This is a genomic window from Aeromonas sp. QDB03, from assembly GCF_027707985.1.
In the GTDB taxonomy this organism is placed as follows: domain Bacteria; phylum Pseudomonadota; class Gammaproteobacteria; order Enterobacterales; family Aeromonadaceae; genus Aeromonas; species Aeromonas hydrophila.
The window spans coordinates 1-57671 of the sequence record NZ_JAPCJG010000009.1 but is presented as its reverse complement, the minus strand read 5'-3'; the positions used below and the strand labels follow the sequence as shown (position 1 = coordinate 57671).

Below are 57671 nucleotides of genomic sequence, written 5' to 3'. Positions count from 1 at the left end.
CCTGCTGATCGCCGCTCTGCTCGCCGCTATAGGGCTGGATCCCCTGACCGCCATCTCGGGCTCCATCACCGCCGTCGCCAACGTGGGTCCGGGCATGGGGCCGATCATCGGCCCCAGCACCAACTTCGCCACCCTGCCGGACTCGGCCAAGTGGATCCTGTCGTTCGGCATGCTGCTGGGACGGCTCGAGATCCTGACCGTGGCGGTGCTCTTCTTCCCCTCCTTCTGGAAGCAATGACGGGAAGATGGCATGACCGCGAACGTCTGATTACGCCGTTGCGCGGCTAATCAAACCTACGGCCTTGGCTGCAATCGACAAGCCTGTGGATCCGTAGGTTCGAATAGCGAAGCGTATTCGGACGCGGCAACGGGGTTGGTAACGATGTGTATTCGGACACGCAAATGCAGAAGGGCAGCCACTGGCTGCCCTTCTTGTTGCATGAAGCTCCGTCTCACTCGGCCGGGTCTTCCCGTTCCAGTGCCCGGTTGACCAGCGGCTCGGGCAGGGTCTTGGTCACCTCCACCCCCAGCTCGCGAAAGCGTTCCACCTGGGCGATCAGGTTGCCGCGCCCGTTCACCAGCCGCCCCATCGCCTTGTCGTAGCTCTCCTGTGCCCGGTGCAGGCTGCCACCCAGCTGCTGCATCTCCTCCACGAACAGCCGCAGCTTCTCGTAGAGGCGGCCGGCCCGCTCGGCGATCTGGCGGGCATTCTGGTTCTGCCGCTCGTAGCGCCACAGGTTCTCTATGGTGCGCAGCGCCACCATCAGGTTGGTAGGGCTCACCAGCAGAATGTTGTTGTCGAGCCCGAATCGCACCAGCGAGGGATCGGCCTCCACCGCGGTGAGGAAGGCGGGCTCCACCGCCACGAACATCAGCACGTAATCGAGGGTGCGCACCCCGGGCAGCTGCTGGTAATCCTTGCGGCCCAGCTCGCGGATGTGGTTGCGCACCGAGGTGACGTGCTCTTTCAGCGCCACCGCCTTCTCCAGCTCGTCATCGCTGTTGTACCAGCGCTCGTAGGCGGTCAGCGACACCTTGGCGTCGATGATGATGTCCTTGTCCTGCGGCAGGTGAACGATGACGTCAGGCTGATAGCGCTTGCCCTTGTCCACCTCGATGTTGACCTGGGTGTGGTACTCGTGGCCTTCGCGCAGGCCGCATTCGCTGAGGATCCGCGCCAGCACCACCTCGCCCCAGTTGCCCTGCTGCTTGCTGTCGCCCTTGAGGGCGCGGGTCAGCGCCGCCGCCTCCTCGGTCATGCGGGCGTTGAGCTCGGCCAGGCGCTCCAGCTCGAACTTGAGGCTGTGGCGCTGGGCCGTCTCCTGGGCGTGGGTTTCCCCCACCTGGCGGCGAAAGCCCTCGAGCTGCTCTTTCAGCGGCGTCAGCAGCAGATCCAGGCTGTTCTGGTTCAGTTCGCGGAAGTTGCCCGAGTTTTGCTCGAAGATCCGGTTGGCGAGGTTCTCAAACTGCTGGCTGAGGCGCTGTTCCGCCTCCTGTTGCAGTTGCAGCTTCTCGGCGGCGGCCAGCCGCTCGCTGCGCAGGGTGGCTTCGGCATCCTTGAGACGAGCGGTGAGCTTGATCAGCAGGGTCTGCTGTTGCTCCAGCTTCTGCTGGCTCTGCAACCTTTCATCCTGCAGCTCGTCACAGCGATCCTGCAACGCCTGCTGGCGTTCCTCGCTCAGCAGCACCTGCTGGGCCAGCTGGGCCGCACCACGCCGGCCCACCAGCCAGCCGAGACCGACCGCCAGCACGACGCCAGCCAGCAGCAGGCTCCAGAGCCCGGGCTCGATCATTTGCGGCTCCGTTGACGCAGAAAGAGTTCGAGATAGCGGTTGAGCAGCAGCCAGAGCAGCACGTAGAGCAGATAGGCGGCCAGCACCACCCACTTGTGACTGTTAACTCCGGTGTCGAGCTCGACGAATTCGATCCCCTTGATGCGGCAGTAGCCCCACATCAGCAAGGGGAAGACATAGAGCAGAGAAGCACGCCACAGAAATAACCACATGAGTTCATTCAATCCTGCAAAAAGACCCGCCTAGCTTACACAAGGGCAACCCGGCTTGCGATCCTGGCCGGCGCTATTCTCTGGCTTGCGAAGGGAAACTTGGATAAAATTAACCCCTAATAGGTATCAGGGGTGAGCATGACTCATTTTTTCTGTCGCTGGCTGACGCAAGCATTGGGGGGCTCTCGCAAACCGGAGGTGGTTTGTCACGAAGCGCGTCCCCCCTGGGCCATCGAAGAGTCCCAGTTTCTCTCCCTCTGCTCCCGCTGCGGTGAATGCTTCAAGGCCTGTCCCAACGGCCTGCTCAAACCGGCCAACCAGCCCGAATATGACGACACCCCCATCGCCGGCACGCCCGTGCTGGATCTCGCCTGCGGCCAGTGCAGCTACTGCGGCAGCTGCGCCAGAGCCTGTCCGACCGGCGCCCTCGACCTGCAGCTGGGCCGCCAGGTGCAGACCCGGGTACGGATCGAGGCCAGCTGCCAGGCCCGGCAGGGCTTCTACTGCCTGCTGTGCGAAGATGCCTGCCCCCAGCAAGCGATCAAGGCCACCGCCGACGGTGTCAGCATCAACATGGCGGCCTGCGACGGCTGCGGCGCCTGCGGTCTCGCCTGCCTGCACGGCGCCATCACCCTGATCCCCCAGCTCTGAACTCAAATCCCGGACATGACAAAGGGGCCCGTGGGCCCCTTTGTCATGCTTGCCTGGCTTATGCCATGGCCAGAATCGAATCCTGTTCGATGCCGAGCAGGTGGCAGAGCCGGGTCGGATCGCGCACCGCATCGGCCAGGGTGTACTCCCCCAGCACCTCGAGGAAGGCGTTCATGGCGCGGCGCAGAATACCCTGGATGCGGCAGCCACCGGAGAGGCGGCAGTTCTCGCGCTTGCAGTCCACCGGGCAGAGCACGTGCTCCATGTCCATCACCACGTCGCGCAGGTTGATGGAGACGGCGGAACGGCCGAGCCGGATGCCGCCATGCTTGCCACGCACCGTCTCTATGTACCCCTTGATGCCAAGCTGATGCACTATCTTGACCACGTGGTTGCGGGAGATGGCAAAGGTATCGGCCACCTCGGTGATGGTCGACAGGCGATCTCCCGGCTGGACCGCCAGAAAAGTCAGGGTACGCAGGGCATAGTCGGTAAATCGTGTCAGTTGCATGGTCGCACTTGCCTCTTACTACAAGTCAGAAATCAGGACGACAACCTAAAGCTAAGAGGCGGGGAAGCGCTTGCGCCCGCGCAAGGTCCGCATCTTAATCTGAGTCGTGGAATGACAAGGTTAAGAGCAGCTCAGGCGGGTGTCGATGAAGATGCACATAAATCGACACTTTCTTTGATTGATCGCAAACTTGCAGGGTTAGTCCAAGGTTTTGGGGGGTTATGGCGGTTAAATTCGCCGGTTTTCCCCTCCGCCTCGGCCCGCGCAAGGAGACCTCATCGGTAACGATTCATGGCGGCTCAGTGCGGCTGCCTGAGCCAGTTTTTCAGGGCGCTGGAGGGGATGGAACTCTCGGAAGCGACCGCGAAGGCGCCCCAGTCCACCGCGCACTGCAGTGCATCCCGGATCGCCATGCCCCGAGCCAGCCCGTGGATCAGGCCGCCGGCGAAGGCATCCCCCGCCCCCGTGGTGTCCACCACCGACACCGGCCGCGCCGCCACCCGGATCTGCTCCTCGCCGTGAATGGCCACCGCTCCCGCCTTGCCTTCGGTCAGCACCAGCCAGGCCAGCTGCTCGCCGGCGATCTGGCGGGCGTGCTGCCAGGGGTCGCCCACCTCGCCGAGATCGGAGCGGGAGGCAACCAGCACGTGGCAGGGTCGACGCGCCTGGCCGCCCTTGGGATACTGGGCCACCACGAAGCTCTTGCCGAGCATCTGGCGCATGTAGCCGATGATGGCGGTGCCCGGGTAGTTCACGTAGAGGCAGTCCACCCCCTCGCTCGGCAGATCCCCCGGCAGATCCGGGCGCCGTGGCCGCCGAAGGATGGTGCGTTCGCCGGTGGAGTCCACCAGGATCAACAGCTCGCCGGTCTCGCCGCCAAAGCGCTCCACATGGCTGCAGTCCAGGCCGTAGCCCGCCGCCTGCTCCAGCAGCCAGTCGCCGGTTTCGTCCAGCCCGATGCGCGATGCGATGGTCACCTCGTGGCCGGCCCATACCAGCCCGATGCCGGTGTTGGCGGCGCCACCGCCGAGCCGGCGGCCCTGATCCAGGTATTGCAGGCGGGCACCGGCCACCAGGGGTTCGGAGAGGGAGAGCACGTGATCACAGTTGAGATTGGCGAGCAGCAGAATGCGGGACATGAAGAGACCTCACTGACAGGGGAACTCAGTATATGAGAAAGGGCCGTGACGGCCCTCCCTGAAATCGCGGGGTTTGTGAGCCCGCTCGACGTTTGCCGAGCGAGCGCGCGACGGCTGCGTCAGCCCAGTACCGACTCGGCGCTGACGTACTCGTAGCCGAGCGCCTGCGCCACCGCCGCCTGGGTGATCTTGCCCTTGAACACGTTCAGACCGGCTCGCAGGTGGCGATCGTCCTGCAGCGCCCGGGCGTAACCCTTGTCCGCCAGCGCCAGCACGAACGGCAGGGTGGCGTTGGTCAGCGCGAAGGTGGAGGTGCGCGCCACCCCGCCCGGCATGTTGGCCACGCAGTAGTGGATGATGCCGTCCACCACGTAGGTGGGCTCCTCGTGGGTGGTCGGGTGGGAGGTCTCGAAACAGCCGCCCTGATCGATGGCCACGTCCACCAGCACCGAGCCCTTGCGCATCAGCTTGAGCATGTCGCGGGTCAGCAGCTTGGGCGCCGCCGCCCCCGGGATCAGTACGGCACCGATCACCAGGTCAGCCTGGGCGATGCACGCCTCTATGTTGGTGCGGGTGGAGTAGAGGGTCTTGAGGGCCGGGCCGTACAGGCTGTCCAGCTCCCGCAGTCGCGGCAGGGAGCGATCCAGGATGGTGACGTCGGCCCCCAGTCCCAGCGCCATGCGCGCCGAGTTGACGCCGACCACGCCGCCGCCCAGCACCACCACCTTGGCGGGCGCCACCGCGGGCACCCCGCCCAGCAGGGTGCCGTTGCCCCCCTGCGCCTTCTCCAGGCTGTGGGCGCCGGCCTGGATCGCCATCCGCCCCGCCACCTCGGACATGGGCGCCAGCAGCGGCAGGCCGCCGCGATCGTCGGTCACCGTCTCGTAGGCGATGGCCACCGCCCCCGAGTGCACCAGCAGCTGGGTCTGCACCGGATCCGGCGCCAGGTGCAGGTAGGTGAACAGCAGCTGACCCGGCCTGAGCAGTTCACACTCCTCCGGCTGGGGCTCCTTCACCTTCACTATCATCTCGGCCCGGGTGAAGATCTCCGCCGCGCTGGCCACCAGTTCGGCACCGGCTGCCTGGTACTCGGCGTCGGACAGCCCGATCGCCTCGCCTCCCTGCTGCTGCACCAGCACCTTGTGTCCCCGGGCCGTCAGCTCCTGCACTCCGGCGGGAGTCATGCCGACCCGGTATTCATGGTTTTTGATTTCCTTGGGTACGCCAATAATCATGCTCGCTCTCCTGCTGTGATCCCGCCGGCAGCCTTGTCGGCGCCGGGCAGGATGCCCAAAAATTGCAACAACCACTGCATCATGGTGGCCGAATCCACCTCTCCCTCCAGCGAGGAGAGGCTGCGCTGGTAACGATCGTCCGGCAGCAGATCCCGCCGCCGCTCGATCAGCGCCCGGTTGTATTCCACCGAGAATTCCGGATGTCCCTGGATGGCCACTATGTGGTCACCCTGCAAAAACATGAAATTGGGACAAAAATCATTGCCCGCCAGCCGGGTGGCCCCCGGTGGCAGCTGCTCCACCTGATCCTGGTGGCTGGCCAGGATCCGGATGGTCTCGAGCCCAGGCTCCATCCAGGGTTGCCGCGCCAGCATGGGATGGACCGATACCCCCAGCCCCCAGCCTTTGGTGGACTTCATCACCTCGCCCCCCAGCGCCTGGGCGATCACCTGGTGGCCGAAGCAGACCCCGGCCAGCTTGACGTCGGCATCGTGGGCACGCCGGATCCAGTCGCGCAGCGCCCGGATCCAGGGGATGTCGCTGTAGGCATCGTGGCGCGAGCCGGTGATGAGCCAGGCATCGCACTCGTGCAGATCGGCCGGCAGCTCGCCATCGAGCGCCGACCAGACCCGAAACTCCAGCCCGGGGGCCAGCGCCCGGAAGCCCTTGATAAACATCTCGGAGTAAACGGGGCCGAAATCCCCCACCAAGTCGGGGTCCAGCCGGTCACAATCGAGAATTCCCAGTCGCATCTGTTACTCCTTCACAGTGATAGCGGCGAACGAAGGTGGATTCCTGCCACCGGGCCATGTCCGGGCTAGCTGCTGCATGGTTGATTACTTCATGGTCGGCATGGAGAACTCCGCGCCCGCCCGCAGGCTCTGGGGCCAGCGGGCAGTCACCGTCTTCATCCGGGTATAGAAGCGCACCCCATCCGGCCCGTGCATGTTGAGCGGCCCGAAGATGGACCGCTTCCAGCCACCAAAGCTGTGAAACGCCATGGGCACCGGGATGGGAACGTTCACCCCTACCATACCGACCTGCACGCGGGCGGTGAAGTCCCGCGCAGTGTCGCCGTCACAGGTGAAGATGGCGGTGCCGTTGCCGTACTCGTGTTCGTTGATGAGCCTGAGCGCCGTCTCGTAGTCCGGCGCCCGCACGATGGCCAGCACCGGGCCGAAGATCTCCTCCCGGTAGATGCGCATCTCGGGGCCGACCCGGTCGAACAGGCTGCCGCCGATGAAGTAACCCTCACCGTGGCTCAGGCCCCGACCGTCCACCACCAGCTCGGCCCCCTCGGCCTCCCCCTGATCCACATAGCCGCGCACCTTGGCCAGGTGCTCGCGGCTGATGAGCGGCCCCATCTCGTTCTCCGGGCTCTGGCCCAGCCCCGGGCCCACCCGCAGCGCCGCCACCAGCGGCGACAGCCTGGCCACCAGCGCATCGGCCGTCTCATCCCCCACCACCACGGCCACCGAAATGGCCATGCAGCGCTCGCCGGCCGCACCGTAGGCCGCCCCCATCAGGGCGGAGACCGCCAGCTCGAGATCCGCATCCGGCATCACCAGCATGTGGTTCTTGGCGCCGCCCAGCGCCTGTACCCGCTTGCCGTGGGCCGAGGCGGTGGCATAGATGTACTGGGCGATGGGGGTGGAGCCGACGAACGACACGGCCCCGACCCGCGGGTCGGTCAGCAGCACGTCCACCACCTCCTTGTCGCCGTTGACCACGTTGAGCACCCCGTCCGGCAGGCCGGCCTGCTTGAGCAGCTCGGCCATGCGCAGGGAGAGGGACGGATCCTTCTCGGAGGGCTTGAGAATGAAGGTGTTGCCGCAGGCGATGGCCACCGGGAACATCCACAGCGGCACCATGGCCGGGAAGTTGAACGGAGTGATGCCGGCGCAGACCCCCACCGGCTGCATCATGGAGTGGCTGTCGACCCCGCGGCCCACGTTGAGGGAGTGCTCCCCCTTGAGCAGATGGGGAATGCCGCAGGCAAACTCCACCACCTCGAGACCACGGGTCAGCTCGCCCTGAGCGTCGGAGAACACCTTGCCGTGCTCGCGACTGATCAGCCGCGCCAGATCGTCCCTGTGCTGCTCCATCAACTCCTTGAAGCGAAACAGCACCCGGGCCCGCACCAGCGGCGGGGTCTGCGCCCAGTCGGCCAGGGCGCGCTCGGCGCTGGCGATGGCATCCTTGCACTCGGCGGCGGTGCTGAGCACCACCTGGCCCTGCTGCTGGCCGGTGGCCGGGTTGAAGATGGCTCCGAAGCGCTCGCTGCGGCTCTCGGTCATCTCGCCGTCGATGAAGTTGCTGACCCTGTATGTCATAAATCCTCCGTGATGGGTAATGCGTGCCTGTCCGCGCCGCCCCGGGGAGCAGGCACGGGCAAGTGGCGCCGCGACGGGCGCCATCAACCGGTTAAAAGTCAGTCCTGGGCCTGCAGGGCGTCCTGCAGCAGGGTGAAGAGATCGTCGATCTGGCTGCGCTCGATGATGAGGGGCGGCGACAGGGCGATGATGTCGCCGGTGACCCGGATAAGCGCCCCCTTCTCGAAGCAGCGCACGAACACCTCATAGGCGCGCTTGCCCGGCGCATCCGGCATGGATTCGAGCTCGATGCCCGCCACCAGCCCGTAGTTGCGCACATCCTTCACGTGCTTGCAGCCCTTGAGCGAATGGGCCGCCTCCTCCCAGTAGCCCGCCAGATCGGCGGCGCGGCTCAGCAGGTTCTCGTTGCGATAGATTTCGAGGGTCGCCAGGCCCGCAGCGGCGGCCACTGGATGACCGGAGTAGGTGTAGCCGTGGAACAGCTCGATGGCCCCCTTGCCGGCCGCCATCATGTCGTCATAGATGGCGTTGCTCACCAGCACGGCCCCCATGGGGATGGCGCCGTTGGTCAGCCCCTTGGCACAGGTGATCATGTCGGGGATGACGTCGAACTCCTGGGCGGCGAAGGGGGCACCGAGGCGGCCGAAACCGGTGATCACTTCGTCGAAGATCAGCAGGATGCCGTGTTTGGTGCAGATCTCCCGCAGCCGCTTGAGGTAGCCTTTGGGGGGCATCAGCACGCCGGTACTGCCGGCGATGGGCTCGACGATCACCGCCGCTATGTTGCTGGCATCGTGCAGGAAGACAATCTTCTCCAGCTCGTCGGCCAGCGCCACATCCTCCTCGGGCAGCCCCTTGGTGAAGGCATTCTTGGCGATGTTGAGGGTGTGGGGCAGGTGATCCACCCCGCCCAGCAGGGAGCCGAACCACTTGCGGTTGCCGGGGATGCCGCCTACCGAGATGCCGCCGAAGCCGACCCCGTGGTAACCGCGCTCACGGCCGATCAGCCGGGTACGGGTGCCCTGGCCGCGCGCCCGCTGCCAGGCCAGCGCGATCTTGAGCGCGGTATCCACCGATTCCGAACCGGAGTTGGTATAGAAGACGTGGCCGAGCCCCTTGGGGGCGATCTCCACCAGCCGGTTGGCCAGCTCGAACGGCAGGGGGTGTCCCATCTGGAACGTAGGGGCAAAATCAAGGTGGGAAATCTGCTGGGAAACTGCCTCGGCAATCTCGCGCCGACCATGACCCGCGTTGCAACACCAGAGCCCGGCAGTGCCATCCAGTATCTTGCGGCCATCCTCTGAGTGATAATACATCCCCTCTGCCGACTTCAGGATGCGCGGCGCCGCCTTGAACTGCTGGTTGGCGGTGAACGGCATCCAGAAAGCGGACATGTCGGAGGGAGTATTGATGTCGCTGATCGGTTTCATGGTCACCTCATCCTTAAGGTGTTTAGTAACTATCGGCCAATGCCTATTAAATTAAACACCTGAAATCTTAAAAAAGGGCTCAAACTTGCCCCATATGGTATCACCCGGCTAGCTGCTCTGAGCGGGGTGGTATAAGATATTTAACACAAATTTAATAATAGTAAACAGTCAAGGAGTGTCTATCGATGGATATCGGTCACCGCCTCAAGGCGGTTCGCACCAAGGCGGCCCTCTCCCAGCGCGAGCTGGCGAAACGCTCCGGTGTGACCAACGGCTTTATCTCCCAGATCGAGAAAAATCAGGTGAGCCCCTCGGTCGCTTCTCTGCGCAAGGTGCTGGAAGGCATTCCCATGTCGCTGGCCACCTTCTTCACCGATGAGACGGAGATGGACTCCGAGGTGATCTTCCGCGCCGCCGACATGCCGGATCTCGGTACCCACCCCATCAGCTACCGCCTGGTGGGCCACAGCCGCGCCAACCGTGCCATCGGCATGATGCAGGAGATACTGCCACCGGGCGCCGACACGGGTGACGACATGCTGAGCCACGAAGGCGAAGAGTGCGGCATCGTCATCCAGGGCCAGGTGGAGGTCACCGTCGGCGAGCAGGTCTACCTGCTGACGCCAGGGGATGGCTACTACTTCGACAGCCGCACCCCGCACCGTTTTCGCAATGTGGATGAGCACGAATGCGTGCTGATCTCGGCCAACACCCCCGCCAGCTTCTAAGCCATGAGAGGAGAGATCCCGCCCCTTGGCGGACCCGGCACAGCGAGCAGCCCCTTCGCGCCGGCCACAGGTTTGCAGGCGCCGACGGCCCGCGCTTGCGGTGCGGTTTGCCCCGCCGAGCGCCCTCACCGGCATGGATTCCGGATGAGGCCAAACCGGCGAAGTGTTTAACGAATTGTTACAGGATGGATTTACAAGCGGCAGGATGTTTAGCATATTGATACGCGGAAACTGACTTTTTGCCGGTTCAAGGAGTGAACATGAGTGACCTGACCCTGGCCCAGTGGCAACACAAGGCCTCCCACCTGACCCTGCCCTCGCAAGCCTTCATCGACGGCAGCTACCGGGACGCCATCAACGGCGCCACCTTCGACTGCATCAACCCGGCCAACGGCAAGCTGCTGACCAAGGTCGCCGCCTGCGACGCCGCCGATGCCGAACTGGCGGTGCAGGCTGCCCGCGCCGCCTTCGACGACAAACGCTGGAGCGGTCTGCCGCCCAAGCAGCGCAAGCAGATCCTGCAGCGCTTCGCCGAACTGATGCGGCTCAACAAGGTGGAGCTGGCGCTGCTGGAGTCGCTCGACATGGGCAAGCCCATCGGCGACGCCATGGGCTATGACGCCCCCGCCGCCGCCAACTGCATCGCCTGGAACGCCGAAGCCATCGACAAGATTTACGATCAGGTCGCGCCGGTCGAGGAGTCCGCCCTGGCACTGGTAACCCGCGAACCGCTGGGAGTGGTCGCCGCCATCGTGCCGTGGAACTTCCCGCTGGTGATGGCCTGCTGGAAGCTGGGGCCGGCGCTCGCCACCGGCAACTCGGTGATCCTGAAACCCTCCGAGAAATCCCCGCTCACCGCCCTGCGCATCGCCGGTCTGGCCAAGGAGGCAGGCATCCCCGACGGCGTGTTCAACGTGCTGCCGGGCTTTGGCCATACCGTGGGCGAGGCGCTGGCCATGCACATGGACGTGGACTGCATCACCTTCACCGGCTCCACCAAGATCGGCAAGCATCTGGTGCAGTGCTCCGGCAAGTCGAACCTCAAGCGCGCCTTTATGGAGTGCGGCGGCAAGAGCCCCAACATCATACTGGCGGACGCACCTGACCTGGACGCCGCCGCCAAAAGCGCCGCTGGCGCCATCTTCTACAACCAGGGCGAGGTGTGCACCGCCGCCTCCCGCCTGCTGGTACAAAACAGCATCAAACCGCAGTTCATGGACCGGCTGCTGGCCCATGCCCGCGAATGGATCTCGGCCAACCCGCTCGACCCTGCCACCCGCATCGGCGCCATGGTGGACCACATCCAGATGGAGCAGGTGCTCAACTACATCGCCATCGGCCAGCAGGAGGGCGCCAAGCTGCTGCTGGGGGGCAGGCGCACCAATACCGAGAGCGGCGGCTTCTACATCGAGCCCACCATCTTCGACGAGGTGACCCCCGAAATGCGCATCTTCCGCGAGGAGATCTTCGGCCCGGTGCTGGCGGTGACCGGCTTCGACACGCTGGAAGAGGCCATCGAGCTCGGCAACGACACCGACTACGGCCTGGCGGCCGCGATCTGGACGGCGGATCTCAACAAGGCGGTGAAAGGCTCCCGCGCCCTGCGTGCCGGCACCGTGTTCGTCAACAACTGGGATGGCGGCGACATGACCATGCCGTTCGGTGGCTTCAAGCAGTCCGGCAACGGGCGCGACAAGTCACTGCATGCGCTGGAAAAGTACACCGAGCTGAAAAGCACCTGGATCCAGCTCGAATAGCATCAGAAATGACGCTTATCTACGAATTGGGGGGAGAAATCCCCCTTTTTCATTTTTACCCTTTCATCGCCGGCCTCAATCGATATAATCATCAAATAGACAAGCCCTTAAATATAAAGATAAAAATGTTATTTTTTCTGGGAAGTGTACTGTTTCTGGTAATAGGACTGCCGCTGCTGTTCTACATGCTGGGACACGGCGAGGCCTACGTGACCTGGGGTCCGTGGATCTCCGCCATCGCGCTCATGCTGTGGCTGTTGCTGGATGTGGACAAGATCCGCCGTGGCGGTGGCCGCTGAGCCGGGCACTACGCCGTTAAAATCCGCTGATCATCATTTATTAACTTCTTTCCCCGCAAAAGGATCGCTACACTGATTTTTTGCGATGTTTTCCCGCATCCAACTCTCCAGTGAAGGTTATCCGCATGCAGCAACACGTTCAGCGCCAGGGCGTCATCTACGCCTTGTGCGCCTATACCCTTTGGGGGTTGGCCCCCATCTACTTCAAGACCATTGCCGCCGTGCCGGCCGCCGAAATCCTGACCCACCGGATGATCTGGTCGTGCGCCCTGCTGATGGTGCTGACCCTGATCGGCCGCCAGTGGCACAAGGTACAGGCGGTGCTGCGCCAGCCGAAAGTGCTGCTCACCCTGGCCTTTACCTCCATCACGGTCGGCGGCAACTGGCTGCTGTTCATCTGGGCCATCAACAACGGCCACATGCTGGATGCCAGCCTCGGCTACTACATCAACCCGCTGTTCAACGTGCTGCTCGGCATGCTGTTCCTGAGCGAGAAGCTGCGCCGGTTGCAGTGGTGGGCGGTCGGGCTGGCGGCGATCGGTGTCGCCATCCAGATCATCGCCTTCGGCTCCCTGCCCTGGATCGCCCTAGTGCTGGCCTCGAGCTTCGCCATCTATGGCCTGATCCGCAAGAAGCTGGCCCTCGATGCGCTGACCGGCCTCTTGATCGAGACCCTGATCATGCTGCCGCCGGCCGCCATCTATCTGTGGGGCTTTGCCGACAGCCCCACCAGCCATCTCACCCAGAATGACTGGCACCTCAACCTGCTACTGATCGCCGCCGGTGCCGTCACCACGGCGCCCCTGCTCTGCTTCACCGCCGCCGCCACCCGGCTCAAGCTCTCCACCCTGGGCTTCTTCCAGTACATAGGGCCGAGCCTGATGTTCATCCTGGCGGTCACCCTCTATGGCGAGGCGCTGGCGCTGGACAAGCTGATCACCTTCGCCTTCATCTGGAGCGCGCTGGTACTGTTCAGTCTGGACGGGCTGCGCAGCGGCAAGCGCCGGCAGGCTGCGGAGCAGGCTTGACGGGACGCTCACCTGACGCTGCAATAATCTACAAGCCCACCCATGGGTTTCAGGTTATCAATAGCCGATGAGCACATCCCACTCCCGCATCCACTACTGGCAATCCCGGCTGCTGCCGGGGGTTGAACTCTCCCACTCCCACCACAGGGAGTTCAGCTATGGCCGCCATGTTCACCTGGACTACCACATAGGTCTGGTACAGCAGGGCGGCCAGAAATTCATCCACAAGGGCAACAGCCACCACCTGGTGCGCGGCGAGCTCTCCACCGTCAACCCGGACGAGATGCACGACGGCCTCAGCCTGCGGCCGGAAGGGTACGAGGTGCGGGTGTTCGCCATCGCCCCCGAACAGCTGGCCCGCTGGCTGCCAGACAGCCCGGAGCCCTTCTTCGACAAGGGATTGCAGAGCCGCCCCGACCTCTATCAGGGTTTTGCCCGGCTGCACATGTATCTGGACAACCCCAGCCCCGACGGCCTGCTGGCGGAGAGCCAACTGCTGGCCCTGCTCGGCGAGCTGCTGCACATCGCACCCGAGCGCCACGCCCTGGCCGACCCTCAGCTCAGGTTCCTGCGCGACTACCTGATGGCCCGGCTGGATGAGCGCCACAGTCTGGAGGATCTGGCCGCCCTGTTTGGGCTGGATCGCTTCGCCTTCCTACGCCAGTTCAAGAAGAAGACCGGCATGACCCCCTACGCCTGGCTCAAGCGGTTGCGGCTCGAGCAGAGCAAGCGCCTGCTCGGCAGCGGCCTGCCGGTGAGCGAGGTGGCGCTGGCGGTCGGTTTCTTCGATCAGAGCCACTTCCACCACGGCTTTCGCCAGGCGTTCGGCCTCACTCCTGCCGATTTTCGCCAGCAGATGCTGGCCGCCAGCGGGCGCACCGACTAACTCCGCACTGCAATCTTTTACAATCCGGCGACCCCGCAATCCGCCATGCTGTGAACTCGATACTGTCCCAGAGGTTTCCATGTTCACCAGCCTGTTTCTGACCATAGGTCTCATCCATCTCATCGCTCTGGCGAGCCCGGGCCCGGACTTCGCGCTGATCCTGCGCACCAGCCTGCACAGGCCCACCGCCCTCGGGGCTGCGCTGGGCATCGCCTTGGCGATTGTGGTGCACGCCACCCTCAGTCTCACCGGCATCAGCCTGCTGATTGCCGAACACCCCTGGCTGTTCATGACGGTGAAGGTGGTAGGCGCCCTCTATCTGGGCTGGCTCGGCTGGGGGGCACTCAAGGCGGCCTGGCGCAGCTCGGCCGAGCTCGCCCTGCACGCCGGCGGCGAGGCGCAGGGTTGGCGCAAGGGGGTGCAGCGCGGCATTGCCACCAACCTGCTTAACCCCAAGGCTCTGCTGTTCTTCATGGGGCTGCTGGCCGCCATGGTGACACCCCAGGTGGACGGCCTGACCCGCGGCCTGCTGGTACTGGAGCTGTTCCTGCTCTCCCTGGTCTGGTTCGGGGTGCTGGCCTGGAGCCTCTCCACCGTACGGGCCCAGCGCCTGCTCGGCCGCGTGCAGCGTCCGCTCAATCTGGTCACCGGCCTGCTGTTTGGCGCCGTCAGCCTCTCCATCCTGACCGGCATGGCCGGCGAGGCCTATGCCCTGGTCCTGCACTGATCCCTGTCTTGCCCCTATGAAAAAGAGGGATGGCCTAGGCCATCCCTCTTTGCGTTCATTGTTCCTGGCCGGGTAACCAGCCCTCTCACTCGCCCTTCATCAGAACCACTGGCCGTGGCGCTTGATGTAGATGCTCTTGACGGTCTGGGTCAGCCCCATGTAGGCCAGCATGGTGATCACCAGCCACATGAAGTACTTGGGCCCATCCAGGGTGATAAAGCCGAAGTGCTCGGCCAGCGGCGAGAACGGCAGGTAGCAGCCGATGGCGATGGCGATCGAGGTGGAGAGCAGCACCGGCAGGGTGGCGGTACTCTGCAGGAACGGGATCTTGCGGGTACGCAGCATGTGCACCACCAGGGTCTGCGACACCAGCCCCTCGATGAACCAGCCGGAGTTCATGATGGCCTGACCGTTGACCAGCGGATCCATGCTGCCGTTGGCGGTGGCATAGAGGGCGCCGGCGCCGAACACGAACCACATCAGGCAGTAGGTGCTGATATCGAACACCGACGAGGTCGGGCCGAGCCACAGCATGAAGCGCTTGATGTTGCTCGCCTCCCACTTGCGCGGCCGCTTGAGGAACTCGGGGTCCATCTTGTCCCACGGCAGCAGCATCTGGGAGACGTCGTACACCAGGTTCTGGATCAGCATCTGCATCGCCAGCATGGGCGCCCAGGGCAGCCAGGCGGAGGCCACCAGCACCGAGAAGACATTGCCGAAGTTGGAGCTGGCGGTCATGTTGAGGTACTTCAGGATGTTGCCAAAGGTCTCGCGCCCCTTGATCACCCCCTCCTCCAGCACCATCAGGCTCTTCTCCAGCAGTATGATGTCGGCGGTCTCCTTGGCGATGTCGGCACCGCTATCCACCGAGATCCCCACGTCCGCATCCCGCAGCGCCGGTGCATCGTTGATGCCGTCGCCAAGGAAACCGACGGTGTTGCCGTTGGCCTGCAGCGCCTTCACCACCCGCGACTTCTGCAGCGGGGTGAGCTTGGCAAAGATGGTGGTGTGCTTGACCACGGTACACAGCGCCACGTCGTCCATCACCTCGATATCCTTGCCAAGCAGCGGCACGCCGGGCTCCAGCCCCACATCGCGACACACCTTGCTGGTGATGATGGGGTTGTCGCCGGTCAGCACCTTGACCGCCACCCCGTACTCATTGAGGGCACGGATGGCCGGCGCGGCCGAGTCCTTGGGCGGATCGAAGAAGGTGAGGAAGCCGTGCACCACCAGCTTGACCTCGTCGCTGGTGCGATAGCTCTGCTTGCACTCGGTAGCCGGGATCTCGCGGGTCGCCACGATCAGCACCCGATAGCCCTCGGCGTTGAACTCCTCGCTCTGGCGCAGCAGGGCGCGGCGATCCGCGTCGGTCAGCTCCCGCACCTCCTGGCCATCGGCAATCTGGCTGGAGACGGCCAGCATCTCTTCCACCGCCCCCTTGGAGACCATCAGCTGCTGGCCCAGATCGTCCTGCACGATCACCGACAGGCGCCGGCGCACGAAGTCGAACGGCAGCTCGTCCACCTTGCGGTAGTTGGCTGGCTTGCAGCTCTCTCCCAGCGCATCGGCGTGCTCGACCACCGCGATGTCCATCAGGTTCTTCATGCCGCTCTGGTGAAAGCTGTTGAGCCAGGCCAGCTGCAGGATCCGGTCGTCCCGCTTGCCGCGCACGTCGTAGTGGTGCTCGAGGATGATCTTGTCCTGGGTCAGGGTGCCGGTCTTGTCGGTGCAGAGCACGTCCATGGCACCGAAGTTCTGCACCGAGTTGAGCCGCTTCACCACCACCTTGCGTTTGGCCATGGCCACCGCGCCGCGCGCCAGGTTGGCGGAGACGATCATCGGCAGCATCTCGGGGGTGAGCCCCACCGCCACCGCCAGCGCGAAGGTGAGCGCCGACATCCAGTCACCGCTGCTGACCCCGCTCAGCATGAAGACGATGGGCACCATCACCAACATGAAGCGGATCAGCAGCTTGGTAACGCTGTTCACGCCGCGATCGAAACTGGTCTCGATACGCTTGTGGCTCACCACGTTGCGGGCCAGCGAACCGAAATAGGTGTCGCTGCCGGTAGCCACCACCACGGCGCGGGCGGTACCGCTCACCACGTTGGTCCCCATGAAGCAGATGTTGGGCAGATCGAGCAGTCCCGCCTCCCCTGCGCCGGTGCCGTCCGCCGACTTGCCGGCCACGGCGCCCAGGGTGTCGTACTTCTCCACCGGCAGCGCTTCGCCGGTCAGCACCGCCTGGCTGATGAAGAGATCGCGGGACTCGATCAGCTTGATGTCGGCCGGGATCATGTCCCCCGCCTGCAGGTGCACTATGTCACCGGCCACCAGCTCGGTCATCGCCACCTCCTTGCGCTGGGGGGCGACCCCAGGCGAGGGACGGCGCTGCACGGTGGCAGTGTTGCGCACCAGCGACTTGAGCGCTTCGGCCGCCTTGGCGGAGCGGTACTCCTGCCAGAAGCGCAGCAGACCGCTCAGGCCCACCATGACGCCGAGGATGATCACCTTGACCCAGTCCTCGTCGCCCGGCTCGGCCATCAGCACGTCCATCACGTAGCTGACCAGTCCGAGCACGATCAGCACCATCACGAAGGGGTTCTTGAACGCCTGCAACAGCTGGATCAGCGCATGGGGCGGCTTGTCGTGGGTCACCTCGTTGGGACCAAACTGGATCAGACGGTTGGCGGCCTCGGTCGCGGTGAGACCGTCGATGTTGCCGCGCACGGCGGTGAGGGTGTACTCGAGGGACTTGTCGGCCTCATCGAGTACCCGGGAGGAGAGCTTCTCCCGGGCACTGGCCGGGGCAACGAACCCCTGCTGCTTGTGCCGGCTGGCGGTATGTTGTTGTTTCATGACTCGTTATCCTGATTTCTACGCGCAAGCGGGCCCTGTCGCGGGCCGGGCCTGGCGTCAGTACTGATGTGAAAAGGCAATGGACCCGGCAGCGAACAGGCAGCCGCCGCACACTGGGCGGCCCGCAGACAGCAGTCTGCGCGACCACACCGGCATGCTCGGGTCGGATCAGGGGTCAGGACACCGCATCCCGTTCCCCGCAGGGGATCAGGAGTGGGTAGGCATGGACCCCGAGGGTCTAGGTTTGGGCTCTTCGGTCATGACGGTTCCTCCGAGTTGAGCGGCAGCAAGCCGGCCCCGGCATATCGAGGGCACGGCAGGTCATCGCCGGCGGGCAGATCCGCGCGGCGGCGTTATCGGCAGGAGGCAAGGGCCGCAACGGGGCGGCCAGGACCGATAAAGGAGATCAGGATAACCACAGGCAACAATAACGGCATGATGGCCGAATAATAATGAGGAGGGTTCATGGTCCGGTCACATGAGCAATCGACCGCACCCCATGAATATATTGAGAAATAGCCAGCGCATATTTCCAAATATATAAAGAAGAGACCTTCATTATTTAAACTCGCAACACAGCCTATCGAAAACCACATTGTTTTCAATACGAGCTGTCCATCCTGTTATTTCACGCCGGCCTGTTTGTCCCTGTTCGCCAAAGATCCGGTGAACGGGCGCAACGGGCAGCCCCGGGCCCATGACAAAGGGCGTGCGTGGCAAGGCGTGCAATTGCTGGGGCGCGAGGCGGCATGGCTCGCAGAGGGAGTGGAACAATCCGGGGAGCAACGCAGATCCCGGCGGGACTGGGTTGCAAGAGTCGGGATGACTCGCTAGATGCCACACTCTGAGCGATCAGAGTGAGGGAGAAGAAGGAATATCAACCTCAGTTCTGATTAGCCCACATCGCGCTGTGCAATCGGCTACAACTGTCGCTTTCCATAATATCCTTCCATCTGTTGATAACACGCCAAGATTCTACCCAGAAATATTTGGCGGCGCAAAATATAAATTCATCTTTTGCTATTTAATTCCAGCAAGGAGCTGCCGCTACATTATTTCCCGCACGAAAACGGATTCATCCTCATTTCGCTTCCCCTGCCATCATGAATTGATCTGGATGGGGTTTTGCCCGGATTTTCCGGCCATCCACCCGATCCGGGCTGGAATCGGACTCAATGTGGGAATAGGATGCACGGCTTCCATCCATGACGCACAGGAAACAACAGGCATGAATCGAAAATGGTCGCTCCCCATCGTGGCAATCGCGGGGGGAGCGTTACTCTGGCTCGGCAACACCTTTGGTATGAAATGGGCTCTGATGGCCCTGATCGGATTCGGCTTCGGCTTCACCCTCTCCTTCAGCCGCTTCGGCATCGTGTTCGGTTGGCGCGAGATGCTGACCAAGCGCAACAGCTACTACGTGCGGGTTCACCTGCTCACCATCGCCATCGAAATTCTGCTGTTCACCTGCTTCCTCTCCTTTAGCCACGCCCTGTTTGGCGATGCCATGGTGGGCAACGTGATGGCCATCGGCATTCCCTTCATCGTCGGCGCCTTCCTGTTCGGCATCGGCATGCAGCTGGCGGGCGTCTGTGCCACCGGCACCCTTTACTGCTGCGGCGAGGGGCAACCCCGCTTCTGGCTGGTGCTGCTCTGCTACGGCATCGGCACCCTGATCAGCAACCAGTTCCGCCCCGAACTGGAGGCCACCTTCTCCAGCCATGTGGTACTGGCAAAAGACCTGACCGGCAATCTCTGGAGCGGCATGCTGCTCAATCTGGCGTTGGTCGCCGCGCTGTTCCTGCTGTTTCGCAAGAGCGAGCTCAAACGCACCGGCGAGCTCAAGCCCCTCTTCAGCGGCGGCAACCTGTTTTGGCGCGACGGCCGCTTCACCGTGTTGACCGGCGGCATCATCATAGCTCTGCTCAACTCCAGCGTCGTCGCCCTGCACGGCTCGGCCTGGACCATCACCGGCGCCGTCTATGACATGGCGCTGCGCGGTGCCTCCCTGTTCGGCTTGTTCGAGGGGAACCCCAAGCTGGCCCAGCCGCTGTTCATCAACCCCATGGTCGGCATGTTCTGGCTGGGGATCCTGGGGGCCATGCTGGCGCGCTGCATCAGCGGTGGCGGCACCTTTGCCCCGATGCGGCTCGGCAACAGCCTGGCCTCCATCCTCGGCGGCCTGCTGATGGGGATGGGTGCCATGTACAGCGCCTGCAACCTCGGCGGCTTCTTCGACGGCACCGCCTCCGGCAGCCTGCACGGCTGGGTCTGGATGCTGATGGCCCTCGCCGGCAGCCTGATCGGCATCCGTCTGCGCCCGCTGTTCAAGCTCTGATAAAACAACGGGATGGCGCGGTTAAACGCCATCCCGTCACGATTCCCCTTCCAAGCCGGTGCGCAGATCCCAAGCAGCACCCCAGCCCCCATTCTTCTCTACCTCAACCCCTTGAACAGCAGCAACAGGGCGAAGCCGCTGAACATCACCGCCGACAGCCGGTTGATCCCCCTGGCGAAGCGTTCGCCATAGCCTTGCGCCCCCACCCAGTGGAACACCAGGCAGTAGCCGCCATGCACCACCAGCACCACGGCGCTGAAGGTGACCGCCAGCAGCATGCACTGGCCCAGCGCCCCATGACGAAAGTCGATGAACTGGGGAAACAGGCTGGTGAAGAAGATGATCGCCTTGGGGTTGAGCAGGCTGATGAGCGCCCCCTTGATGAAGCTGCGACAGCAATCCCGATCCGGCCCGGCCCCCGGCACCGGGCTCACCGCCCGTTGACGCCAGGAGTTGAGCCCCAGATAGAGCAGATAGAGCGCACCGCCCAGGGTGAGGATCTGCTGGCCCGCGGCCAGCCAGCGGGTGAACCAGAGCACCGCCAGCGAGGCCAGGCTCGCCACCAGCAGGATGCCCACCGCCACCCCGCAAAAGCCGGCAATGGCGTGGCGGGTGCCCCGGGTCAGGGTATTGCCTATGGTGTAGATCACGGCGGGCCCCGGGCTCAGCACGGTGCCGATGGCGAGCAGCAGATAGAGGGCGTAATAGTCGAGTGTCATCGGGAGAGATTCCAGCGTGGATTGGCTGCCGCCCAGTATATTGACAGCCGCGACGCCAGCCAGACATAGTGGCGCTCGGCTTTATAAACCAGGAGTTTAGAGTGGATCGCTTGACGGCCATCGAGATCTTCGTCGAGGTTGCCCGTGCGGGCAGTTTCGCCGCCGTGGCGGATCGTTTCGCGATGACGCCGGCCATGATCGGCAAGTACATCAAGTGGTTGGAGGCCAGGGTCGGTTCCCGTCTGCTCAATCGCAACACCCGTTGCCAGAGCCTGACCGAGGCGGGCCAGGAGTACCTCGCCGGCTGCCAGAACCTGTTGCAACACTACCGGGAGCTGGAGCAGAACACCCTGGCCAATACCGGCCAGGCGGCGGGCAGGATCCGCATCAATGCCCCCGTCACCTTCGGCAGCTACCGGCTGACGCCGCTGCTGTGCCGCTTCATGGAGCGCTACCCGCAGATCCGCATCGAGCTGGATCTGTCGGATCGCTTGGTGGACGTCATCGGCGACGGCTTCGATCTCATCTTCCGGGTCGGTCAGCCCAAGGACGCCGGCTACATCGCCCGGCCGCTGGCCAGCTCCGATTCGGTGTTCTGCGCATCCCCGCACTACCTGCAACGCCACGGCATTCCCCTCACGCTGGCGGATCTGGCCCGCCACCACTGCCTGGGATTCAGCCCCTGGCTCGGCCAGTCGAGCCTGGCCGAGGCCTTTCCGCTCGAACAACTGCACCTGTGGGACAGCCCCTTCATCAGCAACCACGGCAGCGCCCTCAAGGTGGCCGCCCTCAACCATGCCGGCATCCTGCTGCAGCCGCGCGCCCTGCTGAGCGAGGAGCTCGAGTGCGGCACCCTGCAGGAGATCCTGGCGGATGCCCTGCCCGCCCCGCGCCCGGTCAACCTGCTCTACCCGGCCAGGGAACCCCTGCCACTGCGCCTGCGGCTGCTCATCGACTATCTGAGCGAGCAGCGCCACCAGCTGTAGGGCGCAGCCCTACTCGCCGCGCTGTTTCACCCGGCGCAGATAGACATAGCCCTCCCCCGGGCTGCCCCAGCGCTGATGGGCCTCGGTGTCGTAGGCCCGATCCAGCAATCTCACGCTGTGGGGGCCGATCCAGAGGTACTGCACCAGGGTACTGGCGCCGCCAAAATTGGTGGAGCAGCTGCCCACCTTGCTGTGGCCAGCGTACTCCCCCGACGGCTGGCGGGTCAGCCAGATCTCGCAGCCCTGACGCAAAGAGAGCTGCTGTGGCGTGAGAGTGTCGAGCAGCTCGGGCTGGCGCCAGGCGCCGGCAAAGTCGATGGCCCGCGGCATGGTCAGCTCGGCCATCAGGATGCGGCCGTCGGGTACCAGCGAGAAGCGGTAGATGCGCTGGCGAAACGGGCGTACCGCCCGCTCGGTCAGGAACTGCTCGGCATAGACCCAGCGAAAGCCCTTGTAGCCGGGCCAGATCTCCACCAGCCGCAGCTCGGCGCTGGTGAAGCGGTTGTCGTAGCTGGCCTGCTCGCGGCTGGAGAACTCGCCGGTAAACCAGGAGAGCAGCGGCTCCATGCTGGCGGAGGGTGCCGTGGTGGTGCTGTCAGGGGGCGTGGTGACGAAGGGGGTGGGTGCCGCCCAGGCCAGGCAGGAGAGCAGCAGCCCGCACAGGGCCGCCATCAGGCTGGTCATCGAATCCTTCCGAATCAGTTTCATGGCGGCGATTATATGAGCGAACGGCGCCAATATCCGCAACCTTGATCAAATGATTGCCGATCCGAAGCAAAATCATCGTATTAGCGTCATGTCCCGGCCAACGGGTGGCTGCCGCCTGCGGGCTGGATCCCGCCTGAACGCCGCTGCACTCTTCGCTTGTGGGCGCTCTTTGAATCGGTTATTTCTCTTGCAATGCCCTGCGCAGCGGATGCCAGGGTCGGGCAAGCGCCGCAATCAGGAGCAAAAGATGAAAAGAGCCGTAATCGCGGGCATGGTGGCCATTCTGCTGGGTGGCTGCGCGGTGAAGAATCAGGTCTCCCACAGCCTGCAGGCGATTCCGCTGACCGCCTTCCAGCAGAGCGAAAGCAACCCCAACCAGCGCATCTACAAGGAGCCCGGCGTGGATCTGCGCCAGTACCATCAGGTGCTGCTCGATCCCTTGCAGTTCATCCGCCAGGAGAACGGCCAGTGGTACCTGCTGACCGCCAACGAACAGAACGAAATCGGCCGCTACTACCACGCCACCTTCCAGCGCGAGCTGATGAGCCACGGCGTCAAGATTGCCACCGCCCCCGGCCCCGGCGTGATGCGGGTGCAGGCCGCCATCACCAACTTCGATCTGACCCGGCCCGACCCCAAGCTGCGGGATCTGCTGCCCGCCAAGATCGCCATCAACGTCACCCGCGAGGTGATCGGCAAGGAGCCCTATCTGCTCAAGGTGGGCAGCATGGCCCAACTGCTCGACTCCCAGAACGGCAAACTGCTGGTGCGGGTGATGGATGCGCGCGAGAGCCCGGACACCACCCACAAGGACAGCCCCATCACCGCCAGCGAGATGGAGAAGATGATCGACCAGTGGGCCGCCGGCCGCGCCAAGCAACTGGCCGACAACCTGGGCCGCTAGTCCGGCTCGCCATCTCCCGGGCGCAAGGCGCCCACCACCGGCCCCGTGCGCCCGCACGGGGCCGCTTGTTTCCCCTTTCATTCGACAAGGAGCCGTCATGAACCGTCATCCCAGCATCAAACACTGGCGCGAGCTGCAGGAGCCCGAGCCCGGCCGCTACTCCGGCAGCGAGGAGCCGCTCTCCCTGGGCAGCGCCCTCGGCAGGCACTACGGCTTTGCCCGCCTCGGCATTCACCACGAGTTGCTGCCGCCGGGCCGGCGCACCAGCTGGCCCCACGCCGAGGAGACCGAGGACGAGTTCGTCCACGTGCTGGAAGGCACCCCGGACGTCTGGCTCGATGGCGTGCTGCATCGGCTGCAGCCCGGTGACTCGGTCGGCTTCAAGGCCGTCGACGGGCTGGCCCACACCTTCATCAACAACACAACTCAGCCGGTGCGACTGCTCTGCGTGGGCGACACGGATCGGGCGGGCAACCACATCCACTACGCCGTGCACCCCGAGCGCAACCGCTTCATCGGCGCGCGGCACTGGAATGCGGTACCCGAGCACGAGCTGGGGGATCACGACGGCCTGCCCGACCAGCTGCGCGAGCGCAACGGCCCCTGCTAGGGCTCGCAGCCGGCCAGTCATCGGCAAACGGACGCAACCGACTATCCTTGATGGACCCAAGGCAACGAGGAACAGAGAGATGAGGACAGGAACAGTGCGGCTGCACCGGGTGCTCAAGGCACCGCCGATGCGGATCTACCGGGCCTTTATCGAGGCCGATGCGCTGGCCAAGTGGCTGCCGCCCTATGGCTTCACCTGCCGGGTGGAACAGCTGGAGGCCCAGGTCGGCGGCCACTTCCGGATGGCGTTCACCCATTTCGGCAATGGCAACAGCCACGCCTTTGGCGGCGAATACCTGGAGCTCGAACCGGGCAAGCGCATCCGCTACACCGACCGGTTCGACGATCCCAACCTGCCGGGAGTGATGCACGTGACCGTGATCCTGACCGGGGTGGTGTGCGGCACCGAGCTCGCCATCGTGCAGGAGGGGATCCCCGAGGTCATCCCGGTGGAGATGTGCTATCTCGGCTGGCAGGAGTCGCTGGCCCAGCTGGCCGCCCTGGTGGAGCCGGAGATCCCGGCGCAGTAACCGGCGCGCTGGTGACCCCGAAAACGACAGAGCCTGCCACAGTGGCAGGCTCTTTTTATGCTGGGCAAAACCCGGATGACGGGATGAGCTTATTGCAGGTTGATGGCGCCCAGGTAATCCCCCTTGCCAAGCTCGACCCCGGCCTTGCGCAGCAGGGCATAGGTCATGGTGAGGTGGAAGTAGAAGTTGGGGATGCCGTACTCATGCACGCAGGTGTAGCCGTCCATCCCCTTGCCACCGGCCCAGTAGGGGTAGTAGTGGCCGCTCGCATACTGGCTGAAATCGGCATCCAGCTTGCTCTGCAGATAGGTGAGGGTCTTGGCCAGGTGGGCGCGCAGATCCGCCATGGTCTTGGGGTCATCCCCCAGTACCGGCGGCTCGCTCAGGCTGGCGGTGGCCACCACGGCGCGGGCGCTGTCGCAGCAGATCAGCACCTGCTTGCTGAATGGCAGCATGTCGACGATCAGCCGATCGCCGAAGAAGTTCTCCACGTTGAATTTCTTGGCGGCGGCGTGGGCTTCGGCCTTGGCCAGGCACTGGTCGAGGTTGGTCAGCATCTTGATAAACTGGGCGACGATATCACGATTCATAATGCGCTCTCGGTTGGTTGAAGGCAGTTGTACGAGCGGCATCCACTATAGCGGATCCCCCCGTTTGTTCGAGCCCGCCCCCGTAAAAAGCAGCACCGACCTGCCTTCCCAGCGACAGGATTGGACGACCCCACGCGGCAGGTCCGCTCGCCCTTGCCGACGCACTGAGTCCCTCTTTGGCTCTTTTTTGATCTGTGACATACATCACGCTTTGGCAGGGGCGTAGGCTGATCCGCGCAGCCTGGGCATAGCGCCGGGCCCCACAAAAGGAGAGTGCCATGAAAATCTATGACCGAAACCGCAATGCGCTCACAGCAGGTCAGCGCGTGATGATCGCCGCCAGCGGCGCCGTCGACTTTCTAAAAGAGGCCCACACCGACAACCTGACCCCCTATCAGGCCGAGCATGAGAAGTGCGTGCTGCTGGCCAACTCCCGGGAGCAGTACGCCCCCATCGAGTTGATTAGACTAGGCTGATACCCCGCGTTCTCTGTCACCCTACTCTTTACAATTCACCCGGCCGCCGCGCCCCGTCAGTGGCCGGGTTTCTGATTTCTCCTCTCTGTTTTACCCACCTTCCCATTGCACTGATTCGATTAGCCCAGCGTCATCAAGCGTTAGCAGGCTCGAACATATGGGAAGCAAGGTGGGTACCTGCATCTGAAGATCTGCCATTCGTTGGCACCTACTTGGGTGACTGTTGGTCAAATAGCTTCACCCGAGACTTAACCCTGCGTTATAAAGGCACAATTGAGACCAACTCAAACAACGTCACCTTGACCACCCCTCTGTGCTGACAAGCCAAGAGGCTAGGGCCAAAAACAGGCGCCGCACATGATATGGGTCGCAAAACACTCATCAGAGCTTTACGAGGGCACAGGGCCTCAAGGTTGTCACCGGGCAGGAGTCTCCAAGTGCTTGCAGCGCCCTCTCCTTGACGAGACACACACGGGATAATGGGGAGAAAACATGAAGGATCAGGCTGCAACCGTTCTCTGCTTTGAGCATGTCACCATAGCGAGAGACTGCATGGACACGCTCCAGGCGCTGGGGTTTAACGTGATTCGCATCGCCTATTCTGCCGAGGTGTTTACCAAGCTGCCATTTCTCAATTTTGATTACCTCTTCAGCATCAACTTCAATCCCCTCCTCTCTCAAGCGGCCGAAGCATTGCGCAAGCCCTACATTGCGTGGGTGGTCGATACGCCTTGCTATGGCATGCATCATGACGCCATCTCCAACCCCTTTTCCTTCACGTTTGTCTACGACCTTGTCGTAGCAAGCAGGCTCAAGGAGCAGAGCAATGGCTCCGTCTACTACCTGCCGGTCGCCGTCAACGAGCAGCGCCAACTGCCAGCCGAGCCGGGCTATGACCACGATATCTCCTTCATCGCCAACCTGACCCCGCCGGAATACCAGACCCATATCAAGCCACGGCTGGCCCCCGGACCACTGCAAACGCTGGAAGCGTTGATTGGACACATCGATCTGCACCTGGAGGGGCAGCCCCTGACCGCACAACTCACGGAGTCTCATATACGGCTGGTCAAAGAGGTGTATCCGCTAAGCGGGCTAGCCTACCTGAGTGAAGATGAAAAACTGGCGTATCTGCTGGGGCGCGAACACTCCTATCGGGAAAGGGTGTCCTGCATCCAGGCTCTGGCGGCCCGGTTTGAACGGGTAGCCGTGTATGGAAACCCGGAATGGGCGACACACACAGATACCTATTGCGGATACGCAGAACATTACCAAGCAATGCCACGCCTGTTTCAACGCAGCAGGATCAACCTGAATCTGGTGCGCAGTTTCGTCGAGTCGGGGCTCCCCATGCGGGTGTTTGATATTCTTGGCGCCGGTGGATTCATGGTGACCAATGACAAGGAGGATCTGCATCATCTCTTCACCCCGGGCAAGGATCTGGTGATCTTCCGCGATAAGCAGGACCTGCTGGAGATCTGTCGCTATTACCTGAGCCACGAGGAGGAGCGCGCCGCCATCGCCGCCCATGGGCAACAGACGGTGCTGACCCACCACACCTATCGAGCGCGCCTGATCAGCTTGTTCCAGACCGTCCAGAGTGAGCTGGCAAGCATGCAACACCCTGACGTAAAAGCGCATTCAAATAACTGACGGCCATGTTTGATATCAGACGGTGAGTGACCATTCCCCCTGTCAGCCCGTGCAGGTTCGATTAGCGGAGTGTCATCGAGCGCTCCCGTTGGTCACGGCTTGCCTGCAAGGCGGCTCATTTCTGACTGGGTGGCTGGTGCTGCCGCAAATAGCCGCTTGCCGAGATGGCGGATCAGCAGCAGCGGCGCCAGCAGGGTGAGCAGCAGCCAATGGGTGTGAGGCAGGATAAAGGTCCAGATGATCTCGTGGGGCAGCCAGGTCGAGGCGGTTGCCGTCATAAAGGCGATGTCATAGGTTTGCCACAACCAGAGCCCGGCAAAGAGCGGCAGCAACAGCGGGCGGGGCGTCAGCAAAAACAGGGGCAAGAAAGCAGAGGCGAGCACGGCGCTGAACTCCAGCATGGCCGGGGCCAGCTCGGCAAAGGTCCGCCCTTGGGAGAAGCCACTCCATTCGAGAGACGTATCCTCGGCCAGTGCAGGCCCCCAGGATGCGTATTGAAACAGGGTAAACGAGATCATAAACAACAAACTGGTCAGCAGCGCCAGCGCAACCTTTCGCAAAAACCAGCTCCTCACCCGGCGCAGTGTCGGCATCCACTTAGACATCAATGACTCCCATCTGGTGACGAGGCAGTATGCCGCGATTCGCCACACCGTCAAAGTGCCGCACCATGCCGGTTAATTGTTGGAATATTGAATCCCGTCACATCGGCACCAGTCTGAGCGGTTGCGTACCAACAAGGCCCCATACGAACCTTCACCTGCCTTTCTCCCAACCAAAACAGAGGGTGCCGGACCGCCGCATCTCTTACATGTCGGAGAACGATGCCACCCTGACCCTGAGCACCGAGGCGGGTAACAACTACTACGTCTGGCAGGAGGTCAGATGGGCCTGCTGATAGCCCGTTCCAAGCTGAGTCAGGTCAGTGAAGAGCAGGACAAGCAAGGAGTAATGGAGAGCAAGTTGGTCAAGTGATAAATAGGAAAGAAAAGGCGTAGCCATATCATCTATGGCTAAGTCTCATTGGTTGGTTGCTAGGATTTTGTCATCATAAACGTAGTGTGAATGGTGACTCGAAAGAGGACTTACATCAAAAAATCAGAGCATTAATATTTCTTGAAAAAAGAAAATAGGTTACTCTTAAAGTTAATATATATTTTGGTAGAGTTAAAATGCAATTTTTGTTAAAAGAGGCGTCAAGATTATTTACTAGCAAGGGGCTTTCCCAGCTTGCTGATGGTGATATGTCGCTTATTCAAAAGATCTCTACTGAATTACTCGGGGGTGATGTTTGTAGCTCCCTTTATGAAACATACAATAAGATATATTGCATTATTGATAAAAAATATAAAACTGAGTATTTTTTTAAAAATGCAATAGTGAACCGGCATCTTTTGGGAAAGCACTCTTTAAATACGGCAACCATGCTGTCAGAATTTAGGGTTGGCTCAAGTAAAGCCGACTGCGTTATTATAAATGGTTCGTCTGTATGCTATGAAATAAAAACAGAATATGACAGCTTATATAGGCTTGATGAGCAATTAAAGGATTACTGTGCTTTCTTTGATGAAGTGTATGTAGTTTGTGCTCCGCTTAATTTTAAATCTGTATATAAGGCCACCCCTGACAGTGTTGGCATTATGGTGCTAACCTCTGATAATTATCTAAGTGTAAAGAAATTGGCGAAAAAAAGAAGTACGCCTCTTTGTCCTGTCACTGTGATAAAGTCCTTGCGAAAGGATGAGTATATTCTTTTGGCAGAATTAATTTCTGGTGAAAAGATCACATGCTCCAATAGTGATGTGTTCTCGGTATGTCTTGATAAATTTTATCAAGCTGAACCTGATACACTTGCTGAACAGTTAAGAATGATTTTAAAGCTTAGTAGGAAAAACAACAAAGAGTTTATTTGTTCATTACCTTACTCGCTTAAAAACGCGGCTATCAGCTATAGTTTCAAAAAAAAACAAATAGATAGTCTAATTATAAGATTCAATAGTTAATGATGAGGGATAAATCATGTACCTACCCTACTTACGAGGGAAGCAATTTGAATTAGCAGCATTAAGAGAGTGTGCGGATATTTCCTCGGCAAGGTATCTAAAACCGATTATAGAGCCTGTCAGAGAGAATATGAATGCATTAGTTAATACGATAGAGCATTTAAATAAAAGCAATATAATTCCTATCGTTGTGATCAACCCATCTGTTGGCGAGTTAAGTGGTCAACCTAGTGATCGGATCACTAGGATACTTGATGAGTACAATTATATTCCGTGTATATTGCTTGCAGGTTCTTCTGATAAGCTTGCTATTAATCTTGCGGAAAACATGACGCGCGAGTTTGTTATATATTTAACTGAGGGTGTCGATAATACAATTATTAAACTCTGTAACACAGCAGCATTTACTATTATAAATCCTAAAATATCCCCAACACTGCTCACTAAGTTTTCTAAAGTAGCATTCATCGATGATAATTTTAAAAAGAAACCAAGAAACGCGGATTATGGTTCAGAGTCTGCATTTTCACATTGGCATGTAACATTTCGAGATACACCAAACGCAGTGGGATTTGGTGATTATACGATTATGGGGACTGATTTTTCCGAGAGTGGTGGTCCTGCATATGTAGTTACAATACATTTGTCTTATATCAATAAAGAACAGTATGATGAAATGTATGTAAAGCATTATTCATCATATGATGATAACACTCCCACCAACCCTGGTGGTAAGTTCATAGATGCACTTGGTTCAGCTGTTAAAGATATAATTAAGAACCCTTCTATATTCTATGAAACTCTAGCCACTAGAGAATTTATAAGTCTCTATGAAAATCGTCATTACCCTGGTTTAGGTCAGATTAAAAAACTATCTATTATGCATCATATAGAAACATTGTGTGATTATTTGGAAGGATAATTAAAAATGTCCAAATGTTGCATAAATTGCTTCAATGATAGTGCGCTAAAAGAGAAAATACAGCGGATGGGGAAAATATCTCGCTGTTCATTTTGCTCTAGCAAAGATGTATTATGCGTTGAGCCGTCCATTTTAAGTGAAGTCTCTGACGGTATTGAATTTTGTATTGATGAAGATATTCATGGTAAGGAGTTGTACGAAGTCCTTACCCATGACCTAAATATATTAAGCTCCACCGTCAACAAGCCTGCCGAGCTTGTAAAAGAATTGGCTTTGGGGGTTGATGAATCAAAAAAATGGAAGGTTAAATATAGCCCTCAAAAAAAATTCATTGTTATGGTTGGAATTCAAAAAAGAATTGATCCATAAAAATCGATTTTTCCCCACGGGAAATATTTACGGAAAAATGTTTTCCTCGTTTCAGAATGAGAAAAATAGCATTGAAAAGAACACATTCATTCAGTTGATAGATGAGTTATGTGAGGTCAGAGAGCAGACGGATTGTTTTTATCGAGCTAGGATTTCGGACTCGGCATTGTTAAAAGAGCATATGGGTTCACCTCCGCCAGAAAAAGCATCTGCTGGACGTGCGAATCCGGCTGGCATTGTATATCTATATGTGGCTGAAAATGAAGAAACATGTATTAGAGAAGTTCGCCCAAGCATTGGGTCAACGGTTTACATTTCTACCTGTGTTGCAAAAAGAAGCTTAAAGTTAATTAATTTGACAAATCCCAAAAAACGAATTTCTTTACTGAAATATGCAGGGGATGAAATGGATCTTATAATTGACCACTTAGCTTTGATCGAGTTGTTTTCAAAAGAATTAGCTCAGCCAGTAATCCCTGAAAGGGCAACGTTAGATTATATACCAACACAATTCCTTTGTGAGTTCATTAAAAGTATCAGCGACTACGATGGAATTACCTTTACAAGCTCTTTTGGCACAGGGGAAAACATAGTTCTTTTCTATCCTGATACAGTGGAAATAAATAATCCAATTACTAAAAATGTCACGTCTGTATCAGTGTGTGCAGAATGATCTTCTAAAAAATATAGCTTATCTCCGTCAGTTCTTACTAGAGATATAAAAACCAACCCGGCCTAAGCCGGGTTGATTGCATCAAGAGCGGGAAAAATCAAAGCGCCTCCAATCTGGCATAGGCCGTCACCAGCCACTTGGCGCCGACGTCGTCGAACTGGATCTGCACCCGGCTCTGCTGGCCGACCCCTTCGAAGTTGAGCACGATTCCTTCCCCAAATTTCGGATGGAGCACCCGCTGGCCGAGCTTGATGCCGCTGGCGTCGAAGCTTTGCTGCACCTCGTTCTGGCTGAAGCGGCCGTACTGGGTGGGGCGGCTGACCTGAGTGCGCAGCCGGATCTCTTCCAGACACTCGGCGGGCATCTCGCGGATAAAGCGGCTCGGCTTGTGGAACATCTCGCGGCCGTAGATGCGGCGGCTCTCCGCATAACAGATGTAGAGCTTCTCCATGGCGCGGGTCATGCCGACGTAACAGAGGCGCCGCTCCTCCTCCAGCCGGCCCGACTCCTCGGTGGATTGCTGGCTGGGGAACATGCCTTCTTCCACGCCGACCAGCAGCACCAGCGGGAACTCCAGCCCCTTGGCGCTGTGCAAGGTCATCAGTTGCACCGCGTCGGCATATTCGTCCGCCTGATTCTCGCCGGATTCCAGCGCCGCATGAGCGAGGAAGGCGGAGAGATCACTCATGTCTTCCAGCTCGTCCGGGCGCTGGTACTGGCGGCAGGCGGTGACCAGTTCGTCCAGGTTCTCTACCCGCGCCTGGGATTTCTCGCCTTTTTCCGCCAGATACATCGCCTTGAGGCCGGAGTTCTGGATGGCGATATCCGCCTGCTGGTGCAGCGGCAGCATGCCGACCTGCTCCTCCAGCGCATCGATCAGATCCACAAAGCCGCGCACCGCGTTGCCGGCGCGACCGGTCAGCACCTTGTCATTGAGCAACGCCTTGGCCGATTGCCACAGATTCTGGCCCTGATCCCGGGCGTTGCTCCGCAAGATTTCGAGGGTGCGATCGCCGATGCCGCGGGTCGGGGTGTTGACGACCCGCTCGAAGCTGGCGTCGTCGCCGCGGTTGTTGATAAGGCGCAGGTAGGCCATGGCGTCCTTGATTTCCTGGCGCTCGAAGAAGCGCAGGCCGCCGTAGATGCGATACGGCATGGCGTCCTGCATCAGCGCCTCTTCCAGCACCCGTGACTGGGCGTTGGAGCGATAGAGGATGGCGCAGTCTGCGAGCAAGCCGCCTTTCTCTTTCCAATCCTTGAGGCGACCGACCACGAAACGGGCCTCGTCCACCTCGTTGAAGGCGGCATAAAGCGAAATCGGCTCGCCCTCGGCCCCCTCGGTCCACAGCTCCTTGCCAAGGCGCTCGGCGTTGTTGGCGATAACGCAGTTGGCCGCTTTCAGGATGTTGGCGGTGGAGCGGTAGTTCTGCTCGAGGCGGATGGTCTCGGCGCCCTGATAGTCGGTCAGAAAGCGCTGGATGTTCTCGATCTTGGCGCCGCGCCAGCCGTAGATGGACTGGTCATCGTCGCCGACGATCATCACCTTGCCGCTGTCGCCTGCCAGCATCCGCAGCCAGGCGTACTGGATGCCGTTGGTATCCTGGAATTCGTCCACCAGGATGTTCTGGAAGCGGTCGCGGTAGTGCTCGAGGATGTGCGGCTTGTTCAGCCACAGCTCGTGGGCCCGCAGCAGGAGTTCTGCGAAGTCCACCAGACCGGAGCGATCGCAGGTCTCCTGATAGGTCTTGTAGATCTGCTGATAGGTGCGGGTGACGGGGTCGCCGTAAAGATCGATGTCGCCAGGGCGCAAGCCCTCGTCCTTCTTGCCGTTGATGTAGCCCATCACGGCGCGCGGAGCCCAGTGCTTCTCGTCGAGATTGAGCGCCTTCAGCACCCGGCGGATGAGGCGGTACTGGTCGTCGGAGTCTAGGATCTGGAAATCCTGCGGCAACCCCGCATCCAGATGGTGGGCCCGCAGCAAGCGGTGAGCGATGCCGTGGAAGGTACCGATCCACATGCCGCGCACGCCGTCGCCGATCACCTTCTCGACCCGGCCGCGCATCTCGGCCGCAGCCTTGTTGGTAAAGGTCACCGCGATGATGGAGAAGGGTGAACAGCGTTCCACCTGCATCAGCCAGGCGATACGGTGCACCAGCACCCGGGTCTTGCCCGAACCGGCACCGGCCAGCACCAGCAGGTTGCTGCGGGGGGCCGCAACGGCATCTCTTTGCTTGTCGTTGAGCCCGTCGAGCAGGGTTGAAACGTCCATCACCACTCCTGTTTATTTATACAGGCGGGGATTATACGACCTGAGTGGCCAGAGACCAACCAGCAGGATCAACGAAGGGGGCGGTGATAGTTCCGATATTGGCCCAACACATCACCAGAAAAGCTCAATAACATGGCGCGTGGTGCATCCAGCACCTGATGAACAGGATCAAAACGAAGGGAGGCGGCTCGCAAACGGCCTTCAGGCAGCGTCACTTCCGTGCTACCCATCATGAGCATGCCGTCCTGATAATACCCATGCTGGAAGTGCACTATGACGGCATCCACCATCAAGGTGCCTTGTTTCAACTCCAGTGACTCCCGTTGTATTTCGCGCAACGCAAAGAGACTGGACAATGACGGACGCCCGCTGGGCATCCGCTGCAAGTATTCACGGGTGTTCAATTGATATTGCAACTGGCCCTGACTATCGAAGACACGCTCCCGATAGTCGTTGTAGCGTGCCAACATGCCGGCAGCTTGCGCCGCCGGCATCAGCAAAAAGAGCGCTCCCAACAGGAGCGCTCTGCATTGTTTACAGCTGATCAGCACAGCTGACCTTGTTGCCATCCAGATCGGTACAAGATACGAAGACCTTGTCGAAGGTCGACCCGGCCACCGGTGTCATTTGGGTTGACCAATCATAGCCCACTCCCTTGGCATAGATACTAGTGTGGCTGTATTGATCTTCCTGTATCCAGCCGATGTACTTGAGTGCATCGTAATCGTTTTGGGCAAGAAGCGCCTTGAACTCGTCACTCGAGATCAGGCACATGGGTTCTCCCATTGCCTTGGAGAGTTCGGCATCCCGAATACCCACAGCACAGTTGCCAGATACCTTGATGGTCATATCGCTGCGATCCAGCATCTCGTCAAAGAACGGGATGACGTTGATGTTGAACTTGACGCCCACCTCTTTGGGCTCCCAATTCATGCCGGTATTGACGTACTTGATCTTGCGATTTGTCCACTCGACAGTAGGCTCCTTGCCCAAGAAATGGTTCGCCAGCTGGGTCAGGAATTTGGTGTTGGCGGCGATATCCTCTTCGGTCAAAGAGTCGTCCAGCTTGCTCTGATCGATGGTCAGCGCAATGTCTACCGCTTGCTTCAGCTGAGCTTTGGCCTTGCCCAAGTGCATCTTGGCCTCGTCAGTCAGGCGGAAGAAATCGGGGTGACTCATCAGGCTATCCGGCTCGATATCCACCGGGCTGAACTGGGTCTTGAAGGTGCTGGCATTCTCACCATAGATGGTGTTTTGCTGTTGCCCATCCCAAGAGTAAGTGATGAGCATGCGAGGCAAGGTCACCTCTTCTTCCTGGACAGAATAGGCTTTGTCCGGGCCATATTGGTATGATGCGGCAATATTGAGTGCCGATGCCATCGCGATGGCTGAGGCGCGCAGTGCCTTGGCGCCGTCGAAGTTGAGAGTGACAGACTTGTCATCACCATAGGTAGCGCTGTAACCCGGGTCCTGAATATCGGCCAGGGTGGCGGCGACCTTGTCCATGCTATCGGCATAGGTCCCCATTAGCTTGGCTACGTCGCGGGTATACCCCTTGTCACCCTTGAGGATAACGGAGGCGGAATAGGGGGTGTGGATGATGACATCGATCACTTTGGCCAGGTTGGTGCTGTAATTCACGCCCATTTCAGAGGAGGTAAAGCCCAGGCGTTCTGCAACAATGGGGTCGTTGGTTACTTCGAGCATGGCCAGCGTGGCCAGCACGATCTGGCGGTCAATCTTGCCATTATCTGTGGTTTCAGCCAGCAGAGTGTCTTTGTACTCCTTGAGTTTCTCTTCAACGTTAAGGGTTTTCAGATCGGTCAGCGCTTGTAAATCCGATAGCACCTTGTCGACCGCGACAGAGCGGCCATTGACACCCGCCAGAGTGGCAGAGAGATGGTCTTTCGCTGCGGCCAGGGAGACGACATCCTTGGTCAGGCCTGCCGTTTTCAGGGCCTCGACCAGTGAGGTGTTAAAGGCGTCATCGCTACCTAATTCGATGATCCCCAGTTGTGCGACCTGTGCCTTGTCGAGGGTAATGCCATTTTCCGGGTTGTTATCACTGTCGAGAGTTTGCAACAGGGCTGCGATGCGGATCGCCTTGTTCTTGTCATCACCCGCCAAGGTATAGGGAGTGACCAAAGAGCTACCAGCCTTGAGCGTCACCGAACCCAACAGTTGGTTGCCCAGAGTGAAGGAACAGCTGTCGCCATCATTGAACAGAAACTCACCATTGGCGTTGGTGATGCTGCTGTAATTGGCGCACCGGTAGTTGAGGCCAGCAACGGCGGCATCGAGGAAAATTGCTGTGTGCAGGGGCTTGCTGCCGGTGTCGGTGCCACCACCGCTGTTGCCACCGTTGCCACCTTCGTCGCCGCCACCTCCACAAGCGGTCAACATGACACCTGACAATACGCAAGCCACTGCTGCACTCAGCACATTTTTTTTCATTTTTTATCGCTCGAATAAGTGAAAAAACACGCCCCCATCCAGGAGGGCAGTCGAGTCGCATAATACACAAGAGTACTCATATGAAAAGCGGTAATGTGCAGCTATATGAGCTCGTTCACTCTCGCCGGCAAATCCACTATCTGGGGTACTCTCCAACTAGTGCTAATAACGAAAGATACTGATACCAAACCATCAAATGGCGCCAATGGAATCTCAAATATTGGTCATCATGTGAAAACGCTTGCTTATAACCTTATGAATACAAACAGAAATGTCATTTGGAGCTAATTATTCACAGAATTTAAATCTGAAAACAGGCATCAAAACAACCACTTATAAAGCGATTTGCTTATATTTCAAACCGTTAACGCAAACGTTTTTCCTTTATGATCTCCTTGACCCACACCGTGGCTCACTTACAGTTAGCCAGCGTGCTTTATGGCCTGCCCCGGCAGGTTGTGGACCCTCACATAACAATCAAGGATACGATCGTGACTAAAGTGCTCAAGCTGGCCACCGTTGCCGCCCTCACTCTCGCTGCCCTGTCTGCCCAGGCAGCCTCCCAGCCCGCCGTCATCTACGACACCGCAGGCAAATTCGACAAATCGTTCAACGAAGCCGTGTTCCGCAATGGCGTCGAAGTCTACAACAAAGACAAAGGCGTCAAGGTCAAGGAGTTCGAACCCCAGAACGAAGCCCAGCGTGAGCAGGGCCTGCGTCGTCTGGCCAGCCGTGGCAACGGCCCGATCGTTGCCGTCGGCTTCAACATGGGTTCCGCGGTAGAGAAAGTAGCGACCGAGTTCCCGAAAACCCAGTTCACCATCATCGACATGGTGGTCGACAAGCCGAACGTCCAGTCCGTCATCTTCAAGGAGCATGAAGGTTCCTTCCTGGTGGGCGCGCTGGCTGCCATCGCCTCCAAGACCGGCAAGGTCGGCTTCGTGGGCGGCATGGACATCCCGCTGATCCGCAAGTTCGAGTGCGGCTACGAGCAGGGTGCCAAGTACGTCAATCCGAAGATCGAAGTGTTCCAGAACATGACCGGCTCCACCCCGGCGGCGTTTGCTGACCCGGCCAAGGGTGCTGAACTGGCCAAGTCCCAGTTCGCCAAGGGCGCCGACGTAGTCTATGCCGCCGCCGGCGGTACCGGCATCGGTGTTTACCAGGCCGCCAAGGACGAAGGCAAGCTGGCCATCGGCGTAGATTCCAACCAGAACCACCTGCAACCGGGCACCATGCTGACCTCCATGGTCAAGTCGGTTGGCCTGGCCGCCTACCAGACCTGGGATGACGCCGCCAAGGGCACCTGGAAACCGGGTATCAAGAACCTGGGCCTGGCCGAGGGTGGTGTGGATTGGGCACTCGACAAAGACAACGAGAAGCTGATCACCCCCGAGATGAAAGCCAAGGTGGACGCCATCAAGGCCGAAATCATCTCCGGCAAGGTCAAGGTGCACGACTACATGAGCGACAGCACCTGCAAATACTGAGTAACCGCTACTACTCTCAACCCAACGACCGGCCCGCACGGGCCGGTTTTTAGTCTCTTTTCATGACCCGCAAGGACTGCATCATGGACCAGACAGATCGCTATGCCATCGAATTAAGGGGTATCGATAAGCGGTTTGGCGAAGTGTACGCCAACAAGCAGATCGACCTTAAGGTTCGTAAAGGCAGCATTCACGGTATCGTCGGCGAAAATGGCGCCGGCAAGTCGACCCTGATGAGCATCATCTACGGTTTCTACCACGCCGACAAAGGCGAGATGTTCATCGACGGCAACCCGTTCAAACCCCATGGCTCACAAGATGCGATTGCCGCAGGCGTGGGCATGGTGCACCAGCACTTTATGCTGGTTAACAATTTTACAGTGTTAGAAAACGTGATTCTCGGCGCGGAAAACGGCTGGCACCTGGGCAAGAGCCTGGCGGCGGCCGAAAAACTGCTGGGCGAGCTGGCACGGGACTATGGTCTCGAAGTGCCGCTGCACGAGAAGGTCGAGGATCTGCCGGTAGGCCTGCAACAGCGGGTCGAGATCCTCAAGGCGCTCTATCGCGGCGCCCGCATCCTGATCCTGGACGAGCCGACCGGGGTACTGACCCCGCAAGAGGCGGATCACCTGTTCGAGGTGCTCAAGAAGCTGCGCGATCAGGGCGCCACCATCATCCTCATCACCCACAAGCTGCGCGAGATCCTGGCCATCACCGATCAGGTCTCCATCATGCGCCGGGGTGAAATGGTGGCCCACGTCGCCACCAAGGATACCGACAAGGAGCAGCTGGCCGAACTGATGGTGGGCCGCAAGGTGCGCCTCAAGGTCGACAAGGGGCCGACCCAGCCGGGCGACGCCAAGCTCAAGGTCGATGGCCTCAGCTATGTGGACGACGCCAGGGTGGAGCGGGTCAAATCCGTCAGCTTCGAGGTGCGGGCCGGTGAAGTGGTCGGCATCGCCGGCGTCTCCGGCAACGGCCAGTCCGAGCTGCTCAGCCTGCTCGGCGGCATCCTCAAGCCGAGCAAGGGCAGCTTCACCATCACCGGTGGCGGTCAGGCCCACGAAGTGAGTGTGAGCCACCCGGCCGACCCGGAGCGGGTACGCAACTTCGGTCTCGGCCACGTGCCGGAAGACAGACACAAGATGGGTCTCATCAACCGCTTCGAGGCGAAAGAGGCCTTCATCCTCGGCTATCACCGCCGTCCCCAGTACAACAAGGGCTGGTTGCAGAACAAAGAGGCGATCCTGCAGGATTGCCAGGCCAAGATGGACAAGTGGGACGTGCGCCCGCCCCATCCCGAGCACAAGACCGCCAACTTCTCCGGCGGCAACCAGCAGAAGCTGGTGATCGCCCGGGAAGTGGAGCAGGACCCGGACGTGCTGCTGATCGGCCAGCCGACCCGCGGGGTCGACATCGGCGCCATCGAGTACATCCACCAGCAGATTATTGCCATGCGCGACAAGGGCAAAGCCGTGCTGCTGGTATCGGTGGAACTGGACGAGATCATGAGCCTCTCTGACCGCATTCTGGTCATCGCCGACGGTCGCATCGTCGGTGAGCTGGATGCCGCCAAGGCGGATGAGCGCACTATCGGTCTGATGATGGCAAACATAGTTCCTGACGAGGTGGCGGCAAGCCAATCACAAGGAGCCACATCATGAAGCTCACAGCCACTTGTAACGGATTCGGCCTGCTGATGGTCAATACCCCCGTCACCGGCCAGATTGCCAAGGAGGCTCGCCCATGAGCCAAGCACGTATCCCTGCCTGGATCTCCGTGGGCGTACTGCCCGCGGTCAACATCCTGCTGGCCTTCCTGGTGTCGGCCATCCTGTTCTACTACCTCGACATCAACCCGGTCGATGCCGCCGAGATCATGTGGTACGGCGCCTTCGGCACCGGTGAAGGGGTCGGTTTCACCCTCTACTACGCGACCGGCTTCATCTTTACCGGTCTGTCGGTGGCGGTGGCCTTCCACGCCGGTCTGTTCAACATCGGTGGCGAGGGGCAGGCCTATATCGGCGGCCTCGGCGTCGGTCTGGTCTGTCTGCTGCTGGGTGATTCCCTGCCGTTCGCCCTGCTGCTGCCGCTGGCCATCATCGCCGGCGGCCTGTTCGGCGCGGCCTGGGCCTTCATCCCTGCCTGGCTGCAAGCCAAGCGCGGCAGCCACATCGTCATCACCACCATCATGTTCAACTTCATCGCCGCCTCCCTGATGGCCTACCTGCTGGTCGAGGTGTTCAAGCCGGCGGGCTCCATGGCCACCGAGAGCAAGGTGTTTGCCGAGGCGAGCTGGCTGCCGAAGATGAGCGAACTGGCGGGGGCATTCGGCATGGAGATGTCGAACAGCCCGCTCAACATCAGCTTCTTCTGGGCACTGCTCTGCGCGGCCCTGGTGTGGGTCTTCATCTGGCATACCCGCTGGGGCTACGAGATCCGCTCGGTCGGCGCCAGCCAGAGTGCGTCCGCCTATGCCGGCATCTCCTATCCCAAGGTGGTGATCCTGGCCATGGTCATCTCCGGCATGCTGTCGGGCTTCTTCGCCCTCAACGTGCTGCAGGGTGAACTGCACCAGATCAAGCTCAACTTCGTGGAAGGCTTTGGCTTCACCGGCATCGCGGTGGCGCTGATGGGGCGCAACCACCCGGTCGGCGTCATCATCGCCAGCCTGCTGTTCGGCTTCCTCTATCAGGGCGGCGCCGAGCTGAGCTTCGAGTTCGGGGTGGACCGCAACATAGTGGTGGTGTTGCAGGGTCTGGTGATCCTGTTCTGTGGCGCCCTTGAGCACATGATGCGTCCGCGCATCGAGCAGCTCTATCTGGCGTTTGCCAACCGCTCTGCGCAAGTCAAGGGGGCCTGATCATGTTCGAAATTCTGATCCTGATGCTGGATGCCACCATCCGCACCGCGCCACCGCTGATCCTGGCGGCCATGGCCGGCATGTTCTGCGAGCGCTCCGGCGTGGTCAACATCGCCCTGGAGGGCAAGCTGCTGGCGGCGGCGTTCGCCAGCGCGGCGGCGGCAGCCGTCTCCGGCTCTGCCTGGATTGGGCTGGGTGCCGGGGTGGGTGTCTCCATCCTGTTCGCCCTGATGCACGGCTTTGCCACCATCACCCACCGCGGCGATCAGGTGGTGAGCGGCATGGCCATCAACATCCTGGCGGCCGGCCTGACCGTCACCCTGGGCCGTTACTGGTTCGATCAGGGCGGTCAGACCCCGGCGCTGTCCGGCGCGGCCCGCTTCGCCCCCATCGACCTGCCCTATGCCAAGGAGCTGTATGACGTGCCGGTCATCGGCCAGCTCTACAGCGAGCTGCTGAGCGGCCACTCCCTGCTGGAGTACGTGGCGTTCGCCGCCGTGCCGCTGGCCTGGTGGGTGCTGTTCCGTACCCGCTTCGGCCTGCGCCTGCGGGCGGTGGGCGAGGCACCGGCAGCGGTCGATACCGCCGGTATCTCGGTGGTGCGCATGCGCTACACCGCGCTCATCATCGGCGGCCTGCTGGCCGGCATCGGCGGCACCTACCTGGCGGTGGCCCAGACCGCCCAGTTCATCCCCAACATGAGCGCGGGCAAGGGCTTCATGGCGCTGGCGGCGCTGGTGTTCGGCAAGTGGCGCCCCTGGAACGCCATGGCGGCCTGCCTGCTGTTCGGCTTCCTCGATGCGGTCGCCATCCGGCTGCAAGGGGTCAGCATCGGCGGTTTCCCGATCCCGGTGCAGGCCATCGAGGCACTGCCCTACATCCTGACCGTGTTCCTGCTGGCCGGCTTCATCGGCAAGGCGGTGGCCCCCAAGGCGCTCGGCACCCCCTACGTCAAGGAGCGGGAATAGCCCCGCCCTTCATGCCATGCAAAAGGCCCGCACATGCGGGCCTTTTTTATTGAGCGAGGTCAGCCGACGGGGCGCACCAGCGCGGGCTGATGGGGATCGCTCAGCCGCTCCGCCAGATAGTCCACCAGCAGCCGCACCTTGGGGGAAAGGTGGCGGTTGTGGGGATAGAGGGCCCAGATCCCCTCCGCCGGCGCCCGCAGCTCCGGCAGCAGCTCGATAAGCTCGCCTTGGGCCAGGTGGTCGCTCACGTAGTAGTCCGGCAGCTGGATGATGCCGATCCCTTTGAGCGCCGCATCCAGCAGGGCATGGCCGCTGTTGCAGTGCAGCAGACCGTGCACCCGCACGCTGTGGGGGCGGCCATCCAGGGTGAAGTGCCACTCGTCGCTGTTGCCCACCAGGCAGGTGTGGCGGGTGAGCTCGGAGAGGCTGTTGGGCATGCCGTGGCGGGCGGTGTAGGCGGGCGAGGCGCACACATAGGGCACCCGCTGCGCCAGCTTGCGCGCCACCAGGCTGGAGTCCTTGAGGTGGCCGAGCCGCAGCGCCAGATCGTAGCCTTCGTGTACCAGATCCAGCAGCTGGTTGGTGAGGTTGAGAGTCACCTCCAGCTGGGGAAAGCGCACCATGAAGTCGTTCACCAGCGGGGCGATGCGGCTCTCGCCGTAGGAGACCGGGGCCGTGATGCGCAGGGTGCCCTGCGGCACCGCCTGATGGCGCCCCACCGCCAGCTCCGCCTCGTAGAGGTTGTCCAGCAGCTGGCGGCAGTGGCGATAGTAGATCTCGCCGAGCTCGGTGAGCCGCACCTGACGGGTGGTGCGCAGCAGCAGCTTGGCCTGCAGCCGATCCTCCAGCTGTGCCACCTGCCGGCTGACTTGCGCCACCGACACCCCCAGCTTGCGCGCCGCCGGGGTAAACCCCCCCTGCTCCGCCACGCTGACAAATTCACAGATCCCTTCCCAGCCGAACATTATTACCTGTCTGTAAAAGTGATTTCAGATTTCGCCTTATTATCACCAAATAGGCGGGAAACTACACTGGATGTCCGAACCCATTCTCCTCACCCTACTCAACAATAAGGACATCCGTCATGGCACAGGTTCAAAGCATCAAGTGTAAGGCCGCCATCGCCTGGGGCCCGGGCCAGCCCCTCTCCATCGAAGAAGTCGACGTCATGCCGCCCCAGGCAGGCGAAGTGCGGGTGCGCATCGTCGCCACCGGCGTCTGTCACACCGATGCCTTCACCCTCTCCGGTGAAGATCCGGAAGGGGTCTTCCCCTGCATTCTCGGTCACGAGGGGGGCGGCATCGTCGAATCCGTCGGCGAGGGCGTCACCAGCGTCAAGGTGGGCGATCACGTGATCCCGCTCTACACCCCCGAGTGCGGCGAGTGCAAGTTCTGCAAATCCGGCAAGACCAACCTGTGCCAGAAGATCCGCGCCACCCAGGGCAAGGGGCTGATGCCGGACGGCACCACCCGCTTCTCCAAGGATGGCCAGCCCATCTATCACTACATGGGCACCTCCACCTTCAGCGAATACACTGTGCTGCCCGAGATCTCCATCGCCAAGGTGGACCCGGCCGCCCCGCTGGAAGAGGTCTGCCTGCTCGGCTGCGGCGTCACCACCGGCATCGGCGCCGTGATGAACACCGCCAAGGTGAAAGAGGGTGAGAGCGTCGCCATCTTCGGGCTGGGTGGCATCGGCCTCTCCGCGGTGATCGGGGCTCGCCTGGCCAAGGCCGGCCGCATCATCGCCATCGACATCAACGAGAGCAAGTTCGAGCTGGCACGCAAGCTGGGCGCCACCGACTGCATCAACCCGAACGACTACGACAAGCCCATCCAGGAGGTGATCGTCGAGCTCACCGACGGCGGCGTCGACTTCTCGTTCGAGTGCATCGGCAACGTCAAGGTGATGCGCGCGGCGCTGGAGTGCTGCCACAAGGGTTGGGGCGAGTCGGTCATCATCGGTGTGGCCGGTGCCGGCCAGGAGATCAGCACCCGTCCGTTCCAGCTGGTCACCGGCCGGGTCTGGCGCGGCAGCGCCTTCGGCGGCGTGCGCGGTCGCAGCGAGCTGCCGAGCTACGTGCAGCGCTACATGCAGGGCGAGTTCAAGCTGGACGACTTCATCACCCACACCATGGGGCTTGAGCAGATCAACGAGGCGTTCGATCTGATGCACGAAGGCAAGAGCATCCGCAGCGTCATCCACTACTGAGCATGATCACCCCGCCCGCCACCGTGGGCGGGGTGCAGGAGTTCCCCCGATGAATCTGGACATAATCAGCAGCAACAAGAGCTTCGGCGGCTGGCACAAGCGCTACAGCCACGCCTCCGAGGTGCTGGGTTGCGAGATGCGCTTCGCCATCTACCTTCCGCCCCAGGCCCTCACCGGCCAGAAGGTGCCCGTGCTCTACTGGCTCTCCGGCCTCACCTGCACCGATGAAAACTTCATGCAGAAGGCGGGCGCCCAGCGCATCGCCGCCGAGCTCGGCATCGCCCTGGTGGCGCCGGACACCAGCCCGCGCGGTGAAGACGTAGCGGACGACCCCGGTTACGATCTCGGCATGGGCGCCGGCTTCTACGTCAACGCCACCCAGCATCCCTGGCGCGATCACTACCAGATGTACGACTACGTCACCCGCGAGCTGCCCGAGCTCATCGAGACCCACTTCCCGGTCTCGACGAAGCGCGCCATCAGCGGCCACTCCATGGGCGGCCACGGGGCGCTCATCGCCGCCCTGCGCGAACCCGGTCGCTACCGCTCGGTGTCGGCCTTCAGCCCCATCAGCCACCCGAGCCGCTGTCCCTGGGGCCAGAAGGCACTCGGCGCCTACCTCGGCAACAACCCCTTGCTGTGGCAGGAGTGGGACGCCTGCCAGCTGCTGCGCCACCACCCGGTGACGCCGCTGCCGACCCTGGTGGACGTGGGGCTGGACGATCCCTTCCTGGCCGAACAGCTGCACATCGACGCCCTGGCCGATGCGGCTGCCGGCAAGGAGTGGCCGCTGGAGCTCAACCGCCACGCCGGGTACGACCACAGCTACTACTTCGTGGCGAGCTTCATCGAGGCGCACCTGCGCTTTCACGCCCGCCACCTCTGATCGAAACAGGCCCGTGACGGGCCTGTTTTTTTCTGCTCGGTGGACAAAACCATCAGCTGCCCTGCCGGCTCACCTCGCCGGAGCCGGCGATCTCGCTCTGCAGCACGGGATCTCCCCAGTAGCTGACCGAGCCCGAGCCGGCGATGCCGACCTTGAGCAGCTCGCTGGCGCGCACCTCCACGTCGCCGCTGCCCGCGATATTGACCTCGACCTTCTCCCCCTGCAGTCCGGCCCCCAGCACGCCGCCGGCACCGGCGATATTCAGCTCTATCTCCATGGCCGAGCCTTCCCCCAGATCCAGGTTGCCCGCGCCGGCGATGTTGCCCTCCAGGCGGTCCAGCTCCAGCTGGCTGGCGACGATATCCCCCAGACCTGCCACCGACAGCACCAGTTCATCCCCCTTGAAGCCGCCCAGATCGCCACGGGCCAGACCCGCCAGCGCCAGCTCATTTAGCCTTGGCAGGGTGATGGTGATATCGATGGGCTCGGAGAGATCGAGCCGGTAGCCGTCCTTCACCTCGATCTCCAGCTTGTCGCCCCGCTCGCTCAGCACCAGGTAGGGCAACAGGTTCTCCTGCCCACGGATGCGCAGCCCGCGCGGCTCGCCGGCCACCAGATGGACGCTGGCAGGCACCCCGGCCAGCACCCGCGTCACCTGCCGGCCCACCCCGTGCTGCTGCTCGATCACGGCCCCCGCCCCGCTCACCCGGGTATCATCCAGCCAGCTGCACCCGCTGAGCCCGACCGCCAGCACCACGCCCATCATCCATTTCATTGCCACTCTCCTCATTGTGTATTGGCCAGTCGTGGCCCCTTGGTCAGCATCCATCGCAAAGCCTGTGCCAGTTAATCAACCGCATGATTTACAAGAAAATATCCATTTTTACGCCACATGAGCACAACAAGTGGAGAGTCATTCAGACCATAATCTGGCGAATCTGACCATCCCCGAACGGGCAGGTGGACGACCGATTGGCGAGCCGTTCGCGGGGTCGCTATGCTGACAAGCCGTGGAAGTTTTTGGTTGCCGAGCCGGTCTGTTGAGCCAATAGTGGTACCTTGTGCGTACAAAGCTCTCCATTGCGGTAATGCCATTACCACTGTCTTGTCAGTCTTCACTGCCAACAAGGAGTCAGAGCGTGACCCAAGCCACTCTTCTCTATTCCACCGCCACCGGCCTGCCGGAACCGACCCGTACCCCGCTGCTGACCGGCAGCGATCCCGAACACAAGCGCCGCGAGCTGCTCGCCTACTTCTGCCAGACCTTCGATCTCTACGACTCACTGTTCGACTGCCTGGCCGACGAACGCGCCTGGTTTGACAAGGCGATCCCCCTGCGCCACCCGCTCATCTTCTACTACGGCCACACCGCCGCCTTCTTCATCAACAAGCTGCTGGCGGCCCGTTTCATCGAGGGCCGCCTCGACGCCCGCATCGAGGCAATGGTCGCCATCGGGGTGGACGAGATGAGCTGGGACGATCTGGACGAGACCCACTACGACTGGCCCTCCGTCAGCGAGCTGCGCGACTACCGTGGCCGGGTGCGCGCCCTGGTGTGTGATTTCATCGAGCGGATGCCGCTGACCCTGCCCATCGACTGGCAGAGTCCGGCCTGGGTCATCCTGATGGGGATAGAGCACGAGCGCATCCACCTCGAGACCTCCAGCGTGCTGATCCGCCAGCTGCCGCTGGCCTGGGTGCGCAGCCAGCCCCAGTGGCCAGTCTGCCCCGAGGCGCGCCATCGCCGTGACGAGGTGCCCGCTAACAGCCTGCTGCCGGTGGCCGGTGGCCGGGTGCGGCTCGGCAAACAGGACGCCACCTACGGCTGGGACAACGAATACGGCGAGCGCCACATCGAACTGGCCCCCTTCCAGGCCAGCCGCATGCTGGTGAGCAACGCAGAATTTTTCGACTTCGTGCAGGCGGGTGGCTACGAGAACCGCGCCTGGTGGGATGACGAAGGCTGGGGCTGGCGCCAGTATGCCAGGGCCCGCATGCCCACCTTCTGGGTCGGCGATCCCCTCGAACCCGAGCAACTGCAACTGCGGCTGATGACCGAGCAGGTCCCTATGCCCTGGGACTGGCCGGCCGAGGTGAACCAGCTGGAGGCCGCCGCCTTCTGTCGCTGGCAGGCAGCCCAGACCGGCCTGCCCGTCCAGCTGCCGAGCGAGGCGGAGTGGATGCTGCTGCGCGAACAGCTGACCGGCGATCAGCCGGACTGGATCGAGGCGCCCGGCAACCTCAACCTGGCCCGCTTCGCGTCGTCCTGTCCGGTGGATGCCTGCCCGCAGGGCAGCTTCTTCGATCTGGTGGGCAACGTCTGGCAATGGACCAGCACCGCCATCGACGGCTTCGAGGGGTTCAAGGTGCATCCCCTCTACGACGACTTCTCCACACCCACCTTCGACGGCAAACACACCCTGATCAAGGGGGGCAGCTGGATCAGCACCGGCAACGAGGCGCTCAAGTCCTCCCGCTACGCCTTCCGCCGTCACTTCTTCCAGCATGCGGGTTTCCGCTATCTGGTCTCCCGCCATCAGGAACCCGTTATCGTAAATCCCTATGAAACCGACACGCTCGTCGCTCAGTATCTCGACTTCCAGTACGGGCCGACCCACTTCGGGGTAGCCAACTACGCCCAGACCCTGGCCAGCCTTGCCAGCGAGCTGTGCGGTCGCCATGAACGGGCGCTCGACATCGGCTGCGCCACCGGCCGTGCCAGCTTCGAACTGGCCCGTCACTTCGCCCATGTGGACGGGGTAGACTACTCGGCCCGCTTCATCGACGTGGCGCTGGCCCTCGCCAGCCAGGACAGCTTCCGCTACGCGGTACCGGTGGAAGGGGAGCTGGTGGAATATTGCGAGGCGCGGCTCTCCCGCCACGAGCTCGGCCGCCAGCAGAGCGAGCGGGTCCATTTCAGCCAGGGGGATGCCTGCAACCTCAAGCCCAAATACGGCGACTACGACCTGGTGCTCGCCTCCAACCTGATCGACCGGCTGCGGGAGCCCGCCCGCTTCCTGCGGGACATTGCGCCCAGACTGCGCAGCGGCGGCCTGCTGGTGCTCACCAGCCCCTACACCTGGCTGACCGACTACACCCCCAAGGCCAACTGGCTCGGCGGTGTGCGCGAGAACGGCGAGGCCCTCGGCACCTATCAGGCGCTGCAACGGCTGCTGGCGGCGGAGTTTGAGGAACAGATGCCCCCGCGGGACGTCCCCTTCGTCATCCGCGAGACCGCCCGCAAGTACCAGCACACGGTGGCCCAGCTCACCGTCTGGCGCAAACGCTGACGAGGCGGTAAACGAAAAAGGGAGACCCATGACCTCCCTTTTTTTATCCAGACGGCTTACCCCTGCTGAACCTGGGGCACGGCCTCCTGCTCGCGGTAGCGACGGGCCAGCACGGCGCACACCATCAGCTGGATCTGGTGGAAGATCATCAGCGGCAGCACCATGACGCCGACGCTGGCGGCCGGGAACATGACGTTGGCCATGGGCACCCCGTTGGCCAGGCTCTTCTTCGAGCCGCAGAAGACAATGGTGATCTCGTCCGCCCTGTTGAAGCCGAGGCGACGGCTGATCCAGACGTTCCAGCCCAGCACCAGTGCCAGCAGCACGCAGCTCAGCAGCACGATACTGGCCAGATCATACCAGCCGACCTGATGCCAGATCCCCTGCACCACCGCCTCGCTGAAGGCCACATAGACCACCAGCAGGATGGAGCTCTGGTCCAGCTTGCCAATGAGCGGCCGGTGGCTGTCGACCCAGCGACCGATGAGCGGGCGCGACAGGTGGCCCACCACGAACGGCAGCATCAGCTGCACCATGATGGCCTGAATGGAGTGCCAGGTATCGACCCCCTCCCCCTGCACATTGATCATCAGCCCCACCAGCACCGGCGAGAGGAAGATACCGAGGATACTGGAAGCCGAGGCGCTGCACACCGCCGCCGACACATTGCCGCCGGCCATGGAGGTGAAGGCGATGGCCGACTGCACGGTGGCGGGCAGGGCACAGAGGTAGAGGAAACCGAGGTAGATGGCCGGGCTCAGCCAGTGGGGCACCAGCGGTGTGAGCAGCAGCCCCAGCAGCGGAAACAGCACGAAGGTGCTGGCCATCACCACCAGGTGCAGCCGCCAGTGGCCGAGGCCCGCCAGCAGGTTCTGGCGCGACAGCTTGGCGCCATGCATGAAGAACAGCAGCGCCACCGCCAGCTTGGTCAGCAGACCGAACCAGATGGCCACCTGCCCCTCGCAGGGGAAGAAGGAGGCCAGGGCGACCACCACAATCAGTACAGAGGTAAAGGGATCCAGACGCACGAGCGGTCTCCGGTGAAAGCAGATCCCGTCCCCTCGCGGGGCCGGTGATCGGGGACGACAGGAAACACAACAGGAGCTGTGGCACAGCTCCTGTTGAAACGAATCCCCAGCTTACCCCGATAAGCGGGAGGCGCAAAGTTGAGCGACCCCCCTTTATCTGCCGGAAATTAAGCAAGCCCGGCTGGCCACCGGATCCGGCCAGCCTTGTGCTTCAACTCTGCTTGGCCAGCTTGCCGCCGGCTGTGCCGGTGGCCTGCTTGCGGGCCTGGCGCTTCTCGAAGCGGGAGATCCACCAGTAGGCCAGCGCCGAGAAGAGCGCGGTCATGAAGACATTGATGAAGAAGGCGCGCACCAGATCCACCCCGCTCGGGAAGGCGGAGGCACTCATGCTCACCACGAAGATGGCGATCAGCACAGACACCACCCCCATACCGAACTTGCGCGACCCCATACGGAACTCGCGGGGGGTGTCGTCATGTTTCCAGCGGAACACGAAGTAGGCCACCATGATGAAGATCGGCGGCAGCATGGCAGTCCCTGCAGTGAGGTTGATGGCGGTGTTCATCATCTGCTGCACCGACTCGGAGCCGAAGCCGTTGACCACTAGCATCACGAACACGAAGGCAAACTGCCACCAGGCGGCGCGCACCGGCACGCCGTGCTCGTTGAGCTGGGTGGTCTTCTCGCCGTAAACCCCCTGCGGGATCTCGGAGAAGTGGATCTTCACCGGCGCCGAGGTCCACATCATCATGGAGCCGAACATGGCGATGAACAGCACCACGCCGACGAAACGGCCCACCAGCGCCTCCGACAGCTGGAAGTACTGGGCCATGCCGGTGAAGATCTCCACCATGCCGCCGGCATAGGTGAGGCTCTCGCGCGGTACGAACACGTTCACCAGCAGGGAACCGACCGCATACATGGCGCCGATGACGATACCGGCGCTGATGATCACCTTGATGAAGGACTTCTGGCCGCCCTTCACGTCATTGAGGTAGGCCGCCGCCGTCTCGGCACCGCCCGCCGCCTGGAAGATCCAGCACATGATGCCGAGCGTCGCCCAGTTGATGGTGGGAGTCATCGCCTCCAGGGTGATGGGCTGGGCCGGCACATGGTCGCCACTCAGCGCCATCAGGGCGCCCAGCACATAGATGGCGAACAGGGCAAACACCCCGTAGGCCACGATCTCGGCAATCTTGCCGAGCCAGCTCGCCCCCTTGGTGGAGATGTGGGTCGCCGCCGCAAACAGCACGATGGAGATGACCGAGGTGACCATGGGCGAGAAGCTGTACTCATAGCCCAGCATGGCGTAGGAGGCGTAGGCGATGACGTTGGGCAGCAGGGAGACGAACCAGAACAGGTTCACAAACCAGTAGAGAAACGAGCCCAGATAGGCCATCCGGGTACCGAGCGGTTTTTTAAGCCAGTCGTACATGCCCGACTCGGAGTTTTTGTTGGCCGAGACGAACTCGGCGATGATGAAGACGAACGGGATGAAGTAGACCAGGGTCGCCAGCAGGAAGATGGGGGCGGAACTGAGCCCCAGCTCGATGTTGTTGTTGACGATGTTGCGCACGTTGAACACGGCAGCAAAGGTCATCGACAACAGGGCAAACTTGCCTATGGTGCCGCGTACGGATTCAGACATGGTGTCCTCCAATGGACTCGCGCTCCCTGCGGGTAACGCTGTGACTCTGTGATGTGTTTGGCAAGGGTCTGTCGGCCCCGCGCTTTACTCTCTTGTTATGAACGGGCCGTTTGGACGGCCTCGTTGCTGAACCGGTGCAGTCTCCCGCACCGGCTCGCAATACCAGTCAGACGATCGGGGTGCTCGGCGCCATCGGCACCCGCGGCTGCAGCAGCACGCTCTGGCTCTCGTCCGGGGTCTCGGCGCACAGCAACATGCATTCGGATCGCTCGCCGCGCATCCTGGTGGGCTTGAGGTTGGTCAGCACCACCACTTCACTGCCTATCAGCTCCTCTTCGCGGTAGTGGGGCACCAGGCTGGTGACGGTCTGCAGCGGCCGCTCACCGCCCACGTCGACCTGAACGATGTAGAGTTTGTCGGCACCGGGGTGGCGCACCACCTCCAGCACCTTGCCCACCTTCATCTCGACCCGCTTGAATTCGGCAAACTCGATCGTCTCGCTCATTCTCTTTTCCTTTTCTGGTTCAACGGTTTGCGGGTGGCCAACGGCCACCCGGTTTGATTGGGAGTCAATGCAGTGGCTATGGCGTCTGCATGGCGACCTGCGCTGCCGGCTCGGCCTCTTTGGCACGCGCTTCAGCACTGAGGGAGGCCTCGTATCTGTTGTATTTCCACCAGGCGAAGCCGAGGAAGATCAGGATCCCGCCGACGTTGTAGAAGATGATGGTCATGATGTCGGCGCCGGTCGGGAAGGTGGAGGCGAGGAAGCCCACCGAGAAGATGGCGATCAGCACCGAGACCACGGCGATGCCGGTGGTACGTGAGCCCATCTTGAACTCCCGCGGCAAGTGGTCGAGCTTCAGCCGCAGATTGAGGTAGGCCAGCATGATGAACAGCGGCGGCAGCATGGAGGCGGCAGCGGTCATGTTGATGACGGTGTTCATCAGATCCTGCGCGGTGTTGGAGCCCAGGGTCGGGATCACCATCAGCGGCAGCACGATGAGGTACTGGATCCAGGCTGCACGGGCGGGCACGCCGTTCTCGTTCAACTCGACGGTTTTCTTGCCAAAGATGCCGGCCGGGATCTCGGAGAAGAAGATCTTCACCGGAGTCGCCGTCCACATCAGCAGGGAGCCGAACATGGCGGTGAAGGAGACCAGCCCGACGAAGCGGTTCATCAGGATCTCCGGCAAACCGAAGTAAGCCGCCAGCCCCTCGAACACCTGTACCGAGCCGCCGGTATATTTCAGGGTGTCGCTGTGGACGAACACGTTGATCAGCAGAGACGCGATGGAGTAGAGCACGCCGATAAAGATCCCGGCGACGATGATCACCTTCACGAATGACTTGGAGCCGCCCTTCACGTCATTGACGTAGACCGCCACCGACTCGGCGCCCCCGGCCGCCATAAAGATCCAGGTAGTGATGCCGAGGAAGGCCCAGCTGAAATCGGGGACCATGGCCTCGACCGTGATGGGGTCGGCGGGCTGCACGCCGCCCACCAGAGCCGTGCCCGCCAGCAGGATGTAGGAGAGGGTCAGCAGCAGCATCAGGGACGAGGTCACCGAGATGATAGGGCCGAGCATCTTGGCGCCGTTGGTGGAGACGTAAGTGGCAAAGGCAAACAGCACCATGCTCAATGCCGTGGTCGCCACCGGGGTGAGAATGTACTCATAGCCGAGGAAGGCGTAGGAGGCGTAGGCGATGACCCGCGGCAGCAAGGAGGTGAAGAAGAAAAGGTTCACGAACCAGTAGGTGTAGGCGGAGATAAAGGCCCAGCGACCGCCGAGGGAGCTCTTCACCCAGGCATACACCCCCGCTTCGGAGTTTTTGTTCAGTGATACGAACTCCGCAATGATCAGACAGAACGGAATGAAGTAAAAAATGGTGGCCAGAAAGAACATCGGGGCCGAGGCCAGACCGATCTCGATGTTGTTGTTGATGACGTTGTTGAAGCTGAATACCGCCGCGAAGGTGAGCGACAGCAGACCAAACTTGCCTATCGTATTGCGTTTGGAATCAGACATGGTGCATCTCCAGACCTGTAGTTATCTCGCGAAAGGGCGGGGCATGATTTGTAGGGTGAGCCCCGCCCTTCCGGCTTTTATCAGTGCAGAACCGGCGGCTTGTTATTTGTTCTTGAAGTAGCCGCCTTCGACGGTGACCTTGATGATCAGCTTGCGCACCGGCCCGTCGCCGACAAACCTGTAAGCCTCGTCGTTCTCGAAGATCACCACCTGACCGTTGCCGACTTTCTGGCGCTCGTGCACCTCGCCGGCCAGCCACTCGCGGTCGGTGGTGTCGTCATAGCCCTGCTCGACCGCCAGCTCGCTCTTGGCAGCCCACTCCACCGTCTCTGCCCCTTCCAGGTAGTAGTGAACGTCGAAGTAGCGGCGCTGCCCCTCGAACAGGGAGGTGGCCGGGCTGGCCCCCTCCTGCAAGCGATAGGTGAGTGAGTCACCGATGGAGTGGCAGATACCGGGCTTGAGGTTCGGCAGGTTGTTGATGGCCTCCACGCAGCGGCCCCACTTCTTGCCCTCCCGGTAGATGTTTTTGAACAGGGTCAGGTTGTCCAGGGTGATCATGCGAGGTTCCTCCCGCCGTTGATGGTGAGATCGAGCCCGGCCAGCGCAGCCGGATTGAGGTTGCCACGGGCGATGGGCAGCAGGGTCAGGCCGAAGCTGAATGGCTCGAAGCGCACCCGCCAGGAGTCCAGCACCTCGGAGCCCCAGGAGTTGGAGCCGAGCCCCAGCACCTTGTGATCCAGATTGAGGGTGAGATAGCCACAGGGTTCCAGCTCGTTGATGTGCTGCGCCGCGTGGATATGCTCCCAGCTGTAGGGCCAGACGCTCAGGTTGATGGGGGCATCGGGCCGCACGTAGAGACCGGCGCCGTGACGGTTGGTCAGGGTCGCCCAGCGCACCTGCTGGCGGTTGCCGTTGTCCTGCGGGAAGGGGTAGTGCTCCCACATCTCGCTCACCGTGCTCTGGAAGCTGTCGATCCAGTTGCTCTGGCGGCTGTCCTGATAGTTCTCACCCGGCCCCATGCCGTAGTAGTGCACCCGGTCGAGATCCTGACGAATGCCCAGCTCGAAGCCGACCTTGGGAATGATGTCGTCATAACCGCCGTAGGGCTGGCCACAGAGCGCCACGTGCAGCTGGCCGTTCGGGCTCAGGGTGTAGACGTAGCGGCAATGCATGCCGAAGTCGAACACCGGCGGCGCGATCAGGCTCTCGACCGTCACCTCGACCGCCTCGCCCAGCTGACGCCAGCTCAGAGTGCGGAAGTGCTCCTGCATGATCTGCAGGTGGTTCGGGTGCCACAGGCTCTCGTACTCCTGCTTGTGGTTGTCGATCATCGGCTTGAAGAAGGTGAGGCGCGGCGAGCGCTCAATCAGCTCGATACCATCCTGCTGCCAGCTCACCAGCTTGCCGTCGAGGCGCGAGAAGCGCAGGGCAAAGCCGCTACCGCTCAAGGTCAGCGCGAGGCGCTCATCAGCGATATCCAACGGAGTAGCGTTGGGATTGGCAAAGGGCTGCAGCTGGCGAGTCGACTCTTTCAGCCGGAACTGGTACTGGCCCAGCTCGTGCTCCGCCGCGCTGTAGCGGGTAGCTGTGGCCTTGATGACCCGCAGCTGGACGAAGGTTTCCCGCCCATCGAGGGATGGCAGTTCGAGCTGCAGCTCAGTGGTGGCACCGGGAGCAATCCCTTCCAACCGGATTTGCTGGCTGGCCAGCAGTTCGCCTTCGGCCTTCACCTCGACCAGCAGGCGGATGTCGTCGAGAGTGGAGAACCAGTAGCGGTTTTCCACCGCCAGCTTGCCGCTCGCCAGATCCAGCGCGCGCACCTTGACCGGGCAGATCACCTGCTTGTATTCGCGCAGGCCCGGCCCCGGGGTCTGATCCGGATAGATGAGGCCATCCATGCAGAAGTTGTAGTTGTTGGGATAGTCGCCGTAGTCGCCGCCGTACTTGTAAACGGGGCGGCCCTGCTCGTCCTGATCCAGAATGCCGTGATCGCACCACTCCCAGATGTAGTGGCCCTGAATGTGGGGATGGCGGTCAAACACCTGCTGATATTCGCTGAGGCCACCCGGGCCGTTGCCCATGGCGTGGGCGTATTCGCAGAGGATGCGCGGCTTCTCCATCGGGAACTCGCCGAAGCAGTTCATCTGGGAGACGCGCGAATACATGGTGCTCACCACATCCACCACCTCGGCATCGCGATCCTCTTCGTAGTGCACCAACCGGGTCGAGTCGATCGCCTTGCAGCGCTGGTACATGGCTCTGATGTTGCAGCCGTAGCCGGACTCGTTGCCGAGCGACCAGATGATGATGGAGGGGTGGTTCTTCTGGGCGTGCACGTGGCGCTCGATGCGATCCACGAACACCGGCTCCCAGAAGGGGTCGTCGGTGATGCGGCTGAGATCGCCCACGTTGGCAAAACCGTGGGTCTCCACGTCGGTCTCCGCCATCACGAACAGGCCGTACTGGTCGCACAGCTCGTAGAAACGCGGGTCGTTCGGGTAGTGGGCGGTACGTACCGAGTTGAGGTTGTGCTGCTTCATCAGCACGATATCGCGTTCCACCCGATCCATGCCGACCGCACGGCTCTTGAGGTGGTCGTTGTCGTGACGGTTCACCCCGTGCAGCTTGAGGTAGTGGCCGTTGACGTAGAAGAGCCCATCCTTGACCTTGATTTCACGCACCCCGACTCGCTGCGGGATCACTTCCAGCAGCTCGCCCTGACCGTTGTAGAGGGAGAGTTGCAGCTGATAGAGATAAGGATCTTCGGCGCTCCAGAGATGGGGGTGGGCCAGATCCAGCGTGAAGCGGCAATCACACTTGCCATCGATGGCGAGATGGTCGAGCGAGCCACTGGCGATCTCGCTGCCCTGATCCAGCAGCGACCAGGCCAGACGGTGATCACGGGCGGGCGCCCCCAGATTTTCCAGCTGAATGTCGCAGCTCAGGCTAGCGCTTTGATTGTCATCGGCCAGCGCGGTGCGGATGAAGAAGTCCTGCACATGGGCGGCCGGTTTGCCCATCAAATAGACGTCGCGGAAGATCCCCGCCATCCACCACATGTCCTGATCTTCGATATAGGTGGAGTCGGCCCACTGCATCACCCGCACTGACAGTAGGTTCTCGCCAACCTTGGCGTAGGCGCTGATATCGAACTCGGCGGTGAGGCGGCTGCCCTTGCTGAAGCCGACATAGTGGCCATTCACATAGACCTCGAAGTAGGTCTCCACCCCGTCAAACTTGATGATCACCTGCTCGCCGTCCCAGGCCGGGCTCAGCGTGAAGCTGCGCTGATAGGCGCCGGTGGGGTTGCTGGTCGGCACGAAGGGTACGTCGATGGGGAAGGGAAAACCTTCGTCGGTGTACTGCAGCTGGCCGTGCCCTTCCATCTGCCACATGTTGGGCACGGTGATCTGGCCCCACTCGCTCATGGGGCTGTGATAGAAGGCCTCCGGCACCTGCAGGGGGTGGTCGAAGTAGTGGAACTGCCACTGGCCGCTAAGGCTCAGAAAACGGCGGCTCAGCTCGCGCTGCATGGTGGCCGCCAGCGCGTGGTCGGCATAAGAGAAGAAGTAGGCGCGCGGAGCCAGCCTGTTTTCACCAACGAATTGGACGTTTTCCCAGTTATTCACATGTCCTCCCGGAACAAGGCAACGTTAACTGGGTAAACTCTAGATAAATATTTACTAAATATCAGCTTTGAATTGGTAAAGTTTTAACCTGATCACAATGAACAGATGGTTTTGTGAGCAAGATCAGAAGCGGGAGATAAAGGAAGGCAAGATATGGATGAATGGCATGGATGTTGATAGTAGCTGGCTGAGCTGCAATAAAATCAACTATAAAACAATATGATATGACGTCATTGGATGACATGGGAAAGAGGTTTGCTTGGGAGAGGTGTCGCACCACCGCAAGATGGTGCGACTAAAAGATGGAATATTTTACTAAAACTACTGAGTGGTACCGCGCAGGGTCAGCTTGCTCGGTACCAGCACCCGCAGCGGGATATCCCGCTCGTCCCGCAGCCGTTCAACCAGCAGATTGACCCCCTGGGAGCCCATCAACTCGGAGTGGATCCGCACCGTGGAGAGCGGCGGGAAGGTGAACTTGGCGGTCGGGATATCGTTGACGCTGATAAGCTCGATCTGTTGGGGAATCGCCAGTCCCTTCTCATGGATGGCACGCAGCACACCGATGGCGATGGAGTCGGAGGCAACGAACAGCGCCCTGGGCCAATCTCCCGCCAGCATTTCTTTGGCCAGCTTGTAGCCGGAGGCGCTGGAGAAATCCCCGCGATAGAGGTCGCTCTCCTGCACCACACCAAGGCGCTGACCATAGTCGAGGAAAGCCAGCTCGCGCAGATCCGGGCCATCATCCTGACCGCCGATATAGCCGATGCGCTGGTGTCCCTGGGCGATGAAGAAGTCCACTACCTGCTGGCTGATCAGCGCCAGATCCACGTCAATCGAATCAAAGTCCCCCTGAGAACGGCAATCCACGAACACCAGCTGGGCAGAGAGAGAGTGGAGCGCGGCGAGACGCTCTGCAGGCAGATGGCCGATGACCAGGATACCGTCGACGGCGGAGAGATCGCGCCCCTCGGCACCGTTGTAGAAGTGGGTCAGCTCGATGTTGAGACGGGCGCACTGGGTCTCGATGCCATAGCGGATGGCCAGATAATAGGGGTCGTTGACCTCGGTGCTCTGCGGGTAGGCATAAACCGCCAGGAAGTGCAGTTTGCTCTTGTGAACCCCCTTGCGGGCACCACTGGTCTTGTACTCCAGCCGCTCGGCGATCTCGAAGATCTTCTGCTTGGTCTCTTCCTTGACGCTCAGCGTCGGATCTTCATTGAGCACCCGTGACACGGTGGCCTGGGAAACCCCTGCCTCCAGTGCAATTTCCTTCAACGTGGCCATGCATACTCCTCTGGCGATGACTCCCGACAATACCAGACCAAGAGTAACGGGCAACGTGCTGACATCCCAGCATTTTTACTAAAAGAAACCCGTCAGGATGGCAAAATGCCAATGCAAAAAGGCCTCCCGAATGGGAGGCCTCTTCTAAATAGGTGCCTGACAGTGTCCTACTCTCGCATGGCGAATGCCACACTACCATCGGCGCTACCGCGTTTCACTTCTGAGTTCGGCATGGGATCAGGTGGTTCCACGGCGCTATTGCCGTCAGGCAAAAGCTTTACTACTTCAATAATGGTGCTGATACCCAGAGTCGAACTGGGGACCTCATCCTTACCAAGGATGCGCTCTACCAACTGAGCCATATCAGCACACTAACCGGTAAAGACCGCACTATGTGCGCTATCTAAATCTTCTGTCCAATACAACCTGACGTTGTATCGCGACCAACCACATCGCTGTGATTGCTTAATTGATGCCTGGCAGTGTCCTACTCTCGCATGGCGAATGCCACACTACCATCGGCGCTACCGCGTTTCACTTCTGAGTTCGG

Annotated in this window: 51 protein-coding genes, 1 tRNA gene, 1 rRNA gene and 1 pseudogene (1 of these 54 running past the window's edge); 27 read left to right on the top strand and 27 right to left on the bottom strand. The window is 61.0% G+C overall.

The window, feature by feature from the left end:
- A protein-coding gene (locus tag PG900_RS18610) for a TrkH family potassium uptake protein (protein WP_011704262.1) crosses the window boundary here: on the top strand, positions 1 to 238 show its 3' portion. It extends 1205 nt beyond the left edge of the window; 238 of the gene's 1443 nt are visible here — the last part of the coding sequence; its start codon lies beyond the left edge, outside the window; the stop codon is at positions 236 to 238.
- A 214-nt stretch (positions 239 to 452) separates the two neighbouring features.
- On the opposite strand, the gene rmuC is transcribed toward PG900_RS18610, so the two are convergent.
- Both rmuC and PG900_RS18600 read right to left on the bottom strand, forming a co-directional pair.
- A complete protein-coding gene (gene rmuC, locus PG900_RS18605; protein WP_270832007.1) occupies positions 453 to 1793 on the bottom strand; it encodes a DNA recombination protein RmuC in 1341 nt (446 codons plus the stop codon).
- Positions 1790 to 2005 carry a hypothetical protein gene (locus PG900_RS18600; protein ID WP_016349071.1) on the bottom strand — a complete coding sequence of 72 codons (216 nt, stop codon included), beginning with the start codon at positions 2003 to 2005 and terminating at the stop codon, positions 1790 to 1792. Before PG900_RS18600 ends, rmuC begins: the two co-directional genes overlap by 4 nt.
- A gap of 138 nt (positions 2006 to 2143) precedes the next feature.
- Between PG900_RS18600 and PG900_RS18595 the strand changes: the two genes are divergently transcribed.
- A complete protein-coding gene (locus PG900_RS18595) occupies positions 2144 to 2656 on the top strand; it encodes a ferredoxin-type protein NapF (protein WP_011704259.1) in 513 nt (170 codons plus the stop codon).
- Between the two features lie 58 nt (positions 2657 to 2714).
- On the opposite strand, the gene PG900_RS18590 is transcribed toward PG900_RS18595, so the two are convergent.
- From PG900_RS18590 to PG900_RS18565, 6 genes are all read right to left on the bottom strand, one after another.
- On the bottom strand, positions 2715 to 3167 hold the full coding sequence (locus PG900_RS18590; protein WP_011704258.1) for an Rrf2 family transcriptional regulator: 453 nt from the start codon (positions 3165 to 3167) through the stop codon (positions 2715 to 2717).
- A gap of 299 nt (positions 3168 to 3466) precedes the next feature.
- Positions 3467 to 4306, bottom strand: a complete 840-nt coding sequence (locus PG900_RS18585; protein ID WP_252376085.1) for a PfkB family carbohydrate kinase — start codon at positions 4304 to 4306, stop codon at positions 3467 to 3469.
- 119 nt (positions 4307 to 4425) lie between these two features.
- Positions 4426 to 5541, bottom strand: a complete 1116-nt coding sequence (gene ald / locus PG900_RS18580) for an alanine dehydrogenase (protein ID WP_270832006.1) — start codon at positions 5539 to 5541, stop codon at positions 4426 to 4428.
- A complete protein-coding gene (locus PG900_RS18575) occupies positions 5538 to 6293 on the bottom strand; it encodes a glutamine amidotransferase-related protein (RefSeq protein ID WP_270832005.1) in 756 nt (251 codons plus the stop codon). The genes ald and PG900_RS18575 overlap by 4 nt, the downstream gene beginning before the upstream one ends.
- A gap of 84 nt (positions 6294 to 6377) precedes the next feature.
- A complete protein-coding gene (locus PG900_RS18570; RefSeq protein WP_270832004.1) occupies positions 6378 to 7874 on the bottom strand; it encodes a CoA-acylating methylmalonate-semialdehyde dehydrogenase in 1497 nt (498 codons plus the stop codon).
- 98 nt (positions 7875 to 7972) lie between these two features.
- Positions 7973 to 9304, bottom strand: a complete 1332-nt coding sequence (locus tag PG900_RS18565) for an aspartate aminotransferase family protein (protein ID WP_011704253.1) — start codon at positions 9302 to 9304, stop codon at positions 7973 to 7975.
- 185 nt (positions 9305 to 9489) lie between these two features.
- Between PG900_RS18565 and PG900_RS18560 the strand changes: the two genes are divergently transcribed.
- The 6 genes from PG900_RS18560 to PG900_RS18535 all read left to right on the top strand — a co-directional run bounded on the left by PG900_RS18560 (position 9490) and on the right by PG900_RS18535 (position 14729).
- Entirely contained in the window at positions 9490 to 10032 is a 543-nt protein-coding gene (locus PG900_RS18560; RefSeq protein WP_011704252.1) for a cupin domain-containing protein, read from the top strand.
- Between the two features lie 260 nt (positions 10033 to 10292).
- Complete coding sequence (locus PG900_RS18555) at positions 10293 to 11789, top strand: aldehyde dehydrogenase (RefSeq protein WP_270832002.1); 1497 nt, start codon at positions 10293 to 10295, stop codon at positions 11787 to 11789.
- A gap of 125 nt (positions 11790 to 11914) precedes the next feature.
- Positions 11915 to 12088, top strand: coding sequence for a hypothetical protein (locus PG900_RS18550; RefSeq protein ID WP_016349064.1), 174 nt, complete (start codon positions 11915 to 11917; stop codon positions 12086 to 12088).
- Positions 12089 to 12213: 125 nt separating this feature from the next.
- Complete coding sequence (gene rarD, locus PG900_RS18545) at positions 12214 to 13116, top strand: EamA family transporter RarD (RefSeq protein ID WP_270832000.1); 903 nt, start codon at positions 12214 to 12216, stop codon at positions 13114 to 13116.
- A gap of 67 nt (positions 13117 to 13183) precedes the next feature.
- Positions 13184 to 14002 (top strand): AraC family transcriptional regulator, encoded by an 819-nt coding sequence (locus PG900_RS18540; protein WP_270831999.1) that lies wholly within the window; start codon positions 13184 to 13186, stop codon positions 14000 to 14002.
- A gap of 79 nt (positions 14003 to 14081) precedes the next feature.
- Positions 14082 to 14729, top strand: a complete 648-nt coding sequence (locus PG900_RS18535; RefSeq protein ID WP_065480213.1) for a LysE family translocator — start codon at positions 14082 to 14084, stop codon at positions 14727 to 14729.
- Between the two features lie 99 nt (positions 14730 to 14828).
- Here PG900_RS18535 and mgtA read toward each other — a convergent pair whose 3' ends face one another.
- Entirely contained in the window at positions 14829 to 17591 is a 2763-nt protein-coding gene (gene mgtA, locus PG900_RS18530; RefSeq protein WP_270831997.1) for a magnesium-translocating P-type ATPase, read from the bottom strand.
- A 1228-nt stretch (positions 17592 to 18819) separates the two neighbouring features.
- Here mgtA and PG900_RS18525 point away from each other — a divergent pair.
- On the top strand, positions 18820 to 19929 hold the full coding sequence (locus tag PG900_RS18525; protein ID WP_270831996.1) for a YeeE/YedE thiosulfate transporter family protein: 1110 nt from the start codon (positions 18820 to 18822) through the stop codon (positions 19927 to 19929).
- Positions 19930 to 20027: 98 nt separating this feature from the next.
- On the opposite strand, the gene PG900_RS18520 is transcribed toward PG900_RS18525, so the two are convergent.
- Entirely contained in the window at positions 20028 to 20648 is a 621-nt protein-coding gene (locus tag PG900_RS18520) for a LysE family translocator (RefSeq protein ID WP_270831995.1), read from the bottom strand.
- A 101-nt stretch (positions 20649 to 20749) separates the two neighbouring features.
- Between PG900_RS18520 and PG900_RS18515 the strand changes: the two genes are divergently transcribed.
- The gene (locus PG900_RS18515; RefSeq protein WP_270831994.1) at positions 20750 to 21634 is read left to right on the top strand and encodes a LysR family transcriptional regulator; all 885 of its coding nucleotides are present in this window, start codon (positions 20750 to 20752) and stop codon (positions 21632 to 21634) included.
- 9 nt (positions 21635 to 21643) lie between these two features.
- On the opposite strand, the gene PG900_RS18510 is transcribed toward PG900_RS18515, so the two are convergent.
- Positions 21644 to 22318: a chromophore lyase CpcT/CpeT gene (locus PG900_RS18510; protein WP_039214808.1), complete on the bottom strand. Its 675-nt coding sequence runs from the start codon at positions 22316 to 22318 to the stop codon at positions 21644 to 21646.
- Positions 22319 to 22589: 271 nt separating this feature from the next.
- Between PG900_RS18510 and PG900_RS18505 the strand changes: the two genes are divergently transcribed.
- The 3 genes from PG900_RS18505 to PG900_RS18495 all read left to right on the top strand — a co-directional run bounded on the left by PG900_RS18505 (position 22590) and on the right by PG900_RS18495 (position 24385).
- Positions 22590 to 23246: a DUF3313 domain-containing protein gene (locus PG900_RS18505; protein ID WP_017410561.1), complete on the top strand. Its 657-nt coding sequence runs from the start codon at positions 22590 to 22592 to the stop codon at positions 23244 to 23246.
- Between the two features lie 97 nt (positions 23247 to 23343).
- Entirely contained in the window at positions 23344 to 23856 is a 513-nt protein-coding gene (locus tag PG900_RS18500; RefSeq protein WP_270831993.1) for a cupin domain-containing protein, read from the top strand.
- Between the two features lie 79 nt (positions 23857 to 23935).
- Positions 23936 to 24385 carry an SRPBCC family protein gene (locus PG900_RS18495; RefSeq protein ID WP_011704236.1) on the top strand — a complete coding sequence of 150 codons (450 nt, stop codon included), beginning with the start codon at positions 23936 to 23938 and terminating at the stop codon, positions 24383 to 24385.
- 89 nt (positions 24386 to 24474) lie between these two features.
- On the opposite strand, the gene PG900_RS18490 is transcribed toward PG900_RS18495, so the two are convergent.
- On the bottom strand, positions 24475 to 24975 hold the full coding sequence (locus PG900_RS18490) for a DUF1993 domain-containing protein (RefSeq protein ID WP_024944643.1): 501 nt from the start codon (positions 24973 to 24975) through the stop codon (positions 24475 to 24477).
- A 278-nt stretch (positions 24976 to 25253) separates the two neighbouring features.
- Here PG900_RS18490 and ydfZ point away from each other — a divergent pair, with 278 nt between their 5' ends.
- The gene (ydfZ, locus tag PG900_RS18485) at positions 25254 to 25451 is read left to right on the top strand and encodes a putative selenium delivery protein YdfZ (RefSeq protein WP_270831991.1); all 198 of its coding nucleotides are present in this window, start codon (positions 25254 to 25256) and stop codon (positions 25449 to 25451) included.
- A gap of 492 nt (positions 25452 to 25943) precedes the next feature.
- The gene (locus PG900_RS18480; protein WP_270831990.1) at positions 25944 to 27104 is read left to right on the top strand and encodes a CgeB family protein; all 1161 of its coding nucleotides are present in this window, start codon (positions 25944 to 25946) and stop codon (positions 27102 to 27104) included.
- Between the two features lie 92 nt (positions 27105 to 27196).
- Here PG900_RS18480 and PG900_RS18475 read toward each other — a convergent pair whose 3' ends face one another.
- Positions 27197 to 27709: a hypothetical protein gene (locus PG900_RS18475; protein WP_270831989.1), complete on the bottom strand. Its 513-nt coding sequence runs from the start codon at positions 27707 to 27709 to the stop codon at positions 27197 to 27199.
- 203 nt (positions 27710 to 27912) lie between these two features.
- Between PG900_RS18475 and PG900_RS23080 the strand changes: the two are divergent.
- The 5 genes and pseudogenes from PG900_RS23080 to PG900_RS18455 form a co-directional block, all read left to right on the top strand.
- Positions 27913 to 28079 (top strand): annotated as a pseudogene (locus PG900_RS23080) (DUF2846 domain-containing protein); the annotation flags it as partial.
- 197 nt (positions 28080 to 28276) lie between these two features.
- A complete protein-coding gene (locus PG900_RS18470) occupies positions 28277 to 29107 on the top strand; it encodes a sce7726 family protein (protein WP_270831988.1) in 831 nt (276 codons plus the stop codon).
- Positions 29108 to 29123: 16 nt separating this feature from the next.
- On the top strand, positions 29124 to 30029 hold the full coding sequence (locus tag PG900_RS18465) for a sce7725 family protein (protein WP_151027793.1): 906 nt from the start codon (positions 29124 to 29126) through the stop codon (positions 30027 to 30029).
- Between the two features lie 6 nt (positions 30030 to 30035).
- Positions 30036 to 30398, top strand: a complete 363-nt coding sequence (locus PG900_RS18460; RefSeq protein ID WP_270831987.1) for a hypothetical protein — start codon at positions 30036 to 30038, stop codon at positions 30396 to 30398.
- A complete protein-coding gene (locus PG900_RS18455; protein WP_270831985.1) occupies positions 30313 to 31071 on the top strand; it encodes an RES family NAD+ phosphorylase in 759 nt (252 codons plus the stop codon). The genes PG900_RS18460 and PG900_RS18455 overlap by 86 nt, the downstream gene beginning before the upstream one ends.
- Before the next feature lie 97 nt (positions 31072 to 31168).
- Here the strand turns inward: PG900_RS18455 and uvrD are convergent, their stop codons facing one another.
- The 3 genes from uvrD to PG900_RS18440 all read right to left on the bottom strand — a co-directional run bounded on the left by uvrD (position 31169) and on the right by PG900_RS18440 (position 35794).
- The gene (gene uvrD / locus PG900_RS18450; RefSeq protein ID WP_270831983.1) at positions 31169 to 33340 is read right to left on the bottom strand and encodes a DNA helicase II; all 2172 of its coding nucleotides are present in this window, start codon (positions 33338 to 33340) and stop codon (positions 31169 to 31171) included.
- 68 nt (positions 33341 to 33408) lie between these two features.
- Positions 33409 to 33840 (bottom strand): hypothetical protein, encoded by a 432-nt coding sequence (locus PG900_RS18445; RefSeq protein WP_270831981.1) that lies wholly within the window; start codon positions 33838 to 33840, stop codon positions 33409 to 33411.
- Positions 33841 to 33874: 34 nt separating this feature from the next.
- Entirely contained in the window at positions 33875 to 35794 is a 1920-nt protein-coding gene (locus PG900_RS18440; RefSeq protein ID WP_270801246.1) for a hypothetical protein, read from the bottom strand.
- A 491-nt stretch (positions 35795 to 36285) separates the two neighbouring features.
- On the opposite strand from PG900_RS18440, the gene PG900_RS18435 reads away from it, so the two are divergent.
- The 4 genes from PG900_RS18435 to PG900_RS18420 all read left to right on the top strand — a co-directional run bounded on the left by PG900_RS18435 (position 36286) and on the right by PG900_RS18420 (position 41114).
- Complete coding sequence (locus tag PG900_RS18435) at positions 36286 to 37284, top strand: BMP family lipoprotein (RefSeq protein WP_024944638.1); 999 nt, start codon at positions 36286 to 36288, stop codon at positions 37282 to 37284.
- An 83-nt stretch (positions 37285 to 37367) separates the two neighbouring features.
- Entirely contained in the window at positions 37368 to 38948 is a 1581-nt protein-coding gene (locus PG900_RS18430; protein ID WP_029302435.1) for an ABC transporter ATP-binding protein, read from the top strand.
- 82 nt (positions 38949 to 39030) lie between these two features.
- Positions 39031 to 40146: an ABC transporter permease gene (locus PG900_RS18425; RefSeq protein ID WP_005307647.1), complete on the top strand. Its 1116-nt coding sequence runs from the start codon at positions 39031 to 39033 to the stop codon at positions 40144 to 40146.
- 2 nt (positions 40147 to 40148) lie between these two features.
- Entirely contained in the window at positions 40149 to 41114 is a 966-nt protein-coding gene (locus PG900_RS18420) for an ABC transporter permease (protein ID WP_016349044.1), read from the top strand.
- A gap of 59 nt (positions 41115 to 41173) precedes the next feature.
- On the opposite strand, the gene PG900_RS18415 is transcribed toward PG900_RS18420, so the two are convergent.
- Entirely contained in the window at positions 41174 to 42079 is a 906-nt protein-coding gene (locus PG900_RS18415; protein ID WP_005307641.1) for a LysR substrate-binding domain-containing protein, read from the bottom strand.
- Positions 42080 to 42198: 119 nt separating this feature from the next.
- On the opposite strand from PG900_RS18415, the gene PG900_RS18410 reads away from it, so the two are divergent.
- Positions 42199 to 43326: an S-(hydroxymethyl)glutathione dehydrogenase/class III alcohol dehydrogenase gene (locus PG900_RS18410; RefSeq protein WP_017410549.1), complete on the top strand. Its 1128-nt coding sequence runs from the start codon at positions 42199 to 42201 to the stop codon at positions 43324 to 43326.
- 49 nt (positions 43327 to 43375) lie between these two features.
- Complete coding sequence (gene fghA / locus PG900_RS18405) at positions 43376 to 44212, top strand: S-formylglutathione hydrolase (RefSeq protein ID WP_011704224.1); 837 nt, start codon at positions 43376 to 43378, stop codon at positions 44210 to 44212.
- Between the two features lie 52 nt (positions 44213 to 44264).
- On the opposite strand, the gene PG900_RS18400 is transcribed toward fghA, so the two are convergent.
- The gene (locus PG900_RS18400; protein WP_270831980.1) at positions 44265 to 44987 is read right to left on the bottom strand and encodes a GIN domain-containing protein; all 723 of its coding nucleotides are present in this window, start codon (positions 44985 to 44987) and stop codon (positions 44265 to 44267) included.
- 364 nt (positions 44988 to 45351) lie between these two features.
- On the opposite strand from PG900_RS18400, the gene ovoA reads away from it, so the two are divergent.
- Complete coding sequence (gene ovoA, locus PG900_RS18395) at positions 45352 to 47502, top strand: 5-histidylcysteine sulfoxide synthase (RefSeq protein ID WP_270831978.1); 2151 nt, start codon at positions 45352 to 45354, stop codon at positions 47500 to 47502.
- A gap of 56 nt (positions 47503 to 47558) precedes the next feature.
- Here ovoA and PG900_RS18390 read toward each other — a convergent pair whose 3' ends face one another.
- The 9 genes from PG900_RS18390 to PG900_RS18350 all read right to left on the bottom strand — a co-directional run bounded on the left by PG900_RS18390 (position 47559) and on the right by PG900_RS18350 (position 57489).
- Positions 47559 to 48530 carry a bile acid:sodium symporter family protein gene (locus tag PG900_RS18390; protein WP_270801236.1) on the bottom strand — a complete coding sequence of 324 codons (972 nt, stop codon included), beginning with the start codon at positions 48528 to 48530 and terminating at the stop codon, positions 47559 to 47561.
- A 211-nt stretch (positions 48531 to 48741) separates the two neighbouring features.
- Positions 48742 to 50178, bottom strand: a complete 1437-nt coding sequence (locus PG900_RS18385) for an amino acid permease (protein WP_270801234.1) — start codon at positions 50176 to 50178, stop codon at positions 48742 to 48744.
- Between the two features lie 166 nt (positions 50179 to 50344).
- Complete coding sequence (locus tag PG900_RS18380; RefSeq protein ID WP_270831976.1) at positions 50345 to 50683, bottom strand: tRNA-binding protein; 339 nt, start codon at positions 50681 to 50683, stop codon at positions 50345 to 50347.
- A gap of 76 nt (positions 50684 to 50759) precedes the next feature.
- The gene (locus PG900_RS18375; RefSeq protein ID WP_270831975.1) at positions 50760 to 52205 is read right to left on the bottom strand and encodes an amino acid permease; all 1446 of its coding nucleotides are present in this window, start codon (positions 52203 to 52205) and stop codon (positions 50760 to 50762) included.
- Positions 52206 to 52307: 102 nt separating this feature from the next.
- Positions 52308 to 52763, bottom strand: a complete 456-nt coding sequence (locus PG900_RS18370; protein WP_270801225.1) for a beta-galactosidase subunit beta — start codon at positions 52761 to 52763, stop codon at positions 52308 to 52310.
- A complete protein-coding gene (ebgA, locus tag PG900_RS18365; RefSeq protein ID WP_270831973.1) occupies positions 52760 to 55834 on the bottom strand; it encodes a beta-galactosidase subunit alpha in 3075 nt (1024 codons plus the stop codon). The genes PG900_RS18370 and ebgA overlap by 4 nt, the downstream gene beginning before the upstream one ends.
- Before the next feature lie 321 nt (positions 55835 to 56155).
- Positions 56156 to 57121, bottom strand: coding sequence for a transcriptional regulator EbgR (ebgR, locus tag PG900_RS18360; RefSeq protein ID WP_270801219.1), 966 nt, complete (start codon positions 57119 to 57121; stop codon positions 56156 to 56158).
- A 154-nt stretch (positions 57122 to 57275) separates the two neighbouring features.
- Positions 57276 to 57390 (bottom strand): 5S ribosomal RNA (gene rrf / locus PG900_RS18355).
- 23 nt (positions 57391 to 57413) lie between these two features.
- Positions 57414 to 57489: transfer RNA gene (locus PG900_RS18350), tRNA-Thr, on the bottom strand.
- Positions 57490 to 57671: the final 182 nt, after the last annotated feature.

Coding starts and splice junctions, on each gene's coding strand:
- rmuC (WP_270832007.1), bottom strand. CDS start 1,793: ATGATCGAGCCCGGGCTCTGGAGCCTGCTGCTGGCTGGCGTCGTGCTG.
- PG900_RS18600 (WP_016349071.1), bottom strand. CDS start 2,005: ATGTGGTTATTTCTGTGGCGTGCTTCTCTGCTCTATGTCTTCCCCTTG.
- PG900_RS18595 (WP_011704259.1), top strand. CDS start 2,144: ATGACTCATTTTTTCTGTCGCTGGCTGACGCAAGCATTGGGGGGCTCT.
- PG900_RS18590 (WP_011704258.1), bottom strand. CDS start 3,167: ATGCAACTGACACGATTTACCGACTATGCCCTGCGTACCCTGACTTTT.
- PG900_RS18585 (WP_252376085.1), bottom strand. CDS start 4,306: ATGTCCCGCATTCTGCTGCTCGCCAATCTCAACTGTGATCACGTGCTC.
- ald (WP_270832006.1), bottom strand. CDS start 5,541: ATGATTATTGGCGTACCCAAGGAAATCAAAAACCATGAATACCGGGTC.
- PG900_RS18575 (WP_270832005.1), bottom strand. CDS start 6,293: ATGCGACTGGGAATTCTCGATTGTGACCGGCTGGACCCCGACTTGGTG.
- PG900_RS18570 (WP_270832004.1), bottom strand. CDS start 7,874: ATGACATACAGGGTCAGCAACTTCATCGACGGCGAGATGACCGAGAGC.
- PG900_RS18565 (WP_011704253.1), bottom strand. CDS start 9,304: ATGAAACCGATCAGCGACATCAATACTCCCTCCGACATGTCCGCTTTC.
- PG900_RS18560 (WP_011704252.1), top strand. CDS start 9,490: ATGGATATCGGTCACCGCCTCAAGGCGGTTCGCACCAAGGCGGCCCTC.
- PG900_RS18555 (WP_270832002.1), top strand. CDS start 10,293: ATGAGTGACCTGACCCTGGCCCAGTGGCAACACAAGGCCTCCCACCTG.
- PG900_RS18550 (WP_016349064.1), top strand. CDS start 11,915: ATGTTATTTTTTCTGGGAAGTGTACTGTTTCTGGTAATAGGACTGCCG.
- rarD (WP_270832000.1), top strand. CDS start 12,214: ATGCAGCAACACGTTCAGCGCCAGGGCGTCATCTACGCCTTGTGCGCC.
- PG900_RS18540 (WP_270831999.1), top strand. CDS start 13,184: ATGAGCACATCCCACTCCCGCATCCACTACTGGCAATCCCGGCTGCTG.
- PG900_RS18535 (WP_065480213.1), top strand. CDS start 14,082: ATGTTCACCAGCCTGTTTCTGACCATAGGTCTCATCCATCTCATCGCT.
- mgtA (WP_270831997.1), bottom strand. CDS start 17,591: ATGAAACAACAACATACCGCCAGCCGGCACAAGCAGCAGGGGTTCGTT.
- PG900_RS18525 (WP_270831996.1), top strand. CDS start 18,820: ATGAATCGAAAATGGTCGCTCCCCATCGTGGCAATCGCGGGGGGAGCG.
- PG900_RS18520 (WP_270831995.1), bottom strand. CDS start 20,648: ATGACACTCGACTATTACGCCCTCTATCTGCTGCTCGCCATCGGCACC.
- PG900_RS18510 (WP_039214808.1), bottom strand. CDS start 22,318: ATGACCAGCCTGATGGCGGCCCTGTGCGGGCTGCTGCTCTCCTGCCTG.
- PG900_RS18505 (WP_017410561.1), top strand. CDS start 22,590: ATGAAAAGAGCCGTAATCGCGGGCATGGTGGCCATTCTGCTGGGTGGC.
- PG900_RS18500 (WP_270831993.1), top strand. CDS start 23,344: ATGAACCGTCATCCCAGCATCAAACACTGGCGCGAGCTGCAGGAGCCC.
- PG900_RS18495 (WP_011704236.1), top strand. CDS start 23,936: ATGAGGACAGGAACAGTGCGGCTGCACCGGGTGCTCAAGGCACCGCCG.
- PG900_RS18490 (WP_024944643.1), bottom strand. CDS start 24,975: ATGAATCGTGATATCGTCGCCCAGTTTATCAAGATGCTGACCAACCTC.
- ydfZ (WP_270831991.1), top strand. CDS start 25,254: ATGAAAATCTATGACCGAAACCGCAATGCGCTCACAGCAGGTCAGCGC.
- PG900_RS18480 (WP_270831990.1), top strand. CDS start 25,944: ATGAAGGATCAGGCTGCAACCGTTCTCTGCTTTGAGCATGTCACCATA.
- PG900_RS18475 (WP_270831989.1), bottom strand. CDS start 27,709: ATGTCTAAGTGGATGCCGACACTGCGCCGGGTGAGGAGCTGGTTTTTG.
- PG900_RS18470 (WP_270831988.1), top strand. CDS start 28,277: ATGCAATTTTTGTTAAAAGAGGCGTCAAGATTATTTACTAGCAAGGGG.
- PG900_RS18465 (WP_151027793.1), top strand. CDS start 29,124: ATGTACCTACCCTACTTACGAGGGAAGCAATTTGAATTAGCAGCATTA.
- PG900_RS18460 (WP_270831987.1), top strand. CDS start 30,036: ATGTCCAAATGTTGCATAAATTGCTTCAATGATAGTGCGCTAAAAGAG.
- PG900_RS18455 (WP_270831985.1), top strand. CDS start 30,313: ATGAATCAAAAAAATGGAAGGTTAAATATAGCCCTCAAAAAAAATTCA.
- uvrD (WP_270831983.1), bottom strand. CDS start 33,340: ATGGACGTTTCAACCCTGCTCGACGGGCTCAACGACAAGCAAAGAGAT.
- PG900_RS18440 (WP_270801246.1), bottom strand. CDS start 35,794: ATGAAAAAAAATGTGCTGAGTGCAGCAGTGGCTTGCGTATTGTCAGGT.
- PG900_RS18430 (WP_029302435.1), top strand. CDS start 37,368: ATGGACCAGACAGATCGCTATGCCATCGAATTAAGGGGTATCGATAAG.
- PG900_RS18425 (WP_005307647.1), top strand. CDS start 39,031: ATGAGCCAAGCACGTATCCCTGCCTGGATCTCCGTGGGCGTACTGCCC.
- PG900_RS18420 (WP_016349044.1), top strand. CDS start 40,149: ATGTTCGAAATTCTGATCCTGATGCTGGATGCCACCATCCGCACCGCG.
- PG900_RS18415 (WP_005307641.1), bottom strand. CDS start 42,079: ATGTTCGGCTGGGAAGGGATCTGTGAATTTGTCAGCGTGGCGGAGCAG.
- PG900_RS18410 (WP_017410549.1), top strand. CDS start 42,199: ATGGCACAGGTTCAAAGCATCAAGTGTAAGGCCGCCATCGCCTGGGGC.
- fghA (WP_011704224.1), top strand. CDS start 43,376: ATGAATCTGGACATAATCAGCAGCAACAAGAGCTTCGGCGGCTGGCAC.
- PG900_RS18400 (WP_270831980.1), bottom strand. CDS start 44,987: ATGAAATGGATGATGGGCGTGGTGCTGGCGGTCGGGCTCAGCGGGTGC.
- PG900_RS18385 (WP_270801234.1), bottom strand. CDS start 50,178: ATGTCTGAATCCGTACGCGGCACCATAGGCAAGTTTGCCCTGTTGTCG.
- PG900_RS18380 (WP_270831976.1), bottom strand. CDS start 50,683: ATGAGCGAGACGATCGAGTTTGCCGAATTCAAGCGGGTCGAGATGAAG.
- PG900_RS18375 (WP_270831975.1), bottom strand. CDS start 52,205: ATGTCTGATTCCAAACGCAATACGATAGGCAAGTTTGGTCTGCTGTCG.
- PG900_RS18370 (WP_270801225.1), bottom strand. CDS start 52,763: ATGATCACCCTGGACAACCTGACCCTGTTCAAAAACATCTACCGGGAG.
- ebgR (WP_270801219.1), bottom strand. CDS start 57,121: ATGGCCACGTTGAAGGAAATTGCACTGGAGGCAGGGGTTTCCCAGGCC.